Annotated in this window: 54 protein-coding genes and 1 pseudogene (1 of these 55 only partly in view); 44 read left to right on the top strand and 11 right to left on the bottom strand. The window is 49.2% G+C overall.

Features of this window, described 5'->3' with window-relative positions:
- From rimO to BUB67_RS02040, 15 genes are all read left to right on the top strand, one after another.
- Positions 1 to 665, top strand: the final stretch of a protein-coding gene (gene rimO / locus BUB67_RS02110) for a 30S ribosomal protein S12 methylthiotransferase RimO (protein ID WP_073234933.1). 670 nt of this gene lie to the left of the window's left edge; only the last 665 of its 1,335 coding nucleotides appear in the window; the start codon falls outside the window, past its left edge; it ends in the stop codon at positions 663 to 665.
- Entirely contained in the window at positions 662 to 1,207 is a 546-nt protein-coding gene (pgsA, locus tag BUB67_RS02105; RefSeq protein ID WP_073234930.1) for a CDP-diacylglycerol--glycerol-3-phosphate 3-phosphatidyltransferase, read from the top strand. Before rimO ends, pgsA begins: the two co-directional genes overlap by 4 nt.
- Before the next feature lie 122 nt (positions 1,208 to 1,329).
- Positions 1,330 to 1,899: a hypothetical protein gene (locus BUB67_RS02100; protein WP_073234926.1), complete on the top strand. Its 570-nt coding sequence runs from the start codon at positions 1,330 to 1,332 to the stop codon at positions 1,897 to 1,899.
- Entirely contained in the window at positions 1,883 to 3,367 is a 1,485-nt protein-coding gene (locus BUB67_RS02095; RefSeq protein WP_073234923.1) for an AAA family ATPase, read from the top strand. The genes BUB67_RS02100 and BUB67_RS02095 overlap by 17 nt, the downstream gene beginning before the upstream one ends.
- Positions 3,368 to 3,521: 154 nt before the next feature.
- Positions 3,522 to 4,763, top strand: coding sequence for a competence/damage-inducible protein A (locus BUB67_RS02090; protein ID WP_200798108.1), 1,242 nt, complete (start codon positions 3,522 to 3,524; stop codon positions 4,761 to 4,763).
- A gap of 19 nt (positions 4,764 to 4,782) precedes the next feature.
- Complete coding sequence (locus tag BUB67_RS02085; protein WP_073234917.1) at positions 4,783 to 6,381, top strand: DEAD/DEAH box helicase; 1,599 nt, start codon at positions 4,783 to 4,785, stop codon at positions 6,379 to 6,381.
- Positions 6,382 to 6,546: 165 nt separating this feature from the next.
- Positions 6,547 to 7,593 carry a recombinase RecA gene (gene recA / locus BUB67_RS02080; RefSeq protein ID WP_073234913.1) on the top strand — a complete coding sequence of 349 codons (1,047 nt, stop codon included), beginning with the start codon at positions 6,547 to 6,549 and terminating at the stop codon, positions 7,591 to 7,593.
- A 323-nt stretch (positions 7,594 to 7,916) separates the two neighbouring features.
- On the top strand, positions 7,917 to 9,485 hold the full coding sequence (rny, locus tag BUB67_RS02075) for a ribonuclease Y (protein ID WP_420795737.1): 1,569 nt from the start codon (positions 7,917 to 7,919) through the stop codon (positions 9,483 to 9,485).
- Positions 9,486 to 9,651: 166 nt separating this feature from the next.
- Positions 9,652 to 10,170 (top strand): hypothetical protein, encoded by a 519-nt coding sequence (locus BUB67_RS02070; RefSeq protein ID WP_073234905.1) that lies wholly within the window; start codon positions 9,652 to 9,654, stop codon positions 10,168 to 10,170.
- Positions 10,171 to 10,187: 17 nt separating this feature from the next.
- Positions 10,188 to 10,967, top strand: coding sequence for a TIGR00282 family metallophosphoesterase (locus BUB67_RS02065; protein ID WP_073234902.1), 780 nt, complete (start codon positions 10,188 to 10,190; stop codon positions 10,965 to 10,967).
- Positions 10,968 to 11,094: 127 nt separating this feature from the next.
- On the top strand, positions 11,095 to 11,355 hold the full coding sequence (locus BUB67_RS02060) for a stage V sporulation protein S (RefSeq protein WP_008413380.1): 261 nt from the start codon (positions 11,095 to 11,097) through the stop codon (positions 11,353 to 11,355).
- 100 nt (positions 11,356 to 11,455) lie between these two features.
- A complete protein-coding gene (locus tag BUB67_RS02055; protein WP_073234898.1) occupies positions 11,456 to 12,397 on the top strand; it encodes a dipeptidase in 942 nt (313 codons plus the stop codon).
- A gap of 92 nt (positions 12,398 to 12,489) precedes the next feature.
- Positions 12,490 to 13,320 carry a PHP domain-containing protein gene (locus BUB67_RS02050; RefSeq protein WP_238456909.1) on the top strand — a complete coding sequence of 277 codons (831 nt, stop codon included), beginning with the start codon at positions 12,490 to 12,492 and terminating at the stop codon, positions 13,318 to 13,320.
- A 48-nt stretch (positions 13,321 to 13,368) separates the two neighbouring features.
- The gene (locus tag BUB67_RS02045; RefSeq protein WP_073234895.1) at positions 13,369 to 14,535 is read left to right on the top strand and encodes an LL-diaminopimelate aminotransferase; all 1,167 of its coding nucleotides are present in this window, start codon (positions 13,369 to 13,371) and stop codon (positions 14,533 to 14,535) included.
- 68 nt (positions 14,536 to 14,603) lie between these two features.
- Positions 14,604 to 14,870: a translation initiation factor 2 gene (locus BUB67_RS02040; RefSeq protein ID WP_073234892.1), complete on the top strand. Its 267-nt coding sequence runs from the start codon at positions 14,604 to 14,606 to the stop codon at positions 14,868 to 14,870.
- A gap of 43 nt (positions 14,871 to 14,913) precedes the next feature.
- On the opposite strand, the gene BUB67_RS02035 is transcribed toward BUB67_RS02040, so the two are convergent.
- Positions 14,914 to 15,438 (bottom strand): HDIG domain-containing metalloprotein, encoded by a 525-nt coding sequence (locus BUB67_RS02035; protein ID WP_073234889.1) that lies wholly within the window; start codon positions 15,436 to 15,438, stop codon positions 14,914 to 14,916.
- Between the two features lie 153 nt (positions 15,439 to 15,591).
- On the opposite strand from BUB67_RS02035, the gene cobU reads away from it, so the two are divergent.
- The 4 genes from cobU (at position 15,592) to guaB (ending at position 18,831) form a co-directional block, all read left to right on the top strand.
- On the top strand, positions 15,592 to 16,173 hold the full coding sequence (gene cobU, locus BUB67_RS02030) for a bifunctional adenosylcobinamide kinase/adenosylcobinamide-phosphate guanylyltransferase (RefSeq protein WP_073234886.1): 582 nt from the start codon (positions 15,592 to 15,594) through the stop codon (positions 16,171 to 16,173).
- Between the two features lie 15 nt (positions 16,174 to 16,188).
- Positions 16,189 to 16,812, top strand: a complete 624-nt coding sequence (cobC, locus tag BUB67_RS02025; protein WP_420795735.1) for an alpha-ribazole phosphatase — start codon at positions 16,189 to 16,191, stop codon at positions 16,810 to 16,812.
- 105 nt (positions 16,813 to 16,917) lie between these two features.
- Positions 16,918 to 17,142 (top strand): hypothetical protein, encoded by a 225-nt coding sequence (locus BUB67_RS02020; protein WP_073234883.1) that lies wholly within the window; start codon positions 16,918 to 16,920, stop codon positions 17,140 to 17,142.
- Positions 17,143 to 17,376: 234 nt separating this feature from the next.
- Positions 17,377 to 18,831: an IMP dehydrogenase gene (gene guaB, locus BUB67_RS02015; RefSeq protein ID WP_073234880.1), complete on the top strand. Its 1,455-nt coding sequence runs from the start codon at positions 17,377 to 17,379 to the stop codon at positions 18,829 to 18,831.
- A gap of 47 nt (positions 18,832 to 18,878) precedes the next feature.
- On the opposite strand, the gene BUB67_RS02010 is transcribed toward guaB, so the two are convergent.
- A complete protein-coding gene (locus BUB67_RS02010; RefSeq protein ID WP_073234877.1) occupies positions 18,879 to 19,541 on the bottom strand; it encodes a GNAT family N-acetyltransferase in 663 nt (220 codons plus the stop codon).
- 368 nt (positions 19,542 to 19,909) lie between these two features.
- Here BUB67_RS02010 and BUB67_RS02005 point away from each other — a divergent pair, with 368 nt between their 5' ends.
- Positions 19,910 to 21,289, top strand: coding sequence for a coiled-coil domain-containing protein (locus tag BUB67_RS02005; RefSeq protein ID WP_073235091.1), 1,380 nt, complete (start codon positions 19,910 to 19,912; stop codon positions 21,287 to 21,289).
- Between the two features lie 67 nt (positions 21,290 to 21,356).
- Here BUB67_RS02005 and BUB67_RS02000 read toward each other — a convergent pair whose 3' ends face one another.
- The gene (locus BUB67_RS02000) at positions 21,357 to 22,115 is read right to left on the bottom strand and encodes a CpaE/TadZ family protein (protein WP_073234874.1); all 759 of its coding nucleotides are present in this window, start codon (positions 22,113 to 22,115) and stop codon (positions 21,357 to 21,359) included.
- A 304-nt stretch (positions 22,116 to 22,419) separates the two neighbouring features.
- Here BUB67_RS02000 and BUB67_RS01995 point away from each other — a divergent pair, with 304 nt between their 5' ends.
- Genes BUB67_RS01995 through BUB67_RS01985 form a run of 3 tightly spaced genes read left to right on the top strand, consistent with a single transcriptional unit; the run spans position 22,420 to position 25,560 of the window.
- Positions 22,420 to 23,346, top strand: a complete 927-nt coding sequence (locus tag BUB67_RS01995) for a DMT family transporter (protein ID WP_143156980.1) — start codon at positions 22,420 to 22,422, stop codon at positions 23,344 to 23,346.
- 58 nt (positions 23,347 to 23,404) lie between these two features.
- On the top strand, positions 23,405 to 24,097 hold the full coding sequence (locus BUB67_RS01990) for a response regulator transcription factor (RefSeq protein ID WP_073234868.1): 693 nt from the start codon (positions 23,405 to 23,407) through the stop codon (positions 24,095 to 24,097).
- Entirely contained in the window at positions 24,094 to 25,560 is a 1,467-nt protein-coding gene (locus BUB67_RS01985; RefSeq protein WP_073234865.1) for a sensor histidine kinase, read from the top strand. Before BUB67_RS01990 ends, BUB67_RS01985 begins: the two co-directional genes overlap by 4 nt.
- 45 nt (positions 25,561 to 25,605) lie before the next feature.
- On the opposite strand, the gene BUB67_RS01980 is transcribed toward BUB67_RS01985, so the two are convergent.
- Genes BUB67_RS01980 through BUB67_RS01970 form a run of 3 tightly spaced genes read right to left on the bottom strand, consistent with a single transcriptional unit; the run spans position 25,606 to position 28,684 of the window.
- Positions 25,606 to 26,565 (bottom strand): acyl-CoA dehydratase activase, encoded by a 960-nt coding sequence (locus BUB67_RS01980; protein WP_073234862.1) that lies wholly within the window; start codon positions 26,563 to 26,565, stop codon positions 25,606 to 25,608.
- 9 nt (positions 26,566 to 26,574) lie between these two features.
- Positions 26,575 to 27,681 (bottom strand): CoA protein activase, encoded by a 1,107-nt coding sequence (locus BUB67_RS01975; RefSeq protein ID WP_073234859.1) that lies wholly within the window; start codon positions 27,679 to 27,681, stop codon positions 26,575 to 26,577.
- A 4-nt stretch (positions 27,682 to 27,685) separates the two neighbouring features.
- Positions 27,686 to 28,684, bottom strand: coding sequence for an acyl-CoA dehydratase activase-related protein (locus BUB67_RS01970; protein WP_073234856.1), 999 nt, complete (start codon positions 28,682 to 28,684; stop codon positions 27,686 to 27,688).
- 179 nt (positions 28,685 to 28,863) lie between these two features.
- Here BUB67_RS01970 and BUB67_RS01965 point away from each other — a divergent pair, with 179 nt between their 5' ends.
- Entirely contained in the window at positions 28,864 to 29,403 is a 540-nt protein-coding gene (locus tag BUB67_RS01965; protein WP_073234853.1) for an NUDIX hydrolase, read from the top strand.
- Between the two features lie 448 nt (positions 29,404 to 29,851).
- Here the strand turns inward: BUB67_RS01965 and minC are convergent, their stop codons facing one another.
- Positions 29,852 to 30,541: a septum site-determining protein MinC gene (gene minC, locus BUB67_RS01960; RefSeq protein WP_073234850.1), complete on the bottom strand. Its 690-nt coding sequence runs from the start codon at positions 30,539 to 30,541 to the stop codon at positions 29,852 to 29,854.
- Positions 30,542 to 31,160: 619 nt separating this feature from the next.
- On the opposite strand from minC, the gene BUB67_RS01950 reads away from it, so the two are divergent.
- From BUB67_RS01950 to BUB67_RS17130, 4 genes and pseudogenes are all read left to right on the top strand, one after another.
- Positions 31,161 to 31,388, top strand: coding sequence for an NAD-dependent epimerase/dehydratase family protein (locus BUB67_RS01950; protein ID WP_084127612.1), 228 nt, complete (start codon positions 31,161 to 31,163; stop codon positions 31,386 to 31,388).
- A gap of 184 nt (positions 31,389 to 31,572) precedes the next feature.
- Positions 31,573 to 33,210: an AMP-binding protein gene (locus BUB67_RS01945; RefSeq protein WP_073234841.1), complete on the top strand. Its 1,638-nt coding sequence runs from the start codon at positions 31,573 to 31,575 to the stop codon at positions 33,208 to 33,210.
- A 224-nt stretch (positions 33,211 to 33,434) separates the two neighbouring features.
- A pseudogene (locus BUB67_RS16775) lies at positions 33,435 to 33,626 on the top strand (thiamine pyrophosphate-binding protein); the annotation flags it as partial.
- A gap of 684 nt (positions 33,627 to 34,310) precedes the next feature.
- Positions 34,311 to 34,442 (top strand): hypothetical protein, encoded by a 132-nt coding sequence (locus BUB67_RS17130; RefSeq protein WP_274377213.1) that lies wholly within the window; start codon positions 34,311 to 34,313, stop codon positions 34,440 to 34,442.
- Between the two features lie 89 nt (positions 34,443 to 34,531).
- Here BUB67_RS17130 and BUB67_RS01930 read toward each other — a convergent pair whose 3' ends face one another.
- Positions 34,532 to 35,287, bottom strand: a complete 756-nt coding sequence (locus BUB67_RS01930; RefSeq protein WP_073234832.1) for a formate dehydrogenase subunit gamma — start codon at positions 35,285 to 35,287, stop codon at positions 34,532 to 34,534.
- 1 nt (position 35,288) lies between these two features.
- Positions 35,289 to 36,302 (bottom strand): 4Fe-4S dicluster domain-containing protein, encoded by a 1,014-nt coding sequence (locus BUB67_RS01925; protein WP_073234829.1) that lies wholly within the window; start codon positions 36,300 to 36,302, stop codon positions 35,289 to 35,291.
- A gap of 420 nt (positions 36,303 to 36,722) precedes the next feature.
- Here BUB67_RS01925 and miaB point away from each other — a divergent pair, with 420 nt between their 5' ends.
- The 11 genes from miaB (at position 36,723) to BUB67_RS01870 (ending at position 50,788) form a co-directional block, all read left to right on the top strand.
- Positions 36,723 to 38,102 (top strand): tRNA (N6-isopentenyl adenosine(37)-C2)-methylthiotransferase MiaB, encoded by a 1,380-nt coding sequence (gene miaB, locus BUB67_RS01920; protein ID WP_073234826.1) that lies wholly within the window; start codon positions 36,723 to 36,725, stop codon positions 38,100 to 38,102.
- Between the two features lie 32 nt (positions 38,103 to 38,134).
- Positions 38,135 to 38,512 (top strand): YlbF/YmcA family competence regulator, encoded by a 378-nt coding sequence (locus tag BUB67_RS01915; protein ID WP_073234823.1) that lies wholly within the window; start codon positions 38,135 to 38,137, stop codon positions 38,510 to 38,512.
- A 190-nt stretch (positions 38,513 to 38,702) separates the two neighbouring features.
- Positions 38,703 to 41,300 (top strand): DNA mismatch repair protein MutS, encoded by a 2,598-nt coding sequence (mutS, locus tag BUB67_RS01910; RefSeq protein ID WP_073235088.1) that lies wholly within the window; start codon positions 38,703 to 38,705, stop codon positions 41,298 to 41,300.
- A 137-nt stretch (positions 41,301 to 41,437) separates the two neighbouring features.
- Entirely contained in the window at positions 41,438 to 43,120 is a 1,683-nt protein-coding gene (locus tag BUB67_RS01905) for a hydantoinase/oxoprolinase family protein (RefSeq protein ID WP_073234820.1), read from the top strand.
- Positions 43,117 to 44,472: a histone deacetylase family protein gene (locus tag BUB67_RS01900; protein WP_073234817.1), complete on the top strand. Its 1,356-nt coding sequence runs from the start codon at positions 43,117 to 43,119 to the stop codon at positions 44,470 to 44,472. The genes BUB67_RS01905 and BUB67_RS01900 overlap by 4 nt, the downstream gene beginning before the upstream one ends.
- A 10-nt stretch (positions 44,473 to 44,482) precedes the next feature.
- Positions 44,483 to 46,396 (top strand): DNA mismatch repair endonuclease MutL, encoded by a 1,914-nt coding sequence (mutL, locus tag BUB67_RS01895; RefSeq protein WP_073234814.1) that lies wholly within the window; start codon positions 44,483 to 44,485, stop codon positions 46,394 to 46,396.
- Positions 46,393 to 47,193, top strand: coding sequence for a class I SAM-dependent methyltransferase (locus BUB67_RS01890; RefSeq protein ID WP_073234811.1), 801 nt, complete (start codon positions 46,393 to 46,395; stop codon positions 47,191 to 47,193). The genes mutL and BUB67_RS01890 overlap by 4 nt, the downstream gene beginning before the upstream one ends.
- The gene (gene miaA, locus BUB67_RS01885; protein ID WP_073234808.1) at positions 47,190 to 48,137 is read left to right on the top strand and encodes a tRNA (adenosine(37)-N6)-dimethylallyltransferase MiaA; all 948 of its coding nucleotides are present in this window, start codon (positions 47,190 to 47,192) and stop codon (positions 48,135 to 48,137) included. Before BUB67_RS01890 ends, miaA begins: the two co-directional genes overlap by 4 nt.
- A gap of 52 nt (positions 48,138 to 48,189) precedes the next feature.
- Positions 48,190 to 48,432 carry an RNA chaperone Hfq gene (hfq, locus tag BUB67_RS01880; RefSeq protein WP_073234805.1) on the top strand — a complete coding sequence of 81 codons (243 nt, stop codon included), beginning with the start codon at positions 48,190 to 48,192 and terminating at the stop codon, positions 48,430 to 48,432.
- A 117-nt stretch (positions 48,433 to 48,549) separates the two neighbouring features.
- Complete coding sequence (locus BUB67_RS01875) at positions 48,550 to 49,506, top strand: AAA family ATPase (RefSeq protein ID WP_073235085.1); 957 nt, start codon at positions 48,550 to 48,552, stop codon at positions 49,504 to 49,506.
- A 40-nt stretch (positions 49,507 to 49,546) separates the two neighbouring features.
- A complete protein-coding gene (locus BUB67_RS01870; protein ID WP_073234802.1) occupies positions 49,547 to 50,788 on the top strand; it encodes a methionine gamma-lyase family protein in 1,242 nt (413 codons plus the stop codon).
- Positions 50,789 to 50,866: 78 nt separating this feature from the next.
- Here BUB67_RS01870 and BUB67_RS01865 read toward each other — a convergent pair whose 3' ends face one another.
- Positions 50,867 to 51,715 (bottom strand): energy-coupling factor ABC transporter ATP-binding protein, encoded by an 849-nt coding sequence (locus BUB67_RS01865; protein ID WP_073234799.1) that lies wholly within the window; start codon positions 51,713 to 51,715, stop codon positions 50,867 to 50,869.
- Positions 51,715 to 52,494 carry a cobalt ECF transporter T component CbiQ gene (cbiQ, locus tag BUB67_RS01860; protein ID WP_073234796.1) on the bottom strand — a complete coding sequence of 260 codons (780 nt, stop codon included), beginning with the start codon at positions 52,492 to 52,494 and terminating at the stop codon, positions 51,715 to 51,717. The genes BUB67_RS01865 and cbiQ overlap by 1 nt, the downstream gene beginning before the upstream one ends.
- Positions 52,495 to 52,923: 429 nt before the next feature.
- On the opposite strand from cbiQ, the gene BUB67_RS01855 reads away from it, so the two are divergent.
- From BUB67_RS01855 to BUB67_RS01835, 5 genes are all read left to right on the top strand, one after another.
- Positions 52,924 to 53,940 (top strand): TRAP transporter substrate-binding protein, encoded by a 1,017-nt coding sequence (locus BUB67_RS01855; RefSeq protein WP_073234791.1) that lies wholly within the window; start codon positions 52,924 to 52,926, stop codon positions 53,938 to 53,940.
- Between the two features lie 63 nt (positions 53,941 to 54,003).
- Positions 54,004 to 54,531 carry a TRAP transporter small permease gene (locus tag BUB67_RS01850; protein WP_073234788.1) on the top strand — a complete coding sequence of 176 codons (528 nt, stop codon included), beginning with the start codon at positions 54,004 to 54,006 and terminating at the stop codon, positions 54,529 to 54,531.
- Entirely contained in the window at positions 54,509 to 55,789 is a 1,281-nt protein-coding gene (locus BUB67_RS01845; protein WP_073234785.1) for a TRAP transporter large permease, read from the top strand. Before BUB67_RS01850 ends, BUB67_RS01845 begins: the two co-directional genes overlap by 23 nt.
- Before the next feature lie 66 nt (positions 55,790 to 55,855).
- Entirely contained in the window at positions 55,856 to 57,223 is a 1,368-nt protein-coding gene (locus BUB67_RS01840; RefSeq protein WP_073234780.1) for an acyclic terpene utilization AtuA family protein, read from the top strand.
- Complete coding sequence (locus BUB67_RS01835) at positions 57,224 to 57,547, top strand: DUF4387 domain-containing protein (protein ID WP_073234775.1); 324 nt, start codon at positions 57,224 to 57,226, stop codon at positions 57,545 to 57,547.
- The last annotated feature ends 124 nt before the right edge of the window (positions 57,548 to 57,671 follow it).

The raw sequence follows: 57,671 nt of genomic DNA, 5'->3' as shown, positions 1-57,671 counted from the left end.
CCATCCCCGGCCTCAAGTGGATTCGGCTACTGTACTGCTACCCCAACCGTTTCACCAGGGATTTAATCAAGGCCATTGCCGAAACACCCAATGTATGTAAGTATGTTGATATACCCCTGCAGCATGCTGCGGATGACATCCTGCGGGCCATGCGGCGTCCGGTTACCAAAGGACAGGCCCGTGAATTAATTAAAAACCTCCGACGGGAGATCCCGGGCATTGTCATCAGGACTTCTTTTATAGTAGGTTTTCCCGGGGAAACCGAAGAGCATTTTCAAGAGCTTCTGGACTTCATGGAAGAAATGAAATTTGACCGGGCCGGTGTCTTTACCTATTCCCAGGAAGAAGGAACCCCCGCTGCAGAGATGGAGAACCAGGTCCATGGCCGCATTAAGCAGGAACGCTATCACCGGGCCATGACCCTGCAGAGGGAGATCTCGCTGGTTCAGAACAGGAAACGCGTCGGACAAATACTGGAAGTGCTGGTGGAAGAAGCGCTGGACCCCGGCAAAGGGGTATATGTCGGCCGCTCTTCCTTTGATGCCCCGGAGATTGACGGTACGGTGGAAATTATCAGTCCCAAACCATTAAATATTGGAGAGATAGTCAAAGTAAAAATCAACAGGGCCCTGGAGTATGATTTGATGGGAGAGTTGGCCCAATGAACTTACCCAACCGACTAACGCTGGCCAGAATGTTTTTAATCCCCGTATTTCTGGCTGTGGTCACCCTTAGAATTAAATACGGCGATATCATCGCAGCCGGTGTCTTTGTACTGGCGGCCAGCACAGACGGGCTGGACGGGTACATTGCCAGAAAGAATAAGCAGGTTACCACCCTTGGCAAGTTTATGGACCCTCTGGCAGATAAACTGCTGGTGTCTTCGGCCTTGATCGTACTGGTGGAACTGGGAAAATTATCCGCCTGGGTGGCGGTGCTGATTATCGGGCGGGAATTTATGGTCACCGGTCTCAGGGCCATTGCGGCGGCCGATGGCGTGGTGATTTCTGCCAGCAAATTGGGGAAATGGAAGACCGTCACCCAAATCATCGCCATTGTGGCTATGTTTTTGCATAACGTCACCTTTCAATTCCTCGGTTTCGACCTTGGGAAGATCGCCATGGCGGTGGCCGTCTTCTTCACCATTTGGTCCGGCGCTGATTACGTGTCTAAAGGCTGGCATCTATTAAAAAAAGGAGAATATTAAAAGTCAGGAAGGCTATGCTTTCCTGATTTTTATTTCCAATGGTTTCATAAAGAATCGTATATACGATCGTGATATAATGGTATAGCATATGATCAGTATTAAAACTGGAAAGGATGATGGCTATGCAATGGCACGGCCTTAAGCTTCCGGTTATTTTTTTGGCCTTTGTTTGCGGACTGGCTCTGACCTTTGGCGGGCAGTGGGCTTATAAAAAATACAATTATCAGCAGCCGTTAAACAAGGTGCTGGCCGAAAACAAACTGGTAGAGGACTATAAGGTTGAAGAGAATTCCACAAAGACTGTGGTTAAAGTGAAATTATCTAAAAATGCAAACAACTTGATGGAAGCTTATCAGGAAATTAACCAGTTGACGGGCAAGGTCATGGGAAAAACGCCCTACCAAATTGAACTTGTCAGTGCATCCGACCCCTCGCTGGATCAGGCCTTTTATGAAAGCCACCATGTGATCTATCAAGCCCAGGTAGCGGCGAATTTCCCCGAGGTTGCCAGCAAGGTCCGGGAAGCTGCCCGGAAGCAGGGAGCGGAAGGAAAGGTTTTCGTGGATCAAAACAATATTTATATTCAAATGACAAAACCGGACGGGCATTTTTTGCATAAGGTTATACCTAGGCAAATTCCCGGTGAGGTGGTCTTCTGGCAAGGAGGTGCCGGTGTTGCTAAAAGAAATTAGTATCGGCCTGGCTGCCGCATTGCTGGTCTTTGGTGCGGCGGCCGGCTATGATATAACCCCCTTTATTTTTCTGCTGGCCTTTGGCGGAGCTTTGTTCTATCTGACCGGCGCCAGGGGAATGGTCAAATCGGGGTTTGGTAATTCTTCCGCCGTTCCCAAACGGCAGGAAATTTCCTTTGACGATATCGGCGGACAGGCTTCCGCCATTAAAGAGTTAAAAGAAGCCCTGGATTTTATCAAAAACCATCAAGAAATTCAGAGATTGGGCATCCGTCCCCTCAAAGGGATCTTAATGACCGGTCCGCCGGGAACAGGCAAAACCCTGATGGCCAGGGCCGCTGCCAGCTATACCGATTCGGTATTTGTCTCCGCCAGCGGTTCGGACTTTGTGGAAATGTATGCCGGCGTGGGGGCCCAGAGGGTCCGCAAGCTGTTTCAAACTGCCCGTGCAACGGCAGTCAAACAAAAGAAAAAGAATGCCATTATTTTTATTGATGAGATTGAGGTCCTGGCAGCCAGGCGGGGCCAGCATGCCAGTCACATGGAATACGATCAGACCCTGAATGCGCTGCTGGTGGAAATGGACGGCCTGAAAGTGGACGACAGTGTACGGCTTTTGATTATGGCCGCTACCAACCGGGTGGATATGATGGATCCGGCCCTGCTGCGTCCGGGACGCTTTGACCGCCAGGTGAAAGTGGACCTGCCGGATAAATCAGGCCGATTGGAAATTCTCAAGCTGCATACCCGCAACAAACCCCTGGCCGAGGATGTGGACCTCTCCCGGGTGGCCAAAGAGACCTTCGGTTTTTCCGGCGCCCACCTGGAAAGCTTGGCCAACGAGGCAGCCATTCTGGCCATGCGGGAGGGATTAAAGGAAATCCATTACCGTCATTTCCACGAGGCTGTCGATAAGGTGATGATGGGTGAGAAACTGGATCGCCGGCCCAATCCCGAAGAACTGAAGCGGGTGGCTGTCCATGAGATCGGCCATGCTTTCATCAGCGAATGGGTGCGCCCGGGGTCCGTCTCTACGCTAACCGTGACCCCTAGGGGCGGCGCATTGGGCTACATGCGGCAAAACCCTGAGGATGATACCTATTTATACACCAAAGACTACCTGGAAAACCAAATTGCCATTATGCTGGCAGGGGCGGTGGCTGAGGAAATTGTCTACGGCAACCGCAGTACCGGCGCCTCCAACGATTACGAGAAGGCCCTGCATACGGCAGAGACCATGATCAAGGCCGGTATGTCCAAACTGGGCGTGGTTCGCTTGGAAAGTCTTCCCGTCGAGATGAAGTACAATGTTGTATCTGAGATTATAAATGAGCAGGAGCAGCGGGTTTACCAATTTATGAAACAGCATCAAGAGTTTTTGCATTCTACCATGGCTGTTTTGTTGGAAAAAGAAAAGATTTCCGGTGAGGAATTCAGAGCATTGATGCCGTCTCCTGCTGCTGCATAAATTGATAACAAATGGAAATCATAAAAGAGGCCAATTTTTGGTCTCTTTTGTTATTTTCGTTAAGCATAGTCGTAAACCATGCTTTTCTCAATATTTGTGAAGGGAAATTAGTAGTACCGGCGAATAATTATAAAGATAAAGCAAGAAAAAGGTGATGCGTTTGCAGGCAGAAATCATTTTTACCGGTACAGAATTGCTGGTGGGTGAAGTATTGAATTCCCATGCCCAGTATTTAGGCAGACGCCTGACGGAGATGGGAATCGAAGTTATACAACACACAACGGTGGGAGACTACTGGGGCCGCATGGGTCTGGTGTTGCTCCAGGCCCTGGAGCGGTCTGACCTTATCTTTATTACCGGGGGTCTGGGGCCCACCATTGATGACCTGACCAAAGAAACGGTAGCGGAAGTCCTGGAACTGGATATGAAGCTGGATGAGGCCTCCCTCCAGGCTATTAAGGATTACTTTGCCAAAAGAGGCATGGAAATGCCGACCAACAATATCAAACAGGCCTATTTCCCGGAGGGCGCCAGAATTCTGCCCAATACCAGGGGAACCGCGCCGGGGGCCATCGTCGAGGTCGATAAAAAGGCCATCATTATTTTACCCGGACCGCCATGGGAACTGGAAACCATGTTTGAAAACTACGTGGTGTCCTATTTGAACAGTTTGCCTCACAGGGGAACCCTGTGTACTTCCAAGACCTTTAAACTGACCGGTATCGGAGAAAGCTCCGTTCAGGAACTAATCGACGATTTATGCGGTATGGGCAATCCTGAAATTGCCTTTTTGGTGCAGCCCGGCGTGGTGGAAGTCCGCATTACCGGACAGGGGTCGACCCTGGAAGAGGCCTCCAGCCTGGTCCAGAATTTGTCTGAGCAGGTTCGGCGCAGGTTATTTCAATATATTTTTGCCGAAGACGATGAAAAAATTGAACAGGTGGTGGGGCAGCTACTGATTGACGCCGGTCTGACCATTGCAGTAGCTGAATCCTGCACCGGAGGCTTGATTGAAGCACGATTATCCGATATCCCCGGCGCTTCCCGTTACTTGGTGGGCGGCGTTGTTGCCTACAACAGCAGGATCAAAGAAAAAATCCTGGGCGTTCCTCCGGAGATTTTGGAACAATTCGGTGCAGTAAGCCGTCAAACCGCCATTGCCATGGCAGAAGGGGTTCGCAGGGAACTGGGCAGCAGCATCGGGCTGGCTGTTACCGGTGTAGCCGGTCCTACCTCCTCCGAGGGAAAACCGGTGGGGCTGGTTTATATTGCTTTATCCTCTCCCACGGGGATCTGCTTCCGGGAATACCGTTTCCCCGGGGAGCGGAAAGCTATCCGTAACGGGACGGTCAATGCCGCCCTGAAAATGGCCAAACACTTTTTGCAAGGGAAATAATTTGGAAAGAAGGAAATAAATGAACCAAAGAAAAGAAACAAAATTTTTCGGTGAACTGGAAATTAGCAGAAGGATTGTAGACGGGCTCATTGAGATGGGGTTTGAAGAGCCCACTCCTATTCAGCAACTGGCGATTCCCCAGATTTTAGCCGGTCATGATGTTATCGGTCAAGCTCAAACAGGTACCGGCAAAACGGCTGCCTTCAGCATACCTTTGATTGAACGATTGGATTTCAGAAAAAAGGATATGCAAGCGGTTATTATCACGCCAACCAGGGAACTGGCCATTCAAGTGGCCGAAGAGATCAGCAAAATCGGCCGTTTTTGCCGTATTAAGGTGCTGCCTATATATGGCGGGCAATCCATTGAGCGACAGATCCGCTCGTTGCGCCATGGTGTGCAGGTGGTGGTGGGGACACCGGGCCGCCTGCTGGACCATCTCAGGCGCCAGACCTTAAAGATGGATCAGGTGCGCATGGTGGTGCTGGACGAAGCGGACGAAATGCTGGACATGGGCTTCATCGAGGACATTGAAGAAATACTACGGCATACCCCGGCGGAACGGCAGACACTGCTTTTTTCCGCCACCATGCCGGGAGAAATTATCCGGTTGGCCCACCAGTATATGAAAGACCCCAAATACGTTACAGTGAGCAAAAGCAATCTTACAGCGCCTCAAATCGATCAGGTCTATTATGAGGTGCCGGAAAAACACAAATTAGAAGCGCTGTGCCGGCTGCTGGATACCACCGATATTACCCAGGGCATTGTTTTCTGCCGGACCAAGCGTGGGGTGGACGAGCTGGTGGCGGGTCTGCAGGCCAGGGGATATACTGCTGCGGCCCTGCACGGGGACCTCAGCCAGCAGCAGAGAAATAACGTGATGAGGCAGTTCCGGTCAGGGGAAGTGGAACTGCTGGTGGCCACTGACGTGGCAGCCAGGGGACTGGACATTGAAGGTGTATCCCACGTGATCAACTACGATATTCCTCAGGACCCGGAATTTTATGTTCACCGGATTGGCCGTACCGGCAGGGCCGGCAGGTCCGGCGTGGCCATTACCATTATCAATCCCCGGGAGTACCGCCAGCTCCGGTTAATTGAGAATATCACCAAAACCAGAATCAAACGGGAACGGCTTCCCAGTGTTGCAGATGTGGCGGAGCGCCAAAAAGAAGGAATCAAGGACAGGCTGCTGCGCATTATGGAGGAAGGTAAGTTAGGCTACTATCGCTCTGTTGTTGACAGTTTGATTGATGAATATGACCCTATGGATATTGCGGCTGCTGCTCTCAAACTATCCCTGGATCTGGAACCTGCCGAAGACGAAGTGGATCTTGATACCGTCAATTTTGGCAATACCGGAGCCAGACCCGGGATGGTAAGGCTGTTCATTACCCTGGGACGTAAAGAAAAGGCTTCCCCGGCGGAGATCATCAAGCTGATTTCAGATGAATCCGGCGTGCCGGGCGATCAAATCGGCAGCATTAACATTTATGAGAACTTCAGTTTTGTGGAGGTACCGGAGGAATGGGCCAACTGCGTGATCAGTTGCTTGCACAGGCAGCAATTTAAAGGCAGAAGGCTGTTTGTGGAACCTGCCAGGGCCAGGAGGTAGTCTCGCGGTTTGGGTTCGGAGTTCAAGGTTCGAAATACTGGGGATTTATTCCCTAATGGAGATTCGAACACTGAACTCCAGCCTTTTTATTGACTGGTTAACGATGAATACCTTATAATGGGAAAAAGCGAACATATGTTTAGATTGTAGGAAGGGAGATTTTTTATGTCCGATAAACAGAAAGCCCTTGAACTGGCCCTGGCCCATATTGAAAAGCAGTTCGGCAAAGGTTCCATCATGAAGCTGGGGGATTCCACCAAACTGAACGTTGAAGCCATTTCCACCGGCGCTTTGTCCCTGGATATCGCCCTGGGGGTGGGCGGCCTGCCCCGGGGACGGGTGGTGGAAATTTATGGTCCCGAATCTTCCGGTAAAACCACCGTGGCGCTTCATGTCATTGCCGAGGCACAAAGGAATAACGGTATGGCCGCCTTTATCGACGCGGAACACGCGTTGGATCCGGTATATGCCCGTCGGCTGGGTGTAGACATCGAAAATTTGCTGGTTTCCCAGCCGGATACCGGCGAACAGGCCCTGGAAATCTGTGAAGCCCTGGTACGCAGCGGCGCCATTGATGTGGTGGTGGTGGACTCGGTGGCCGCCCTGGTTCCCAGGGCCGAAATTGAAGGGGAAATGGGTGACACCCATGTGGGTCTGCAGGCCAGATTAATGTCTCAGGCTTTAAGAAAGCTGACCGGCATTGTGAGCAAATCCAAAACCACAGTTATTTTTATTAACCAAATTCGCGAGAAGGTAGGCATTGTTTACGGTTCTCCGGAAGTAACCACCGGTGGACGAGCCTTGAAATTCTATGCCTCTGTCCGGATGGAAGTTCGCAAGCACGAAAATATCAAACAGGGCACCGATATCATCGGTAGCCGTACCAGAGTGAAGATCGTCAAAAACAAAGTGGCTCCTCCCTTTAAGCATGCAGAGTTTGATATTATGTACGGTACCGGGATTTCCAAGGAAGGCAGCATTTTGGATGTGGCCACTGAATTAAAAATCATTAATAAGAGCGGCGCATGGTATTCCTATGGAGATGAGAGGTTGGGCCAGGGCAGGGAAAATGTTAAGGAGTTATTGAAGGAAAGGCCGGAACTGGCCCAGGAAATCGAACGCAAGGTACGTGAAAAGTTAGCCCTGGGCGGCATTGAGTTGGCTTCCGTCAACGGCCCTGCGGATGACTTTGCCGATGAAGATATTGGTTAAAGTTTAACCGGTTTTACCCCCGGGTTGCCAGGGGGGCGACAACAGAGGACCAGACAACCTTGACAGTGACTATAAAAAGATGTACAATTATCGTTGGGAGAAAATAGAATTTGATATCTGGCAACAGTTTTTTATTATAGATAAAATCCAATATCCTTAAGGCATAACCCTTATTCCTATTAGGGATTTTTGGCTTTTTTGTTGTGTCCCAATATCGTTACGTGGTTTTTCTTTACCCGTGATATGGACAAACCCAGATATCTGTTCTTTTTCTACCGAGTTATACTCGGTTTTTTTATTGTTTAAATGGTACTTTAAATTTGATGAACCCAAGACAGGAGGTGAAAACTGTGGAGTCAATTCAATTAATCTTGGTAATACTCGTTACTGCCCTGGGCAGTCTGGTAGCGGGATATTTTATTCGGAAAAATATTGCCGAAGGAAAAATTGCATCCGCTGAAGTCCAGGCGAAGAAGATTTTGGAAGAAGCTGAAAAAGATGCCGAAGGCAAAAAACGTGAAGCCATTGTCATGGCCAAAGAGGAAGTCCTCAAACTGCGTAACGAAATGGAAAAGGAAATTCGTGACCGCAGGAATGAACTACAGCGTTTAGAAAGAAGACTTCTTCAAAAAGAAGAAACCTTGGACCGCAAAATGGATTCCATTGAAAAGAAAGAGGAATCCCTTAGCCGGAAAGAGGTTGAAATTGAGAACAGCAAAGCTGAACTCAACAATGTTTTGCAACGTCAATTGGCTGAACTTGAGAGAATTTCCGGGCTTTCTTCAGAAGAAGCGCGTCAGATTTTGTTGAATGATATTGAAAAGGATCTTCAACATGATATGGCTCTGATGATTAAAGACTACGAAAACAGGGCCAAAGAGGAGGCCGAAAAACGGGCTCGGGATATTATTTCCTCAGCCATTCAAAGGTGTGCGGCGGACCATGTGGCGGAAGCCACGGTGGCTGTTATTCCTTTGCCCAACGACGAAATGAAGGGTCGCATTATCGGTAGGGAAGGTCGCAACATCAGAGCCTTCGAAACCTTAACCGGTATCGACTTAATCATCGATGATACACCTGAGGCTGTCATTCTGTCGGGGTTTGACCCCATTCGCAGGGAAGTGGCCCGCTTGGCGCTGGAGAGACTGATCTCCGACGGGCGTATTCACCCGGCCAGAATTGAAGAAATGGTGGAAAAGGCCCAGAAGGACGTGGAGGTACAAATTCGGGAAGCAGGGGAGCAAGCCACCTTTGAAACAGGTGTACACGGACTGCATCCTGAACTGGTGAAGCTGCTGGGAAGACTGAAGTTCCGTACCAGCTATGGGCAAAACGTATTGAAACACTCCATTGAAGTCTGCCACTTGGCAGGCCTGATGGCCGCCGAGCTGGGGATTGACGTGAAGCTGGCCAAACGTGCCGGTTTGCTGCACGACATCGGCAAAGCGGTTGACCATGAGGTGGAGGGTCCCCACGTTGCCATTGGGGTTAACCTGTGCCAAAAGTACAAGGAAAGCCCGGAAGTCATCCATGCCATTGCGGCCCACCACGGGGACGAAGAACCCAAAACCATCGAAGCTGTGCTGGTGCAAGCCGCAGATGCCATCTCCGCTGCCCGTCCCGGAGCCAGAAGGGAAACGCTGGAGTCTTATATCAAACGCCTGCAAAAGCTGGAGGAGATTGCCAGCGACTTTGAAGGTGTCGATAAATCCTTTGCTATCCAGGCCGGAAGAGAGATCCGCATCATGGTTAAACCCGATAAGGTGGATGATTTGGCAGCGGTCCGTCTGGTAAGGGACATCGCCAAGAGGATTGAAAATGAACTGGATTATCCCGGACAGATCAAAGTGGTTATTATTCGGGAAACCAGACATGTTGAATATGCTAAATAGGACCTGAACAATAAAAACGGCCCTGATGGGTCGTTTTTATTGTCAAACCACTTGCTTCCAGAACTGGAACAAAGTTTTTTTACCAAAAAAAATTCGCAAGCAGGAATGTATAGTTCACCAAAGAATTATTAGTTATTTGGATAGTTAAAACGGGTGGTGAAACTTTTTGGATTTCTGTTATAAAGGGAAGGAAGACCTGACCAACAGCGTTAGTTTGTTAATCTCCATCTTGATCAGGTATCCTGAAGTGGCAAAGATTAATTTTGACCCTGAGAATCACTTATTAAAATTTACCTTTATGTACGCCGGCGTATTATCGGAAACAGAGATTGCTGACCTAAAAGAAAATATTGTGAGCAGCATCGAGGTCTATAATACACTGGAATGCAAAAACCCACGGGTTGTCAACCTCGGCTACGAAGTATCGGACACCCTTACCATGATTGAAATTCAGAGGGATGTGGATACACTGGTACAAGAGGAAATCGCTCTCATGGTTGAGTTGTTCCGCCAGTACATAAATAAGAGTCTGGTTACCGAAGAAAGTGACCAACCCACAGACGAAGACCTGGTGGTTCAAGAAGAACTCATTGAATATATGCTGGAAAATATCAAAGCGAAATCCGAAAATAAAAGATTGTATGCATTCAGAGAAGAAGGGCGTGTCCTGGTTTTCAATAAGTAGGGGGGCTTCCGGATAAATTGCGTGTCTTAATGATAGGAGACATTGTGGGCCGGCCGGGCAGAAAGGCCGTGCTGGACAACCTGGGTTTTATTCGTAAAGAGCAAAACATTGACTTTGTCATTGCCAACGGTGAAAACGCCGCCGGTGGTCATGGGATTACCAAAGAAATTGCCAGGCAGCTCTATGCCGCCGGTGTCGATGTCTTTACCATGGGGAATCATGTCTGGAATAAAAAAGAAATTATTACTTATATCGATAAAGAGAAACGGCTCCTGCGACCGGCTAATTATCCCCCTGGTACACCGGGAGCAGGTTTCAATATTTTTGAAACCAAATCAGGGCACTCTATCGCGGTGATTAATGTCTCGGGCAGAATTTATATGCAGGAACTGGACTGCCCCTTCAGAACCGTGGATCAAATCCTGGAGGAAATAAAAGGCAAGACCAAACTCATTTTTGTTGATTTTCATGCCGAAGCCACCTCCGAAAAGGTTGCCATGGGCTGGTATCTAGACGGGCGAGTTACGGCAGTTTGTGGTACACATACCCATGTGCAGACAGCGGATGAGCGCATTTTACCCAAAGGCAGCGCCTATATCACCGATATCGGAATGACCGGGCCAAGGGATTCGGTGATTGGTGTCAGCACCCACCTGGTCATTGAGAAGTTTATTACGCAAATGCCCCGGCGGTTTGAGGTTGCGGAAACCGGTTATCAATTTAATGCCGTGGTTATCGATGTGGATCCTGTCAATGGATCAGCCCTTAAAATAGAACGTATATTTGAGTTAGAATAGGTTTTCGGCACACCCTCCCCACAAAATTTATAAATTTCTTACAATAGGAGGAATTTTTAGGAGTCTGCAGAATAAAATCAATACAGGGATTAGAGCAATCGCCAAACTAACTAAGGAGGGTTTCAGCATGGAAGTCTTAAAAGTTTCAGCAAAGTCCAATCCAAATTCTGTAGCCGGGGCGCTGGCCGGTGTCCTGAGGGAGCGCGGTTGTGCCGAAATGCAGGCCATTGGTGCAGGCGCATTAAACCAGGCGGTAAAAGCTATAGCAATTGCCAGAGGTTTTGTGGCCCCCAGTGGAGTTGATTTGATTTGCATCCCTGCCTTTACTGACGTAATCATCGACGGTGATGAAAGGACAGCCATTAAGCTGATTGTAGAACCCAGATAATACAATAATCAGTCAATTCGGTACAACCTGTTTGCTACGCGGCAAACAGGTTTCTTGCTTCAAAGGATTTTCCATCTCCAGGGAAAGGTGGGGGTGCCGGTTGCCTGTGGTAGACGCACACTGTGATACTTTGACAGTGCTGTCCCAGCAAAACAGAACGCTGGGAGTTCAATCTTCCCGTGGACATTTGGATCTGCCCCGTTTACGCAAAGGCGGCATCGATGTTCAATTTTTTGCAATTTTTGTGGGGCCTGAATGTAATACCAACCCGGTGGATTATACCAACGAAATTATTACCCTGTTTAAAAAAGAGATCAACATGAACCGGTCTTTGATCGAACATGTCCGTTGTTATGGAGATATAGAAAACACATTACAGAAAAAAAAGACCTCTGCAGTCCTTACCATAGAAGGCGGAGAAGCGCTCAATGGCAAGGTCGAACAACTGGATGTTTATTACAACCTGGGTGTGAGGGGTTTAACCTTGACATGGAACGGCAGAAACGAACTGGCGGACGGCGTGGGAATGGGTCCTGAAGCCACCGGCTTAACCCAACTGGGGCGGCAGGTGGTGCAGCGGATGGCTGCCCTTGGCATGATGATTGATGTATCTCACCTGGCCGAACCGGGCTTTTGGGATGTAATAAGAGAAGTAAAGACCCCTGTCTCGGCAACCCACTCCAATTGCCGGCAGCTTTGTGACCATCCCCGCAATTTGACGGACGAGCAAATTAAGGCCATTGCTGAAAGCGGCGGGGTTATCGGTGTCACCTATGTACCCCAGTTCATTGATGCCAATAAACCCTCCATCGACAGGCTGCTGGACCACATCGATCATATCTATAAAATCGGCGGCATCTCCTGCATCGGCCTTGGCTCTGATTTTGACGGCATCGATTTCACCACCGAGGGGTTGCACGACGCCAGTGTGGCAGTCCCCAATATTGAAAGGGCCTTGTCCAAACGGGGATATAAAGCCGGTGAAATTGAAAAGATAATTGGAAACAATTGGCTGCGTCTGTTTAAAGAAGTTTGCGGTTAGTTTGAATATTTCGAGAGGAAATTTGCTTCCTAACTAGAAACAATATAGAATGGTTGGACTTCCGATGTGGGAATACTGGGAAGAAAAAAGCGGTGATTCTTTTGTATGCGGATTTGCATATCCATACCACTGCCTCAGACGGTTCGGATACTCCCGGCGAAGTGGTAAAGAAGGCCTTAAGGTTGGGACTCAGGGCCATTGCCATTTCTGACCATGACACATTGTCCGGAGTAACGGAAGCACAGCAGGCGGCAACCGGTTTCAGGTTGGAGGTTTTATCGGGGGTGGAAGTCAATACCTATTTTCAGGGCAATGAAGTCCATGTGCTAGGTTACTTGATCGACCCCCGCAACGATGAATTTGTGACCAAACTTGAGGAATTTCAGGGCGAACGACTGGAAAGAACCAAAAAGATGGTTGCCAAATTAAGAGAACTTGATATAAATATTGACTTAGACAGGGTTTTGGAGCTGTCCGCCGGGGGTTCGGTGGGGCGGCCTCACGTAGCGCAGGCTTTGCTGGAAAAAGGTTACGTTTCATCCCTGCAGGAGGCCTTTGCCACTTACATCGGGGCGGGTAAACCGGCCTTTGTACCCAGGGAAAAACTAACACCGGTGGAGGCCATTCAATTAATCATCAGGGCTGAGGGGGTCCCTGTGCTGGCGCATCCAGGGTTGGTTAAACTTGACCCCTTTCTGACGGATCTTATCGAGGCAGGCTTGAAAGGAATTGAGGTGTGGCACCGCAATCACACCCCGTTGATGGTTGACCACTATTACCACCTGGCCCAAAAATATCACCTGATTCCCACCGGGGGCTCGGATTATCACGGGGTCGGTCACGACACCTGCAATATCCTGGGGGGTGCTGTGGCACCCTACCAATCAGTTCAATTATTAAAGGCGGCAGCCGGGAAAAACTAGTTCCCGGCTGTACATCAGGCATCATACAGGATCGGAGTTGAATGAAGAATGAAACTGGCACGCCGGATGGAAGCACTGGCACCGGGTATATTTGCGGAATTGGCCAGGGCTAGGGCCAAAAAGGAGGCCACAGGAGTAAGGGTTATTGATTTGAGTGTAGGGAGTCCCGATCTGCCCCCGGCCCCCCATATTATCGAGGCGCTGCGCAAGGGTGTGGAAAATCCCCGCAATTATACCTATCCCCTCAGTGGGAAATTAGAATTACACCGGGCGCTGGCCCACTGGTACAAGCAGAGGTTTAACGTGGAGATGGACCCGGCAACGGAAGTTTTGACACTGATGGGGTCCCAGGACGGCTTGGCGCATGTCGCACTGGCTTTCATCAACCCCGGTGACATCGCCCTGGTACCCGATCCGGGTTATCCCATATATGCGGCCTCTATTTTGCTGGCCGAGGGCGAACTATACCCCATGCCTTTGTTGGAGAAGAACCGGTTCCTGCCGGATTTAACCCTGATTCCGCCGGAAGTGGCCAGACGGGCCAGGATGATGACCATTAACTATCCCAACAACCCGGTGGCCGCTTCCGCCGATGCGGATTTCTTTAAAAAGGTTGTGGAGTTTGCCAGGACCTATGACATTGTGGTGTGCCATGATGCGGCCTACGCCGAACTGGCCTATGATGGCTTTAAACCCATGAGTTTCCTGGAAGTGCCGGGGGCCAAAGAGGTAGGCATTGAATTCTATTCCTTATCAAAGACCTATAACATGGCAGGCTGCCGCATCGGTTTCGCTGTGGGTAATGCAGAGGTATTGCGTGCCCTGGAGCGCATTAAGTCCAACATTGACTATGGTGTTTTCTCAGCGGTGCAGGAGGCCGGTATTGCCGCCTTAACCGGCGACCAGGCATGCGTCCGGCAAACCGCAACCACCTACCAGAAACGACGGGATATTCTGGTGGAGGGTCTGGCCAAACTGGGCTGGCAGGTGGAGAAGCCGCAGGCCTCCATGTTTATCTGGGCGCCGCTGCCCAGGGGTTACCGTTCCTCCATGGATTTCTGCCTGGAATTTTTAGATAAGACCGGCATACTCATGGTGCCCGGGGTGGCCTTTGGCGCCCGAGGAGAAGGTTATGTGCGCATAGCGCTGGTGCAAAAGGAGGAGGATTTGCAGGAGGCCGTTGAAAGGGCTGCTTCTTTATTCCAGTTCAATTAGTTAAATGTCTACAACATCACCCCGAAGCATATACTACTGTAAGAGGGATTGCAAGGGGTGGTGCAGTTTTGAACGGCAGTGCGGATCTTCAGTATCTGCAAAAACGGATTCAGGAACTGGAAGAAAAAGTAGAGCAGCTTCGGCTTAGCCGTCGGGTATTAATGAACCTCATAGAGAAAATCGAAAAGGATAAATCAATGTTTGTGAGCCGGTTGGAGAAGGAGAACCGCAAGCTTCACAAAGAAAATTATCGTTACGCCCAGAGTTTGTTAAAGCAAAATCGCAGAATTGTCGAGTTGCAAAACCGGTTGGAGAATCTTCAAACGGAAATATAATGTCAAACCGCCGCGGGCGGTGTTTTTATTTCTTTTCCTTGGATTAATTTAATGCATCCGCCTCCCTCAGCAACTTCAGTTCCGGAGGTTCCCCGGCTTGTTCCGACCGGTGGTGGTTTTCAATGAGATAAATCACATCCGGGGACAGGTTGGCCCGCCTAGCGATGTCAGCGCCGGCCAGACAATGATTGGCGTGAGCGGCAGCGGCCAGATAAAAATGCCCGGAGAAAAGTTTATCCTGCAGCATCCTATGGTACAGCCTCGGTGTTAATGTTGTCATCACAACGATGAGGACCCTGTCCATCGTTTTAATAAGGTTGGCGGGTTTTCCTATGTCATGCAGCAAAGCGGATTTGATCAGCACTTTTTCATTTACCTGTTTATTTTTTGACAACAATTTCAGGCAAGTGCGGGCCACTCTGACGCAATGGGTCTGGGTCGGCCTGTCCATGCTAAAGAACAAAGATTGCTCTTGTTCATTTAGATATCTTTTAACAAAAGTGATTTCAGCAGGGCCCACTTTACTGAAAAGGGCATGCCAAAATTGCTTGATGCGATTGAGAACCACCTTGTTTATCCTCCGTTATATTCCTAGCTAAAATAAAGGCTGTTGGGCAGGAGTTTTACCGGTGCTGGCAGAAATCCTGGTAATATTACTATAACACACTGCCGGTCACAATCAAATTTGTTACATTATGCAATGAATAAGGAAGGTTGTTTCATGAGTTTCACGAATCAAGGAAAACTGGTCCTGGTTTTGGGCGGCAGCCGCAGCGGTAAAAGCCGGTTTGCAGAAGGCCTGGCCCGGAGACTGGGGAACAAAATCCTTTATATAGCCACTGCCGCAGTATATGATGAGGAAATGGCCCGGCGGGTACAACTGCACAGGGACAGGCGTCCGGCTGCCTGGGATACCCGGGAAGAACCCCTGCATGTCATTGAGGCCGTGCAAGAGTCAGCAAACCGGTATCATGTTTTGTTACTGGATTGTCTCACCCTCTGGCTGACCAATTTGTTATTAAATGATGACATTTCCGGTCCCGCTACACCCTGGCCGGACAAAGAGAAATACTTGTTAAGTCTGGTTACACAACTGGCAACAACGTGCCAAAACTGCCGGTCCTCTGTGGTGGTGGTCAGTAACGAAGTGGGTCTGGGGCTGGTGCCGGATAATCCCCTGGGCCGCGCCTTTCGGGATGTGGCCGGTTCGGCCAACCAGATTTTGGCGCATTATGCCGATGAGGTTTACTTTGTGGCAGCGGGGTTGCCCATCGAATTAAAATCCCGAGCATGTACCATTTAATCTAAGAAGGGATTGATGACGGTGAAGACCAGGATCTACCTGGTGCGTCATGGCGAAACAGCATGGAACGCCGGCGGAAAATTTCAGGGCCACTCGGATATCCCATTGTCCGAGCGCGGCAGGAAGCAGGCCAAAGCCCTGGCGGAACGTCTCAGCAACCTGAAGATTGATGCTTTCTACAGCAGTGATTTGTCCCGGGCCAGGGAAACCGCCGGAATCCTGGCGGAACCCCACCGGGGAACCGTTTACTACCTGCCGGAATTACGGGAAATCAACTTCGGCCGGTGGGAAGGCCTCACCTTTAAGGAAATTGCCGAAGCTTACGGTGAACTGAGCACCCGGTGGTGGGCCAGTCCGTTAACCATCCAAATTCCTGCCGGAGAAAGCCTGCAGCAGGTGGTGGACCGCTGTACCAGGGCCGTCGCGGGCATTATCACCCGCCATGCCGGAGAAACGGTGGTGGTGGCGGCCCACGGCGGGGTCATTCGAGTCATCGTGGGTGCCGCCCTAGGCTTAGATTTAAATCATTTTTGGCAATTGCGGTTGGACAACGTTTCACTAACCGTTCTCGAATATCACGGGCCTGAGAAAGCAATTTTGGAGTTGTTTAACGATACCTGTCATTTGCATGAAAAATAGTGTGATGTTAGGCCACCACCTTGAGGTGGTTTTTGTTTTTCATGGATAATCCACATCCCGCTGAGAAAGACTAGTTATAATAAGTCAGCAGGGAGGAAGATTGATATGGAAGAATATCTCAGGTCCAGAGTTCCCTGGAGTACAGAACCAAGTTTGGAAACCAAGGCAAACGAAGTTGGTGTCGACTTTGATGCTCTTATTGACGGTATAAAGAACAACCGGTCTGATGAGGAAATGGCAAAGGAGTTCGGTGTTACGCCTAAATGCATCGGCTACTTGAAAGATCATTTTTGGACCCATGGCATCGGGTCCATTATGGGACAAGACTAACTTAGCACATATAAAAATAGACTCACTTCCCGTTGTTTTGGTGGGAGGAGTCTTCTTTTTTCTCAGGGTACTGCTTAATCAGTTGTTTAGGCACAGGAGGGCGTCATTTTGTTCCGGAGGTGGTAAAAATTAAGTCTTTCTAACGACAATTTTCTGGTAACATTAACATACCTGTGATATAATAAACAATTATATTTTTGAGCTAGGTCCTACCAAAAGAAGGGAGAGATAGAGTTGTATCCGGAGAAATTTGCTAAGTTGGGACTGACATTTGATGATGTATTACTGATTCCTGCGGCCTCAGAAGTGCTGCCAAGGGACGTTGATACCTCTACCTACCTTACCAAAAAAATTAAGCTTAATATACCTATTATGAGCGCCGGTATGGACACGGTTACCGAATCACGTATGGCCATTGCCATTGCCCGGGAAGGCGGCATCGGTGTTATTCATAAGAACATGTCCATCACCCGTCAGGCCATGGAGGTTGACCGGGTAAAACGCTCGGAACACGGGATTATTACCGATCCCATTTTTCTTTCCCCCGAAAGCCCAATTCGTGAGGCACACGAATTAATGGAGAGATATCATATCTCAGGGGTTCCCATTACGGTGGACGGCAAACTGGTAGGTATTTTGACCAACCGGGATCTTCGTTTTGAAACCAACGATAACCGTCCATGCGGCGATGTCATGACCAAAGAAAACCTGATTACTGCGCCGGTAGGCACTACGTTGGAAGAAGCCAAACAAATCCTCATGAAACACAAGGTGGAGAAACTGCCCATTGTGGACGAGCATTATAACCTGCGGGGTTTAATCACCATTAAAGACATTAAAAAGGCCAAAGAGTACCCCAATTCCGCCAAGGATCACCGGGGTCGCCTGAGGGTTGCCGCTGCGGTGGGCGTTGCTTCCGATACCATGGAACGGGTGCAGGCCCTGGTGAAGGCCAAGGTGGATGTTATTGTGGTGGACACCGCCCACGGCCACTCCCACATGGTGGTGCAGACCGTTAAAAATATCCGCTCCGCTTTTCCGGATTTAAACATCATTGCCGGCAACGTAGCCACCGCCGAAGCCACCAGGGATTTAATTGCCGCCGGTGCAGATGCCGTCAAGGTGGGCATCGGTCCCGGCTCCATCTGCACCACCAGGGTGGTGGCCGGTGTCGGGGTACCGCAGATTACCGCTGTTTATGATTGCGCCCAGGAAGCTGCCAAGTATGGCGTTCCGGTGATTGCCGACGGCGGCATTAAATATTCCGGGGACATTGTGAAGGCCATCGCCGCCGGCGCCAGTGTGGTCATGCTGGGCAGCATCCTGGCGGGTACCGAAGAGAGCCCCGGAGAAAAAGAAATTTACCAGGGTCGCAGTTACAAAGTATACCGCGGCATGGGTTCCCTGGGAGCCATGAAACAAGGAAGCGGGGACCGCTACTTCCAGGAGCAGGCCAAGAAAATGGTGCCGGAAGGTGTGGAAGGTCGTGTTCCATATAAAGGCTCTCTGTCCGATACGATATTCCAACTGGTGGGCGGTTTGAAGGCCGGTATGGGTTATACCGGCTGCCGGACCATTGAAGAACTCAAAACCAATGCCAGGTTTATTCGCATTACCCCGGCGGGTTTGAAGGAAAGCCATCCCCACGGTGTGCATATCACCAAGGAAGCCCCCAACTACAGTTTGTAATTTAAAAGTCCACGGAGCATATCTCCGTGGACTTTTTGCATCTCAAATTATCGGCCCCGATTAAGAAATGTCAATTCTTCAAATCGCTGGATGGCTTCCTTGGGCACATTCTTGCCAAACCGGACCATCAATACATTGGCGGGATGTTCCGTGATATCCGGGTCGTCGGTAGCTCTTTTCACCAACCCTACGGAAGAGAAAAGCCTGGTGAGCATTTTTTGGTAGTTCATCATGGTTAAACCGTTGTTTTTTAGATCCCAGTGCCAGCAAAATACGATGGTGATAATGATGTGATTTTCTACAAAGCTGTGGGCAAAGGCCTCCATGAGTAAGTAATGGGCAATTCTGTCGTTTCTCCATTCCGGACTCACTTCTACGGCGCCCAACTCAAGAATGTAAGGATGTTTGCTCCACCGGCTGTACTCATCGGGCGCATGGAAGGTTACATAACCGATAATTTTGTCTTGAAACCTGGCAATAAAGACTTTACCTTCCGGCAGGTTGGAAATCAGCATTAATGCTTCCTGCTGCCTAGCGGGGGGGCGGAAATTCTTGAGGCCCGGGTCCATGGTTAAGCGGGAAATATAATCACTACTGCAGGGGCCCTCCATATGAATAATGCCCCTGGATGTTCTGAGCACCCCGTTTTCCATTCTTAACACCATATTATTGTTTGGGCCGCTGGCATCAGAACTAAAGGCAATACTCATCGCGCTCCCCCCTTACTACAGCTTAGACAGGTATACCGACCGTTCAAGTCAAAAAAACAACCTTTTAATTTTATTATATGTTACTTGTGCCTAAATTTACAAGCATTTAGCAACCTTTTTTAAGGTGGTTCTCGTACTAACGATTTACTGTTTGTGACACGGCTTTTGATTTTACCAAGCCTGACGACAGAAATTTTATAAACGGTGCTGATTTAGAGATTCTATGTAAAGTGCCAACGAAACTTGTAGGAAAAATTTTACAAATCAATAGCAGGGAACTTTAACCGGAAGGGGAATAAGTAAGTATGAAAAGTCATATAATTCCATTTCTGCCATTTAATTATAGTACAGGAAGGTGATGGGTTTTGGTGACCACAAAACTTAATTCCCTAACAGATGTGTTAAAAAAGACACTTTTCTTTTTTGATGGTTTATCCGTTGAAGAAATCGCCCCCTATGTTCAGAAAAAGATGCTGCAGGATTATTCAACGGATAAAGTTATTGAAAAAATCAGATTGTGCTTAAAACAACACGTCTGTTTTTATAACGATGAGAACGGCAAGTGGCGTTTAAAATTGCAGGGATATCCGGAGAATGATCATTTTTATCAAATGTTAATCAAGCGTCAGCAGCCCATCGGGCTGCGTCAGGTGGTAACCAACCCTGTGGCCAGAAAGAAGAGAGTGCGGAAATTGGCCGAAGAGGCTGCCTTAATGCCCGATGGACGGTTTGTCCAGTTGGATAACGGCAGTTGGGGGTTAACCGAATGGAATGTGGATGCAGAGCAGTATTCCTTAAAGCATTTGGTGATCAAAGCGCTAAAGATGCACCATGGGGGCTTATCCACCCAGCAGGTTTTTGAGTGTGTCAATGAATGGCGCCGGACCACCAGGGCAGCGGTGCAGCAGGTCTTAACAAAATTCCCCTATTTTGAAAGAATCAGCAGTGATGTTTGGATTTATAACCAGCAGTCCCATGCATTGTATGACGATTTGGTAAAACGTTATTTAAATATTTTAAACAAACAAAAGAAGCAGTGGCAAAATGACAGAGAAAAACTGCTACAAAAAAATGAGAATCTGGTACACCAGTTAAAGGAATTGGGTTCAGCCCAGAGGGAAGCCGCTGCGGCCCTGGCCCAAAGGGCTTCCGTCATTGAACAGTACAATCACCTGGCTACCCAGTTGTCGGAGAAGGATTTGCTGCTTAATCTACGCAAAAAAGAAATTTTACGTTACCGTCACGAACTGGAAAGAACAGAAAATAAGGCCAACAGCATCCTTTACCAGTGCAGGTTATGGGTTCGCAAATGCAAGGAGTTGGAAAACGAAAACTTGCGCTTAAAGGACATGGCCGAAAAAAATCAATCCAGTTTGGAAGGCTTATTTTCCAAGCTCCAGCAATACAAGGAAAGGGACCGGGAAAATAAAGCCCGCCTAGCTGAGTTAAAGGAACGCTACAGCACCAGAGTGGCGGAACTGCAGACTGAAATCGTAGAGTTAAAACAAAAAATAGAAAAATACCAGGAGCTGGCCAATATTGAGGAATGCAAGCTGAGGCAAGATATTAATACACTCAGCAATGACCTGAAAGAGGCCCTGGAGGGGGGAGAGGATTTACAGAAGTCCCTCCGTTTAACCCAGCAGGAACTGAGCCGGGTGCAGGCTGAAAAACTCGAGTTGGAAGCAAAACTGAACCGCCCCCTGGTACGATTCTTCAGTAAAGTCAGCAGTCTTTTTGGATGGTAACGGGCTCCGTCTTTATGGAGAAAAACAGGGTGCACCTGCAGGTGCACCCTGTTGTCTTGGGAAACACTTATAAAACATCCAGGATTTTCTTAATGGCATTGATAAAATCAACGTTGTTGGGGTCCGCCACATTCAGGTAGACGTTTTCAGTGTCCGCGGAGGGTTGGTAGGTTTTATCCAGAACCGGCACAATGCCGATGACCGGTAGACCGGATTCCTTTTCAATTTCCTCAATGGTAACCTGCACCGGGTCTGGCACTTTGTTTAAAACAATTTTAAAGTTTTCTGTGGAATAATCCATATCTTGTAATTTATGCAGATAAAGGATTAAGTCCTTTACGTTATATCTAAAGTTATCCATTACAATCAGTACATGGTCAGCTTCATCTAAGATGACCTGGTTGTAATCACGGTTGCTGCTGTCGGTATCGATAATCAGCATATCATAGGGGAGCTGCTTGAGATTTCTTACCACGGTTCTTATCTTTTGGGCAATTTCTTCATCGTCGGCCAGATATTTGGCGTTTTCACTGGATAATACCTTAAGGCCTGTATTGTGGGTCAGTAAATATTTGCTGAGTCTATCCTCGCTAAAGTGAATGGCAAAATAGGGATTGTTTTTGGCTTCCTCGGCAATATCCTTCAGCAGGTCTTCCAGATTGGGGGAACTGGGCAGGCCCAGGGCCCGGCTGTGTGGATCGGTAATGAAATCCAGGTCGGCCAGAAGAACTTGATTTCCTTGCATTTGTGTATAACCTGCCAATTCCTTGGCTATTTTCGTTTTTCCTTCACCCCGATGAATACTGTGCACCATGATGGTTTTCATCCTATCGCCTCCCTTAATTTTTATCACCACGAACAGATGTTAAAATATACACCTTCGTTAATTATATCTTACTATGCCATAATTACTAATTAATTACAATATCTTAAAATGTTTCGAAGAAAAAGCCTATCCTCGGTTTTTCATTTCCTATGACAATTTTTTTTGTCGTAAATAGAAGGTTGTATATATGGATCATGTTATAATTTTTTTAATTTCACACCATATCTTTGTGCTATTATAGTATCATGATCTATCGACATCTAATATTTGGCAGGTGAAATGATTGGTGTTTGGCGGCGGAAATATGTTCAGTTATTTTATGCTGGCCCTGGCAACCTTTGCCTGGGGAGGGGCCTTTGTGGCAGCCAAGATGGTGGTGACGGAGCTGCATCCCCTGGTGGCTGCGGTGGCGCGTTTTTGGTTGGCTTTCTTATGCTTGATCCCTTTCATGCTCTGGAAGGAGAGGGGGAAGGCCGGAGTCGCGCTAAAGGATTGGCCTGTATTAATCTTTCTTGGCTTTTCCGGTATTTTTCTGTATAATGTGCTGTTTTTTAATGGCTTGAGAATATCGGCAGCCATGGACGGTTCTTTACTGGTGGCCTGTGGACCTGTTTTAACGGCTATTTTATCCGCCCTAGTCTTGCAGGAACGTTTGAATTTCCGCCAGGCCATGGGTTTTTTGGTATCCCTTTGCGGTGTAGTGGTCATTGTAACCAAAGGAGTACCGTCGGCCTTGCTGGTCTGGGATATCAACCCCGGTGATATTATGTTGACTTGCAGCGCGCTGACCTGGAGTTTTTATTCCGTTGGCGGCAAAGTTGTTATGAAAAGGTTATCCCCGGTGGTTTCCACCACCTACGCCATGGGGATCGGCGCGGCCATGCTGACCCTGGCAGCCATCCCGCAGCTGACGGAGAACCCTTTTGCCAATATGACACAAACCTCTGTGGTGGGTTTGGGATACCTGGCTGTTATTGCTTCCGCCCTGAGTTTTGTACTCTGGTTTGAAGGGATCAAAAGGGTAGGGGCAGGGAAGGCTTCCATCTTCCAAAATATCGTTCCTCTGTCCGGAGCGCTCCTTTCCATCCTGCTGCTGGGTGAGAAATTGCAGGCCTTTCATCCTATCGGCGCGCTGTTGATACTAGGGGGCGTCTATATGGTGACCAAACCTGCCAGGGCTCCTAAGGCTGCCGTCACGGGCGGCGTCCGGCAGAGTTCCCAGGAGATATGATCAGGGCACAGCGGGTTTGTTTTGGATTTTTAAAACCAAATGTAAGTAGGTGACTCTCTTGCCCAAGGTGTTGCTTGTTGATGATGAGGAGAGAATCAGGGACTTAGTAAAGGTTTACTTGACCAGAGAAGGATTTGCCGTGGAGGAGCATGACAGCGGCACAGGGGTTGTAGCCATGGTGAAGGACAATCACTACCACCTGGTTATACTGGACCTTATGCTGCCGGGCACCGACGGGCTGACTGTCTGCAAGGAAATCCGGAAATTCTCCCGTGTCCCCATTATTATGTTGACAGCCAAAGGCGATGAAATTGATAGGGTCCTGGGGCTTGAGGTGGGGGCAGACGATTATATCGTGAAACCCTTCAGTCCAAGGGAATTGGTGGCCCGGGTAAAAGCGGTCCTGCGGCGCACGGCGCCCGAGCAGGAACCCCTGGAAAAAACGCCGGGTGTTTTAACTTTTCCCAATCTGGTGATTAATCCAGAGTTCCGGACAGTAGAGGTCAGCGGCAAGGAAATTTCTTTAACCCCCAGGGAATTTGATTTACTCCTTTATATGGCAAGATCGCCGGGCAGGGCCTTTACCCGGGAAAACCTGTTAGAAAACGTCTGGGGTTATGATTTTTACGGGGACTTACGTACCGTAGATACGCATATCAACCGCTTACGGGATAAACTAACCGTTGAAGGACTGAGACAGCCTATTGTCACTGTTTGGGGAGTCGGCTATAAATTTGAGGTGGCCAAATGAAGCAGGGCGGTATTGTCAAAAAATTATGGACCGCCACGGCGCTGCTGGTGCTTCTGACACTTGGCATAGCCACCTTGACCCAGCTGTGGCTGCTGCAAAAGACCTATTACCGGCAGCAGGTGGATAGGCTGCTGGAGGGGGCCAGGGGTGCCGCCGATGCCATAGCAACAGACAACGGTACGGAGGCGGTTTACTTGCAGTTGGAGGGTCTGGCCGGCAGTTTACAGGCCACGGTTTTTCTTTTGAATACCGAGGGGCAAATCATTCACAGTACCAGTGGCAGTGGTTGGGGACGTGGTATGATGCATGGTATGGGAATGGGTCCCCGGGGGTTTGGGCATGGCATGAGGGAACAGTTTGCCCAGGTGGATATGGATGAAATTTTAGCCGGCAGGCCGGTGATTTACCGGGGTCATCATCCCATGTTTAACACCGAGGTTATTACCGTCGCAGCGCCCATTGAAAAAGACGGCTCTGTCATGGGCGCAGTGGTTGTCAATACACCCCTGCAGCCCATTGACGCCAACCTGCGCGCCCTGCAGGGTGTAAGCATATACAGCCTGTTATTCGGCCTGCTCCTGGCTGCGCTCTTTAGCTGGTTTTTATCACGCTCCCTGTCCAAACCGCTGCTCCAGATGCAGGAGGTAGCCAAATCCATGGCCCAGGGCGATTATAGCAAGAGGGTCCGCATCTCCCGTGATGATGAGATTGGTTGGCTGGCGGAATCGTTAAACACCCTTTCCCGTGAACTGGAAGAAAAGATCAGCCTGCTGCGCCGGGTTGATGAAACCCGGCGGGATTTTGTTGCCAGAGTATCCCACGAATTAAGAACCCCGCTCACCATCATCCAGGGCAATGCTGAGGCTTTGCTGGACCGGGTGGTGGAAGACCCGGCCAAGCAACGGGAATACCTGAACAACATATTGGAAGAGACTCTGCGGCTGAGGCGCCTGGCCAATGAGTTGTTGGATTTGCGAAAGATCGAGACAGGCGAGGTGGACCTTTATAAAGAAAGGGTAGATGCGGTAAGCCTTTTCACCGGTGTTGTGCAGAGAATGCAGGGACTGGCCGCGGAAAGGGAAATCCATTTACGGTTGGAGACACCGCAACAGGCGGTGATAGTGGAAGCAGACACGGATCGCCTGGGGCAGATCCTGATCAACCTGATTGAAAACGCCCTGCGTTTTTCACCCGCTGGGGGAGAAGTATTGGTAAAATTAATGGAAGGCAAGAACGAAATCATTGCCGAAGTCAGAGACAACGGCCCCGGTATCCCGGAAGATGAACAGAAATTTATCTGGGATAAATTCTACAAGGTGGACAAGTCACGCTCCCGCTCCGTCAGCGGCACCGGTCTCGGGCTGGCCATTGTCAAACATCTGGTGGAACTGCACGGCGGTGCCGTTACCCTTTTCAGCAAGCCGGGGCAGGGAACAACCTTCCGGTTTACCATACCAAAATAAGATTGACGAAAGAAAAATGGCTATGCATTGCTGCGTAGCCATTTTCTATAAATCTGCGATGTCCCATTTGCCGCAGCGGGAGCCCCAGCGGCCAATGATAGCTTCGTTTTCCAGCACTTCGACAATTTCACAGAGGTTGGAACAGCTATTGCACTCAAAGCTGCGGGTTTTATAGGAGAGGCTGGTCACATCGAAACCTTTGAACCTGGTTTTACCGCCCCGGCTCATTTCTTCTTTGGCCAACTGCGCAGCCCCTAGGGCGCCCATAACATTGTAATACCTGGGTATCTGTACATCAAAACCAAGGGCCCTTTCAAAGGCGGCTTTAATTCCCTCATTGGCGGCAACTCCCCCCTGGAAGAGGATCGGGGGCAGAATCTCTTTGCCTTTGCCCACGTTGTTTAAATAGTTGCGAACCAACGCTTCGCAGAGGCCGTTAATGATATCTTCCACCCGGTGGCCCATTTGCTGCTTGTGAATCATGTCGGATTCCGCAAAAACTGTGCACCGGCCGGCAATCCGGACCGAGGAGGTAGATTTTAAAGCCAGTCTGCCGAATTCCTGAATGGGGATACCCAGGCGAGCAGCCTGCTGATCCAGGAAGGAGCCGGTACCCGCCGCGCAGACGGTGTTCATGGCAAAGTCTGTTACCACACCGTTCCTCAAGATAATAATTTTGGAGTCCTGGCCGCCGATTTCCAGCACGGTCTGCACGTTGGGTTGGACCAGTGAAGCGGCCACCGCATGGGCGGTGATCTCATTTTTAATGACATCCGCCCCCACCATCACACCGGCTAAAAAACGCCCGCTGCCGGTGGTGCCAACCCCGGCGATTTGGAGGTCGGAGGGAATGCCTGCGGCAGCCTCTTTTAAACCCGCCTGCAGCGCCTCAATGGGGCGTCCCCGGGTCCGCAGATACAGGGAGGTAATTACTTCATTATCTTCAGTTACAATAACAATGTTTGTACTGACGGAGCCTACGTCTATTCCTAAATAAGCCTTCATACACTACTCCTAACTCGTTACAGCCGGATGGGTATCCAGACGTGCAAGTTTTTTTCTTCTCAACAGGTCCACAAAGGCTTCCAGCCGGGTAGCCATACCGGCCTTTCCTGTTTGCTCATCTAAAAAAAACGTTAGGACCGGGATATTATACTTACGGCTGACCCTGGTTAACACTGTTTTGGAGACAATTTCCGGAATACAGGTGAAGGGGGCCAGTTGAACCACCCCGTCAAATCCCTGCTGGGCGTAAAGCACCGTATGTCCCACCGAATCCTGACCGTGTCCCCCGATGGCCACCGGGATCCAGGACTTGGCGGCTTCGTGACAGGTAACCAAATCTTTACTGTTCTTGTTTAAATTGTCCCTGGTCCAACCGGTTAGGAAAATGGAGCGTTCCACCTCCACCCCCAAATTACCCAGCACTTCTTCAATTTCCTGATTGCTGGCCGGCTCCAGGAGAACATAAATTTCTCCGATAATGCCCACCTTTAAAATCATGCGGTCAGGGTCCTGGGGGATGTTGTTTAATGCCTTGACAGATTCGTGATAGGCCTCATCAATTTCCTGATAGGTTTTCGCCTGGTCCAGCCAGAGCTGGACCTGGCGGTACACCTTGGAAGTGGCGCCGGCCACCAGTTCCCTGGGTCGAATTTTGTGGGTTAACCTTTCCACATTGTCCAGGGCCTTAAGCTTGTGCCAGCCCTTTTTAATGGCCTGGTAGACAGCCCGGTAGGACAACCTGGCGCTGTTAAGAAAGTTGACCTTTTTCAAAAAGTCAATGGGGTGCCGGAGCGGCGCTTCAAAACAAACCATGTTCACCTTATGGCCCAAATCCTGAATGATCCTGTGGTGGACCTGAGCATATAAACCGGCCCTGCAGGGGCCGTGTCCCCCGGAAGTAACTAAGGTGTTGGCGCCCATTTCAATGGTTTCTAAATATGTGCCCAGCAGGATCTTAAAGGGCAAGCAGGCAAACTCCGGGGCATGCTGTACCCCCAGATCCAGGGTTCTTTTGCTGGGGCGGGGAGGAACAACCACTTCGTTGCCCATTTCTTCCATCAGCATTTTGAAGGCAATATAGGAGTGGCCCATGCGGGGAAATGTGACCTTCAGCATTGGACTAGACCCCCTTTTTGCGGCGCCTGACCATATCTGTAAAGGCCTCCAGTCTGGTGGATATGCCGGCTTCTCCGCTGTGCTCATCAATCATCAAAATCATAAAAGGAATATGAGGGTATTTCTTTGATTCCATTTCAATCAGGCGATAAACCATGGCGTCAGGTCCGCAGCCAAAGGCGGTCACATAGATGATGCCGTCCACCCGACCTTCACGAAAGAAGTGAAGGGCAGCCCGGAAGGCCCGGTCGCTAAAGGTCCAGAACATGTCTTTCGGGTACGGGTGTTTCTGCCTGGCCAGGATCCCTGGGGGCAAATTTTCTGTGGTTACCACCTGAACCCCCAGGCGCCGCAGTTTGGTTAAAACACCTACATTAATAAAATCATCGTAAAGATGATAAGGATATCCCAGGACAGCAAATTTAAGGGAGTCTTCGGGATAAGCAATGTTAACGTTTTTTGCCCCGCCCAACACGGCAATGGCCTGATTGGGCAGCAGGCCTGATTGTAATAATTCAAGGTAGCGTTGTTCGGTTTTTAATGAACGGTAAAAGGCTTTAAGAATTTTTAGTTTGTCATTGGTAAATTTACTGCCTAACTGAAAAAAAGACTTAGCCAATTCAGTTCTCCTGGCCAGAAATCCTTTATACCGGTTGTTAAACATGGTGTCGATGATCGGCGGCAAATGATTCAGGCTGTGTTTGATCATGTCCGGCAACCCTAAGAATTTTGGACAATAAAGGGTTTTGCTGTTCAAGCAGTACAGCCTGGGCACAAAAATGTAGTCTGCCTTGTCCTTAAGGGAAAGGACATGACCAAAATAAAGCTTAATAGGGACACATGCTTCCGCCAGCGCTTCCTTGACACCTTCGTCAAGCATTTGCCTGTTACTCAGGCCTGAGGTGACAACATTTACGCCCAATTCATTTAAGAAGGAACGCCACCTGGGGAAATATATATAATAGGCTAACGCCCTCGGGATCCCTACTGTAGCAACAGACATTACATGCCCTCCTTAACTACTGACAGGAAATTATTTCTACATATTCTATGAAACTCCTTCATAAAGTAGGCCAACTTTCATACAAACATTTGAACACGAACTTCAAAAACCCGGCAGGAATCTGACAGATACGAAGGGAATAAATGGAAGAATACACAACGAAACAGGAGGCTGAATGAATGAAAGATTTACGGGAAAAAACCCTGTCCTCGAAAAGAGTTTATGAAGGAAGGATTTTAAACCTGCGGGTAGATCAGGTGCTGCTGCCCAACGGTAAAGAAAGCGGCAGAGAGGTGGTTGAATTTTCCGAGGCGGTAACCATCGTGGCCGTCACCGAGGACAAGAAGGTCCTGCTGGTCACCCAGTACCGCTACCCGGTGTCAGAGGTCTTACTGGAAGCCCCCGCCGGCAAAATGGATCCCCGGGAAAACCCCGTGGCATGCGCCCGCCGGGAACTGCAGGAAGAAACCGGCTATACCGCCGGTTCCCTGGAGAAAATATGCGAGTTTTATACCACCCCGGGCTTTACCAATGAGCTGATGCACGTGTTCCTGGCCCGAGACCTTACCCCCGGTGAGCAAAGCCCCGATGAAGACGAGTTTGTTCAGGTGGAGGCGGTTCCCCTGCAGGATGCCATTGCGATGATATACAACGGCAAAATCAGAGACGGCAAGACCATTGCGGGGCTGCTGGCAGCCTATAATATGTTAAAGGAGTAACGTCTTAATGGGTGAATCATGGGGACGGTTCTCTTGAGTCTGGTGAATCACGGGGACGGTTCTCTCATCTGAATCACGGGGACGGTTCTCTTGAGTCTTAGTATGCACCGCATGTTTGATGTGTGCAGCAGCCCAACGGTAGATAAAACTAATTGACGACCATATGGTGCGATGAATTTAGGATTAATTATAAAGAAAAGTTTGACTCGTACGTGCTGCTAGCATATTGATGTAAAAGGAGAAACTGCCTGCTTTGTATGATGCCTGGCAGTGGCTGAAATCATTTCCAGACAGTCTGATGTTTGTGAGAATTTAGGACAACAGATGAGACTTTATTCGGGTCTATTAGAAATAAAGAATATGTATACAACCTACAAATTTTTAAAGACAATTAATCTGAAACCCGGAACTGCTGAGAAATCTCAGGAGTTCCGGGTTCTTTATTTTCTTAAGTGGTATGGCGTCCGGCGGGGCGGCTGCTGTTGTAGGACTCTACGATGATTTGGCCGTCGTCCGAAAGATAAGCAATTTCCGGGTAGTTTGCCTGGGTTTGGGCATCAGGCGGGGCACAGGCGATAGATGTACCGATTCTTAGCTGGGCGGGGGAGAGGCGGTGGGCCACCACCCGGGCGTTCCGATCACCGTTGGCCCCGGCATGGACTACGCCGCGGCAGCAGCCCATGACCAGAACATTGCCGTAGGCCACCACTTCAGCGCCGGCGTGAATGTCACCCAGGACAACTACATGGCCGGGATAGTTAATCTGCTGTCCGGAACGCAGGCTCCTTTTCACCAGAAGAGTATCTGATTTGGTTTTAGCGGCGGCCTGTTGCATTTGTTCCGGTTGGTTTGCTGCCTGCTTTTCGACGGCGGGACCGGCAGCTGTTGTGCTGTCGACCTTTGCTTTAATTTCAGGTTGGTGGATAAGCCCGTATTGCAGGCAGATTTCTTCCAGCACCCGTCTTTGCTCATTTTCCACCGGTTCCTGGTAAAAGGCAAACTTGGCCCCTTTAAAGAATCCCCGGGCGGCCTCCATCTTTTTATATAAATTTTGCTTAATTTCCTCAAAATCCCGCTCCTGGTCAACCAGGATTAACAGGCCGTGCCTGGTTCCTTTGATACTGACGGCGTCACTCATGAAGGTCACCTTCCAATTTTTACATATTATGTAGTTTATTCGACCACAGGTGACCAAATCCTTCTTGGCAAACCGGAAAAAATCATGAAACAGGAATAATTGTCTTTTACGGGGAAAGCCTGGCGAGACTTGTCAGGGGTTCATACAGAACAGTTAAATTTCGGGGCCACGGCGACGCGGCCGGGATAGAAAGCCTTGACGTCTTTGGCAGCGCGGTAATGATTGGTTACTTATTGTTGGCTAACAAATGGTTTAGTCAAGTACACGCCAGTACTGTTCATACCGTTTTTTGCTCTGTGGTTGATGATGAAAAAACACTTTAAAGTTCTGATCACTGGCTGTTTGATCTCCGCCCTCATCCTGCCGGCAGCCTGGATTGCCTACTGGAAAGGACTCAAAACCTTGACCGGTTTATCCCGGCAGATGAACTTTTATTCCCTAAAGTCACTGCATTCCCGGACGGTGAAATCCAGCATCAATACAGTGACAGCAGCAAAGCCAGGACGATTTTGCAGTGGCTTCCCCGGTGGGAGTTGGAGCAGGGATTGACGAAAACCCTGGCCTGGTACCGTCAGTACCTTGAGGGAGTGAAAGACTTGGGGTAAAGAAGAAACGAGCGCTGATAACCGGAGCCGGTGGCTTCATCGGCTCCCATCTGATCCGTCGCTTGAAGGCCGAAGAGGTTGAGATCCTGGCAATCATCAGGAGCAAGGGATCGCACACGCCGGACCATGACGATATAACATTTTTGACTGTCGACATCCTGGATTACACAACTCTTCATCAGGAAATCCGGCGCTTTCAGCCGGACATTGTCTTTCATTTGGTTTCGCAAAACTCTACATAAAAATTAAAGAAAATTTGCCAGGGTCCCTAAAAAGGACCCTAAAATTTGTCCATATCCTTGACATAATCTGATATAATAAATTTCATAATTAATCAGTAAATTTGAAAAACAGGTTTGGGGTACCCCGCATTAAGCAAGACCAAGCATTTATTGGCTACAGAAAAATGGAGGGAGTAGGTATAGGATGGTTAGCAATATGACAGATTATGAAAAGGAACGACAAAATTTTCAATGGAATGTTCCCGAGTTTTTTAACTTTGCCGCCGATGTGGTGGATAAATGGGCCCAGAACCCGGACAAACTTGCCATGCTCTGGGTAGATGAACATGACCGGGAGATTAAACGTACTTTTAAGGATTTTAAGGAACGTTCCAGCCGGTTGGCCAACCTGCTGGTGGAAAAGGGTGTTAAGGCTGGGGATGTGGTCATTCTGATCATGCCCCGATACATAGAGTGGTGGGAATCCTTCCTGGCCTGTCTGCGGGTGGGCGCCATTGTAAGTCCCGGCACCATTCAATTGACGTCCAAAGACCTGTCCTACCGGATAAAAACAGCCCGGGCGATTGCCCTTATTACAGATGAAAAAACCGCAGCTAAAGTGGATGAAATTAAAGACAGCCTGCCCACTGTCAAACTGAAAGTGGTAGTGGGGGAACCCAGGGAAGGTTGGCTGCATTATCAGACCGAAATAGAAAAGTACCCTGGGGACTTTGCTACCGTAAAGACAAAAAGTACAGATGGAGCCATTTTATTCTTTACTTCCGGCACCACCGGCAACCCCAAAATGACTTTGCATACCCATGCCAGTTATCCTTATGCCCATATGGTCACCGGCAGGTACTGGCTGGATCTTACCCCGGATGACCTGCACTGGAATTTATCTGATACCGGTTGGGGCAAAGCGGCCTGGAGCAGCCTTTTCGGCCCCTGGCACCAGGGAGCGGCACTGTTTGTCTATCATGAGAGCCGCTTTAACACCAAGCGCTGTCTGGAGGTTCTGCAAAAGTACCCCATTACCACCTTTTGCGGAGCGCCCACCAATTATCGTATGCTGGTGTTAGAAGACTTATCCCAGTATAAATTTCCCGCCCTGAGAAGCTGTACCGGGGCAGGGGAGCCGCTGAACCCCGAGGTTATTGAAACATGGAAGGAAGCCACCGGTTTAACCATCCGGGATGGTTATGGACAGACTGAAACGGTTCTGGTCATCGGCAACTTCCCCTGTGTACCCGTGAAACCCGGCTCCATGGGTAAGCCGGCGCCCGGCTTTGATGTGGAGGTCATTGACGATGACGGCAATATTTTACCTCCCGGTAAGGAGGGAGATATTGCCATCAGGGTTGTTCCGGAACGGCCGGCGGGACTGTTTAAAGAATACTGGCAGGAACCCGAGAGGACCCGGCGTTGTTTCCGGGGCGACTGGTATATTACCGGCGATCGGGCCGTAAAAGACGAAGACGGGTATTTCTGGTTTGTGGGCCGCGCCGACGATGTGATCCTGGCCTCCGGTTACCGTATCGGGCCCTTCGAGGTGGAAAGCGCTTTAATTGAGCATGAGGCCGTGGCAGAATCTGCGGTGGTAGCAAGTCCAGATGATTTACGGGGGGAAATTGTCAAGGCCTTTGTGGTGCTCACAGAGGGCTATCAACCTTCACCCCAGTTGGTAAAGGACTTGCAGGAGCACGTCAAGAAAGTCACCGCCCCCTATAAATACCCCAGAGAAATCGAATTTGTTGATTCTCTGCCCAAAACCGTAAGCGGTAAGATCCGCAGGGTTCAACTGCGGGAAATGGAATGGGCCAGGAAAGGGAAAAAACGATAATATTATGAACAAGGGCACCACTTCGGGTGGTGCCTTTTTGTGTGCCGGTCCCAGTACGAAAAGCAATTCATTATGTAGTTGAGGTAAATGTACAACCGGTTTTCTGTATGAGCCGTCTGGTTTTGGTAAAAATTAAAATAACTTAGAGGGGAGGTTAGATCATGTTCAAAACAGTGGCCCAGGTCATGCTGGATCAACTGGCAAGCTGGTGAGTAAAGCTTGTTTTTGGCGTGGTGGGCGATGGTATTTTTTATCTGTTAGATGCCCTGGCCCGCCAGCAGGCAGTTAAAATCTATGCGGTATGCCATGAGGAAACCGCTGCCTTGATGGCTTCCGCCCATGCCAAATTAACCGGCGAAGTGGCGGTATGCATTGGTACAACGGGACCTGGTATGGTTCCATGGCCCCCTGAATAACAGCATCCTCCGAGCTGGGCATGGTAAACAAGTAAGGCTCGGTAGGACGTACTGCAAGGTCACAGGGTAAATTAAATACATCCATGGGTACGGTGATGTGGGCTGCCATCTTTTTAGACAAGGCAGAATTAAAGGCCCGGTTCATGATTTTTATGGTTGCCTGGGGATCTGCCAGTAAGCTACTGTAAGAAACCAGGGGTTGAACCAGGGTCTGTTGGTCAATGTACTGCTTCTTTTGGGTACCGGGCTTAAGTCACCTCTTATCGTATTTTTATCTTGGTTGCAAGAAGGGCCAGCAAGAACAATAAGACACTACCGATAATGAGAAGATACAAGAAGTCTCCTAGTCTTATCATACACTACACCTCTTTGTAAATGATGTACAATTCAAGTCGAGTTGTGTAGCTTGGATATCCCCTGCGGGGTAAAAATTGGGACAAAAGTCCCTTGAAATATGTCTTCTGGTTGATATTTTTCCATGAAATCATGGTTTATAATAAAAGGAAAATTCTAACTGTTTTACTTTGTTATTGTACGAATTTAAAAAATATGTTACAAAAAGCATTATATGACGTCCTATATATAAAAGTATAAATTTTTAATGTTTGTTTCCTGGATTTTTAATATTTAGGCTCTATAATTGTGACTAAATGGTGTGCCGGAAGAGAGGAATGAAGTTATAAAATGAGAAAAATATTAATAGCAGTTTTATCAATGGCCATCGTGTTACTGGCACTATGGGTCGTTCCCAACATTACCCTGGATACCACAGCCATCATGGAAGTCATTTTAAGAAACGGCAAGAGCTTGTTATAACTTTTGAGAAATATGAAAGAAACCCAGGCAATTTTCGATTGCCTGGGTTTCTTTACTTGTACAGCAAAAACGGTCATAATAACTTTTCCTTACTGATTCCTACCTCCGGCGTGACAATTTTCCGGACAGGCATGGCCAGAGGTGAGGTTGGAGCGACTTCCTTTTGAACTTTCTTGTTTTGCAAGCTTACTATACCAGAGACTATGACGATGTTTTACATACTCCAGGTCTATCTTGCCGGTGAACATACCTGGAAGCAGCGCTCTGTTCTCCTTAAAGAGGAAGGCTGCCAGGTGCCCCACAATGCCAAAGACCAGAAGCATACTGGCTAATGTATGCAGGTTGTTAACCCAAACTAAAAATGTTGGGGAATAATCAACGGTCGGTAGGTTCTTCAATACTTTAATTATACCTGTAATGATAATTAATAAGAGATTAACACCGATAAAGGCGTAAGCAAGTCTTTGCTCTGCCAGGTATTTATCACTGGGTGGTTCCTGTCCCTTGGTAATCATTGCTTTAATAATTTGATAGGATGCCTTTAAGTCACCCTTGCGCGGCAAGGCATCATATTCTTTTCTCAGCACATGATACACAATGTGATAGGCTACTGCAAAAATTAAAGCTACTGCAGCTATATAATGGATTACAATGGTGACGGAATAATCCGCACTCCAACTCATGCCTGGCAGGTCGGCTATATGATAGCGCTTGTACATTGGCATTTGTCCAAATCCGCTAAGAATAAGCAAGAATGTGGAAATGGCAACTGTCCAGTGCACAAATAATACTGAAAAACCGTGGCGTTTTACCTTATTCTCGCCCTGAAGAATTTTTTCAGCCATGCTATTCATCACCTTTCATTTTTTTATAAGCGGTAAAACCTGCCAGTGCTGCACCTGCTACCGGAGCAACCAGCATACTGAGTACCATACCGTTGGCTGTATCTAAGAAGTTACCTACTTTAACAGGCATTAAGGGATATCCCGGGGCCGTTGGGTTTGGTTGCTTAGACTTGTTTTCCTTCAATTTTTCATGGATTTTTTCAAAGGGAACTTGGGACACATAGAAGGTAGAAGTACCTCCGTTTTCTTTATCACCGTATATAAAACCACCAATTTCTTTAGCTCTCTGTTGGGCCAGTTTCTTCATTTCAGCTTTGCTTCCAAAGGATATTGCACCATTAGGGCAAGCCTCCACACAGGCAGGTTGGCCACCGGTTTTGATGCGGTCATAACACAGGTCGCATTTGTACATAACACCTGCACCCAGATATTCTGGTGCTATCTTCATGTACAACCCAACTCCCGCCTGACGGGCAGGAATACCCCAGGGGCAAACATCACGGCATTTTGCTCCACCAAGGCATAGATCTTTGTTGATCAAAGTCACACCCTCAGCTGTCTTCGCCTGTGCTCCAAAGGGACATAAATTAGCACAGGGCGGATTATCACAATGCATACACCGCCTGGGAATAGCCACTTCCACCTGCTTACCCTCATGTTCGACCTTTACCTTTTGTACAAATATCCAGTTATAGGGGGTTAGGCGAGTGGTAACTTCCTTTTTGTCCTGCCAGTCTTCTTTCTTTTTATTAGGCCAGTAATAAGGTATTTGTTCCGAGGGTACTGGGGAGGGGTACTTATCCTTGTTCGTCTGCCTGCAGGAACTCACACACTTAGCTACCTTCTCACCGGCACAACCGTTACACTTTGTCAGATCAATAAGAGTACCTACCGGACCAGTCAAAGATTTAGTGGAGGCCCCAGCTGTTTTGTTACCTCCATATAGAACAGCGCCACCTGCGATACCCGTAGCTAGGCTACGTTTGAGAAACTCTCGCCTGGATAATCCGGACACATAAATCCCTCCTGAAGAATGACGTTATTTCCAGCATCAATACCCCCATGGGTATTATTAATACATACGATAACATGTAATTTTTTGTTAGTCAACTACTAGAATAACGCAATATAATTATTAAGTGGCGATTCGGAAAATAACAGTATACCCGTTAGGGGTATGCTTGTTTGGAAGGGGGATTGACTGGACCCGTTTCATTATAAATCGGTGCGGGTTTGCTAATTTTACTGCTATTCAAAAAGGGCGACTCAAATGTTAAAAAAAATAAGCCCCCATTTGCCCTGATAATAATTTAGTATGTTTACATTACAAAAACTGAAAAATATAACTATCAGTTTGCATTCCAGTAAAAAATATGGGAAAATGTTAGTGCTCAATGAAATTTATCCCAACTGCTTGTCGGAGGCTTAAATATAGATGGTAGAAAAGATTGAATATAAGTCCCCAAACAAAAAGGTAGAGGGGCAAAAGAAATATTTGATCCAGTCCTTCGGGTGTCAAATGAATGAACGGGACGCCGAATCCCTGTCCGGGATATTGGAGGACCTGGGTTACATCCCTACGGATGCCCAAGAAGAGGCGGACATTATCATCTTAAATACCTGTTGTGTCCGTGAAACAGCGGAGAGCAAGGTATACGGTTTGCTTGGACGCTTAAGAAAGTTAAAGGTGGCAAAGCCGGACTTGATTTTAGGGGTATGCGGGTGTATGCCCCAGCAGGAGGATGTGGCAAAGAAGATACGTCACAACTTTCCCTTTGTGGATTTGATCTTTGGCACCCATAATGTGCATGAACTGCCGCGCATGATCCATCAAGTGCAGGAAAATCACGAGGCGGTGCTGGAGGTTTGGGCCACCGAGAAAGGGATCGTCGAGAATGTCCCGGTACGCCGCAAAGATAAACTGAAAGCCTGGGTCACCATTATGTATGGCTGCAACAATTTCTGTACCTATTGCATCGTTCCCTATGTGCGGGGGCGGGAGCGCAGCCGGAAACCTGAGGATATCATTAAAGAAATTCAAGATTTGGTGCAGGAAGGTTATAAAGAAGTCACACTGTTAGGGCAAAATGTCAATTCCTACGGTAAAGATATGGATGTCAATTACCGGTTTGCGGATCTTCTTCTTGACCTGGATAAAATTGAGGGTTTGGAGCGCATTCGGTTTATGACTTCGCACCCCCGGGATTTTGATCAGAGGTTGATTGATGTAATCGCCTCGGCGAAAAAGGTGTGCGAGCATTTTCACCTGCCTGCCCAGGCAGGCAGCAACCGTATCCTGAAACTGATGAACAGGGGTTATACCCGGGAACAGTACTTGGATCTCATCCAAAGAATCAAAAGTGCGGTTCCCAATGCCAGCATCACAGCGGATTTAATGGTGGGTTTTCCCGGTGAAACCGAGGAGGATTTTGCCGATACCCTTGACCTGGTCAAACGCGTCCGCTATGACAGCGCCTTTACCTTTGTCTATAACATTCGCACCGGCACACCCGCCGCCAAAATGGAACAGGTCGCTGAGGAAGTAAAAAGTGAAAGAATTCAACGGTTAATCGAATTGCAGAATAAAATCTCCTGTGAAAACAACCGGCAGGAAGAAGGCAAAGTCTTTGAAGTGCTGGTGGAAGGGGAAACCCAAAACAACCCTGACTTGCTGGCCGGCCGCACCCGCACCAATAAGCTGGTTGTTTTTCAGGGACCCATTGAACTGACCGGGAAGCTGGTGCAGGTCAAGATCACAAAGGGCAGGCTCAATTTATTAGAGGGAGAACTGGTGCTTAACGGTACCAATGATTAATTCTCTGAATATGACTGGGGGAGGTGAAATTGATGAGTGATGTGGTTTTAGAAAAGGCTTTGGAGTTGGGTAAACTGATTGCTAATTCTGAGAAATATAAAACCATGCGGGAAAAAGAGGCTGCCATGATGTCAGACGCTGATGCCGTTGCTTTAATTGAAAAATTTCAGCATCTCCAACACTCCCATCAAATGATGCGGATGCAGGGCCATGAACTGACCGATGAGCAACTAAACGAAGTGTACGCCCTAGAAGACCAGATGATGGCAAATCCTCTTATTAGGGAATTTGCAGAGATACAGGACCAGTTCCAAAAATTCCTCAATCAGGTAAATGAGCGCATCAGTGAAGGAATTGAAGGGAACCCTCCGGAAACCCATAGCTGCTCTGCCTGCGGTCCTTACACCTGAGGTTAAGCAACAGTCGTAGTTCTACGACACTAACCTGATAGTTTATCTTATGATAAGAGAAAAGCCCCCTGGAACTTGATCAAACTCCAGGGGGTTTTCCTTTTGGCACAATGCTTTAGGAAGTCGCCTGCAGCAGGTTTGTCTATGGTATAATTGGGTACGGGAGGAGATATTTGTGGCCTTAACTCCAATGATGCAGCAGTACCTGGAAATTAAGAAACAAGTTCCCGATGCGATTTTATTTTTTCGTCTGGGAGACTTTTATGAAATGTTCTTTGAAGATGCCAAATTGGCATCCAAAGAGTTGGAGATAACTCTGACGGGACGGGATGCCGGGGAACCGGAACGGGTTCCCATGTGCGGCGTACCCTTTCACTCGGCGGATAATTATATCAGTAAATTAATTGATAAAGGATATAAGGTGGCCATCTGCGAACAGGTGGAGGATCCCAGGGCCGCTAGGGGAATCGTCAAACGTGAAGTGGTGCGGGTGATTACGCCCGGTACCGTCATCGACGGGAGCATGTTAAATGAAAAGGATAATAACTACCTGGTGGCCCTTTGTCAGGTGAATACCGGCACCTATGGCATGGCAGTAACCGATTTATCAACGGGACTATTCCAGGTGACGGAAATGGAAGGCCCCTGGGCTTTGGACGGTTTGCTGGACGAGGTTGTACGGTTGTCGCCCAGGGAAGTGCTGCTGACCCATGACGTGATAAAGGATGAAAAGGCGGCCAGGGTTTTAAACAGCCTTCCAGCCACCACATTAACAACCCTCGGCCATATCTCGGATCTGCCGGACTACTGGCAAATTCTCACAGATCATTTCGGGGCAGACAAGATAGCCGCTTATTTGAACAAGCAGGCCATGTGCCAGGCAGCCGGCAGTTTGCTCCGTTATTTGACGGAAACCCAAAGGCGTAAGTTAAAGCATATTACCGAAATTACATCTTACTCTCCCAAAGCTTACATGGTTTTGGACGGCGTTGCCAGGCGCAACCTGGAAATCACCAGATCCCTAAGAGTCGGGGAGAAAAAGGGGACACTGCTTTGGGTCCTGGATAAGACCCGCACCGCCATGGGGGGCCGTATGCTGAAAAACTGGCTGGAACAGCCCTTGATCGACCTGGTTAAAATTCAGGAACGGTTGGATGCGGTGGAGGAATTGGTGAACTCCCTCCTGCTGCGCGAGGAACTGGCAGGGGCCCTGAAACAAATCTATGACCTGGAGCGGTTAACAGCACGGGCAGCCTACGGCAGCGCCAACGGCCGGGACATGACGGCACTGCTGGGTTCACTGGAGAAACTTCCTTTGATACATGAAGCTTTGCAGCAGTGCCAGAGCCCGTTGCTGCGAAGTATCTGTGCACAGTTTGATACCCTGGCTGATCTGAGAGACCTGTTGTTTTCCTCCCTAGCGGAAAACCCGCCCGTTTCTCTCAGGGACGGGGGTTTAATCAAAGAAGGTTATCATGCGGAAGTTGATCAACTGCGTGCCGCCGCCAGGGACGGCAAGGCCTGGCTGGCCGGTTTGGAGGCCAGGGAGAAGGAAAAGACCGGTATTAAAAATTTAAAGGTGGGTTTTAACAAGGTTTTTGGGTACTATCTGGAAGTGACCCGCGCCAATCTCAATGCAGTGCCGGACTATTACCAACGCCGGCAAACCCTGGCCAATGCCGAGCGGTTTATTACCCCGGAGCTGAAAGAATATGAAAGCATGATTTTAGGGGCCGAAGACAGGCTGGTGGAGCTGGAATACAATTTATTTGTGGAGATCCGCAACAGGGTGGCTGCCGAAGTGCACAGAATCCAAAAAACCGCCGCCCTGGTGGCGCAAATTGATGCGCTGGTATCCCTGGCAGAGGTGGCAGCCCGCCAGGGGTATGTAAGGCCCGAGGTATCTGATGACGGGAGAATTGAGATCACCGAGGGACGGCACCCGGTGGTGGAAGTGACCTTGGGGCCGGGGGGGTTTGTGCCCAATGACACCTACCTGGATACAGAGAACCAGCGGCTGTGTTTGATTACCGGGCCTAATATGGGTGGCAAAAGTACCTACCAGAGGCAGGTGGCTTTAATTGTGCTGATGGCCCAGGTGGGGAGCTTTGTGCCGGCTTCCCGGGCCAAAATCGGCATTGTTGACAGGATTTTTGCCAGGGTAGGGGCCTCGGACGATCTTACCTCCGGACAAAGCACCTTTATGGTAGAAATGTTCGAAACCAAGCAAATTCTTGACCACACCACCCCCAAAAGTCTGGTCATTATTGATGAACTGGGCAGGGGCACTTCAAATCTGGAGGGTATGGCCATTGCCCAGGCGGTCATTGAGTATCTACATAATGCAGTAGGTTGCCGGACTCTTTTTTCAACCCATTATCATGAACTGGCCGAACTTGAGGGGTTGCTGCCCGGGCTGAAAAATTATGCCACTGCCGTTAAGGAGCAAGGGAACCAGGTGGCTTTTTTACGAAAGGTGGTACGGGCCAGGGCCAGTAAAAGCTACGGCGTGCACTGTGCCAGGCTGGCCGGCCTGCCCGGCGACATTATCCACAGGGCCGCTGAACTGGTCCAACAACTGGAATATCACCAGCGGGCAGCCCAGGAGGTTGTGGCAGGCAAAAACCAGGTGGCTGTCGCAATTCATGAACAACAATTAACTATGTTTTCGACGGAGCATGATTGGCTGCGGGAGGAAATTTTAGCCTTGGACATTCCTAATATGACGCCGCTCCAAAGCCTTAATTACCTGGATAAACTGCAAAGAAAGCTACGAAAAAAGAAATAAATTGATTCTTTGTTCTTTTTCCTAATGCAATTATAAAAGGGATTATGATAAACTTGGAATAATGATATCCGGTTGAGGCGAATAAATGTTATTCTGCAGGGGATGTCGGTTGGATTATTACATTAAGGAGGCCCGTCATGTTTATTGGCATTGATGTTGGAGGTACCTGCACAGATGCTGTTCTGCTGGATGGCGGTGCTGTTCGTGCAACCGCAAAGGTGGAAACCCAGGAAGATTTGCTGATTTCGCTGGGAGATGCCTTGGACAACTTATTAAAGGGAATACCCGGTGAAAAGATCCAGCGGGTTGTCTTTAGTACCACCATCGTGACCAATCTGATCGCCGAGAAGAAATACGACCCGGTGGGGGTGCTCTTGCTGCCCGGGCCCGGCCGTACTTTCATGGAGTTCCGGCAACAGGATGACGTTTTCTTCTTAACCGGGGCCATTGATTATCGTGGCCGTGAAATCATTCCCCTGGAAGAAGCGGAACTGGCAAAGGCGCTCCGGTGGCTGGAGGACAAGGGATATCAAAGGGTTGCCGTGATAGGGAAATTTTCCACCCGCAACAACGCCCATGAACTTCGGGTGGCTCAATATATTAAGCAACATCATCCTGAATGGCAGGTGGAAATGGGGCACCGGGCCGGCGGTAGATTAAATTTTCCGCGCCGGATTACCAATACCGTGTTAACCTGCGCCACCAGGGATAAGTACCATTATTTTGCCAATGCGGTGCGGGATGCCATGGCCCGCAGGGACATCAGCGCCGATGTGTTCATCTTAAAGGCGGACGGCGGCACCCTGCCCCTGACGGTTTCCGAACAAGTGCCGGTGGAAACCATTTTCTCCGGGCCCGCTGCCAGCACCCTGGGGGTACAGGCCCTTACACCGGCGGGAGAAACCTCCCTGGTGGTGGATATCGGCGGCACCACCACCGACCTGGCCTTAATTCTTTCCGGCCAGCCGCTGCTGGCTTCCCGGGGCGCCAAAATCGGTGACCGGTTTACCCAGGTACGGGCGCTGGCGGTACACTCCGTGCCGGTAGGCGGCGACAGTGTGGTGGAACGGGTAGGCAAGGAAATCATTATTTATTCAGAGCGGGTGGGCCATGCCTACTGCCTGGGTGGTCCGCTGCCTACACCTACCGATGCTTTACGGGTTATGGGCATGACCCAAATCGGCGATGAAGACCGGGCCCGGGAGGCTATGGTACGGCTGGGGGCCCCGGTGGGCATGGGGCCCATGGAAGTGGCTCACACCATTGTCGGTCTGGTGATTAACACGGTGGTAACGGAAATCGAGCAGATGTTTGTGGAATGGGAGCAGGAGCCCGCTTACCGGGTTTGGGAAGTACTGCAGAAGAAAAAGCTGCGCCCGCAAAACGTCGTGGGGGTGGGGGGCGGCGCTGCCGGTTTTGTTCCTCAAATCGCCGCCCGTTTGGGTTGTACCCCCATCTTACCTCCCTACGCGCCGGTAGCCAACGCCATCGGAGCAGCGGTGGCCAGACCTACGCTGCAGGTGAACCTGCTGGCGGATACCGAGCGTCAGATTTTTATTGTAGAAGAAGAGGGCTACCAGGGGAAGCTGAGCGGCAAGCTGGATGAAATCGGGGCGGTGGAATTGGCCAAATCCTGGTTGATGAAGCGGGCGGAAAAAATGAACCTGCTGGAATATGTGCAGGAGATTGAAATCACCAACCGGGATGTTTTTAATATCGTGCGCGACTGGCGAACCACCGGCAGGCTGTATCACATATCGGTGCAAACACCCAGGGGAATTTTAGGTCACATCGGTTCCGGGGGGAGGTTGATGAAATGATGAAAAAGACCGGCATTATTTTCTTTCCTGCCTTTGACTGGGCCATTTCCGCCACCCACCCGGAGCGTGAAGAGCGGCTTTTGTACACCCGGGACCAGATGTTTGAGGAAGGCATTCTGGATCTCCCGGAAATTGAAGAATTTTCTCCCCGGTTGGCCTCCGAGCATGATATTTGCCGGGTCCATTTTTGTGTGCCGTCGGTCAGTGACCAGGTATTGGAGGCCCACCGTATTGCAGCCGGAGCGGCCATGCACTTGGGAGATAAAATTATAGCCAAACAAATCAAGAACGGTTTTGCTTTGGTCCGCCCGCCGGGGCACCATGCCATGAGGGTGGTCCACGGCAACCGGGGTTTTTGCAATATTAACAATGAAGCGGTGCTGGTGGAATACCTGAGAAGGACCTACGGCGTGAAAAAAATTGCCATTGTAGACACCGATGTCCACCATGGTGACGGGACCCAGGACATTTTTTACCATGACCCGGATGTGCTGTTTATTTCTTTTCACCAGGACGGCCGTACCATTTATCCCGGCACCGGTTTTACCTATGAGTTAGGGGGGCCGGGCGCCTATGCATCCACTATTAACATACCGCTGCCGCCCGGAGTGACGGATGCCGGGCTCCACTATGTCATGGATCACTTGATTTCACCCATTCTGGCGGATTTTCAACCGGACTTCGTGGTAAATTCCGCCGGTCAGGACAATCACTTTACCGATCCCCTGGGCCAAATGCGCATCACTGCCCAGGGTTATGCCAGGCTGACGGAAAAATTAAAGCCGGATTTGGCTGTCCTTGAGGGCGGGTATGCCATTGAGACCGCTTTACCTTATGTAAACCTGGCCATTTTACTGGCGCTGGCGGGCAAGGATTATTCCTCCGTCCTTGAACCGGAATACAATCCGGACCGGTTTAAAGAGAATCCCAAGGTTACATCCGAAATCCACAGGGTGGTGGGGGAACTGCAAGAAATATGGGCCAACCGGCACAAAGCAGACAAGTTTGCTCTGGCCAACGGGGCTAAATACTACCAGCGTACCAAACCCATTTATTACGATACCCAGTTCATTGAAGAAAAACAAATTGAAAAGGTGCGGGTGTGCGCCCAGTGCCCCGGCTATATAACCATTGATTCCCAGGCGTACCATCCCGACGGCAAACGATACCACGTGCTGGCCATTACCATCCCCATTCAGGCCTGCAAATATTGCCAGGAAGAGGGATGGGATGCCTATGAACAATACAAGCACGACTACCGTTTTAATTATGTATATTTGCAGGATAAGTCCACTGATACCTTCATGATGTATCGGCGTGAGGAACGTCAGGAGTTTCGTTCAGACGGTTAGGGGTGACATTTTGGGGAACATCATTGTACTGGATGAAACCATAGCCAACCAAATTGCCGCCGGAGAGGTTGTGGAACGCCCGGTTTCGGTTGTCAAAGAATTGGTAGAAAACAGTCTGGACGCAGGGGCCGACCGAATTACAGTGGAATTGTCACAGGGTGGTATCACGGGCATCAAAGTGGTTGACAACGGGTGCGGCATGTCAGCCCGGGATGCCGAACTTTGCTTTCAGCGTCATGCCACCAGTAAAATTCGCCGGGCCGAGGATTTAAATAACATCCTTACCCTGGGGTTCAGGGGCGAGGCCTTGCCTAGCATTGCTGCCGTGGCCCGGGTAACGTTAACTACCAGAACAGCAGGTGACCTGGGGGGCACCGTGGTCCACATCGAGGCCGGGCAGATAAAAGAAATTTCCCCTGCCGGGTGCCCCGTCGGGACCACTGTTGAGGTAAGAGACCTTTTTTTTAATACGCCGGCCAGAAGAAAATTTCTCAAATCAGCCACCGTCGAGACCGGTCAGGTCAGTGATTTAATGTCAAGACTGGCCATGGCCAGACCGGATGTCCGTTTTGAACTGCGCAGCGGCGGTAGAGTTCTTTTTTCCAGTCCCGGGAACGGTTCGTTAAAGGATACCGCTGCCGGCATCTTCGGGACGGATAACGTGCGCAGCATGCTGGAGGTCAACTACCAGGGGCGTTTGTTATCCCTGACCGGGCTCATCAGCAAGCCTGTGTTGACCCGTGCCTCCCGGCAGTATCAAAATTTCTTCATTAACGGCAGGTACATTCGCAGTGGGCTGGTTTCTTCCGTTCTACAACAGGCCTATCAAACCCAAATCCCCGCCGGGCGCTTTCCTGTTGCCATCTTGCATTTGACCCTCGATCCCACCCAGGTGGATGTGAATGTTCACCCTACCAAAATGGAAGTGCGGCTGGCCAGGGAAAAAGAGGTCCTGGAGGAACTGCTGGAAGCCCTGAGTAAGCATCTTAATTTAACCGGAGCCATCGGTGGGTTGTGGGAGAACATGCCGGGGAGGACAAATACCCGGTCTCAGGAAGCGCAGACCCCGGGCGAACAAGCACAAACTGAAAAACCCAAGGCCAGTGAACAACCGGCAAAGATTCCGGAATGCCGGTGCCATGAAAACGAAGCAAGGGCCGGGGAGTCCTTTGCCAATGTCACGGGCAGAGAGCAGCTACGTCTTTCACTGCCTGTTCGGCCCGGAGAAACACCGCAACCGGCGGAACCTCAAAGCATTGACAGGGTTCCGGAGAGTCAGGATGGGCTGCTGCAAACCCTGCATCATCCCAGGGTTTTTGAAAATAAAAGTCCTTATCAACCGGAGACTTTTTTTCCCGCTTTAACACCGGCCGGCCAGGTGCCTCCCACCTATGTGCTGGCCTACGGCGAAGGCGGCTTATATATCATCGACCAGCACGCCGCCCATGAGAGGGTTTTGTATGAAAGATACCAGGACCTGCTGCAGCAGGAGGTTCCGTCCCAAATGCTGCTGGAGCCCGTCACCCTGGAAATACCCCATCATGAGGCCCAACTGGTTGTGCGCCATGTCATTGATTTTAACGAGATCGGGTTTATACTGGAACACTTCGGCGGAGATACTTTTTTATTAAGGGGCGTACCGCCCCAGGCTTTGACAGCTCCCGGGGAAATCTTCATGGACCTGCTGGCCAGATTACAGGAAAGTCCTTCCCATAAACTGGACAGGGGACTGGTAATCGACCGGTTGGCGGCTGCCATGGCCTGCCGGGAAGCGGTGAAAGCGGGAAAGAATCTGGGCAGCATAGAAGTGAAGGCCCTGTTGGAGGGCTTGGCCCGCTGCCGGCGGCCCTTTACCTGTCCCCATGGAAGGCCCACCCTCATTCAAATTACCCATGAGGAGCTGAATAAAAGGTTCAAACGATGAAAAGGTCCCTTGTTATTACCACAGGCATCCGCAGCGCTGCAGACCTGGAAGAAAAGGCCCTGGCATTAAGCCGGGAACTGAATGTCCCGTATATACGGCGGGAAAAGAAATCCCTGGCAGCTGTCCGGGAGCAAGGTCAGGCGGACGCCATCCTGCTGGTATCTCAGGATAAATTATCTATGGTTATTGATGGAAAGGAACTGTTTTTTCATCCAGGATTAGCCAAATTACGTATAAAGGAAATCCAGTCTGGGAAAACTGACCAAATGATTAGAGCCATGAATCTTAAAGAGGGTGATTCTCTGCTGGACTGCACCCTAGGTCTGGCTGCGGATGCCCTGGTGGCCAGTTATGTGGTAGGTCCCCGGGGGACGGTCATTGGTCTGGAGGATGCCGCACCGGTGGCGGAAATCGTGCGCCGAGGTTTACAGTCCTACACCGGGGAAAAACCGGAACTACTCAACGCCATGAGGAGAATTCAAGTGGTCCATACAGATCACTTGACGTATCTGAAAAACCTGCCCGCCGGTTCCTTTGACGTGGTTTATTTTGACCCCATGTTCCGGGTTGCCAGGGAAAAGTCCAGCTCCATGGCCCCGCTGCGTCCCTTTGCCAACAACAGTCCCTTGGCAAAGGAAGCGGTGGCTGAGGCAGTCCGGGTGGCCAGAAAGAGAGTGGTGATGAAAGAAAACCGGGGCAGTGAGGAATTTCAGCGGTTGAACTTTCATAGGATTCAGGGAGGAAGATATTCTCCCGTGGCCTACGGCATTATTGAAAAGGTGGTGCCGTGCCAGTGAAGGACCTGAGACCTTTAGTTGTTATTGTAGGTCCCACTGCCTCCGGCAAAACGGATGTGGCCATTGAGCTGGCCAAAATGGTTAAGGGAGAAGTGATTTCTGCCGATTCCATGCTGGTTTACCGGGGCATGGATATTGGGACGGCCAAACCAACCCCGGCAGAAATGCAAGGCATTCCCCATCATTTGATAGACATTGTGGACCCCGATGAAGAATTTAGCGTGGCTATGTTCCAAACGGCCGCGGAGAAGTTAATCGTGGAAATAACCGACAGGGGGAACCTGCCGCTGCTGGTGGGCGGTACGGGACTGTATGTTCGTTCGGTCATCGATCACTATGATTTTACCCCGGCGCCCAGGGATCAAAAGTTAAGGGAACGACTTAAACAGCAGGCGGCAACACTGGGAAACGAGGAGATGCACAGAAGACTGGCCGCAGTGGACCCGGCATCCGCTGCCCGGCTGCACCCCAATGACATCCGGCGAGTAATCCGGGCCCTGGAAGTGTATTATCAAACCGGCAAGCCCATATCAGAATATCAGTACACGCAAACAAACACCGCTCCCAAGTACCGTTTAAAAATGTTTGGCTTAACCATGGACCGGCAATTACTGTACAGAAGAATTGAACAACGGGTAGACCTGATGCTGCAAAGGGGTCTGGTGGAAGAAGTCAGGCAGTTGATGCAGCGGTACGATACATGGGGAACTGCGCTGCAGGGGCTGGGTTATAAGGAAATCATTGCTTATCTTAAGGGAGAATGTACCCTGGCAGAGGCGGTGGAAATATTAAAACGGAATACGCGGCGCTTTGCCAAGCGACAGCTTACCTGGTTCAGGGCAGATAAACGAATTCACTGGCTGAACATGCAGGACTACAGCGACAAAAATGCGGTTGCCAGGGAAATTGCTAAACAAATAGCAGGAGAATTAGTAAGTGTGTAGAACAGTACATGGTAGAGAAAGAAAATATTTTCCAATGATGGAGGGAACCCTCATGACGAAACCCCAGATTAATTTACAAGATGCCTTTCTAAACCAAGTAAGAAAGGAAAATATCCCGGTAACCATATTTCTCATCAATGGTTTTCAATTGAAGGGTATGGTGAAAGGTTTTGATAACTTTACCGTTATCTTGGAAAGCGACGGTAAACAATTGATGGTTTATAAGCATGCCATTTCAACAATTAGCCCGCTGCGTCCCGTTAATACCTCCTTTTCGGAAAACAAGCCTGTGTGATAAAACACTGATTGCCTCTCCCGGACGGAGGGGCCTTTTGATTTTTTGGTAACAATTTAAACCTCTGAGCGTATAATGTTTAACAACCTATTACGTTATCGCCCGGAGGTGAATACCCTGGTTAAGATAAGAATGTGGCAAAACCCGCCCAGGCCCGAATCACCAAAACCAGGCGGTCCGCTCAGAAAATCTTCCTTGACGGGCAAGCAGCCTCCACAGCAGGACAAAACCCAGGGTAACGAAGATGCCAGCAGAAAAGCCACCCAGGAAATTTTAGGAGAGCTGGACCAGCTGATCGGCCTGTCCAGTGTCAAAAAACTGGTCAAGGAAATTCAGGCCTTTGTGGAAATTCAAAAGCTCAGACAAAAGGAAAAGCTTATTTACGAACCCATGGTGCTGCATATGATTTTCAAAGGGAACCCAGGCACCGGCAAAACCACTGTTGCCAGAATCATCGGGCGGTTATTTAAGGAAATGGGGGTACTGCCCAAAGGTCATCTCATTGAGGTTGAGCGGGCGGACCTGGTGGGAGAGTATATTGGCCATACGGCTGCCAAAACCCGTGATCAGATCAAAAAAGCCCTCGGGGGCATCCTTTTTATCGATGAGGCTTACTCACTGGCCAGGGGCGGCGAGAAGGATTTTGGCAAAGAAGCCATTGATTCCATGGTGGCCAGCATGGAAAACAATAAGGACAATTTAATCATTATTTTAGCCGGGTACCAGGATGAAATGAATTACTTTTTAGAAACCAACCCGGGGCTGCGCTCCCGTTTTCCCATACATATCACCTTTCCGGATTACACCCTCGATGAGCTGATGGAGATTGCCGACTTGATGCTGAAACAGCGCCAGTATATTCTAGCCCCCTTGGCCCGGGAGGAGCTTTATAAAATCCTGCAAAATCAAACTCGGAAGCATGAACACAGCGGTAATGCCAGGCTGGTCCGCAACTTGATTGAGCGGGCCATGCGTCACCAGGCGGTGCGCCTGGTGGGACGGAAAAACATTACCCGGGACGACCTGATGACCATTAACAAGGAAGACTTGACAGAGGCTCTGGAGGAAATATAATACCTTCAGAGCCATAAAAATTAACAATCATGGAGGCAACATGGATTTCGAACAGTTGGACAAACTTGCCAGTGAAGTAGAAATTGAAGTGCAACCGGTATACCGTGAAATCGAAGCCAGGGCCATGGTGAATCATGCCAGGGTCCTGGAAGGGTTTCACCTGGCCCGAACTTCCGACTATCACCTGAGAGGTTCCACCGGTTACGGTTATAACGATGCCGGCAGGGAAGCCCTGGAAAAAATCTATGCCCATGTCTTTGGGGCGGAGGCAGCGCTGGTCAGGAGCCAAATCGTGTCAGGCACCCATGCCATTGCCATCGCCCTGTTCGGTCTGCTGCGACCAGGCGATGAATTACTGGCCGTTCAGGGTTCACCCTATGATACACTGGAAGAATTAATCGGCAAAAGGGGAAATGCCCCCGGTTCCTTGAAGGACCTGGGGGTCGGCTACAGACAAGTGGAATTGACTCCTCAGGGGACCCTGGACTGGGAGGCCATACAAAGGGCGCTGTCTGCCAGGACCAAAGTGGTTCTGGTGCAGCGCTCCCGGGGTTATGCCTGGCGTCCTTCCCTTTCACTGGAGGAGTTAAGGAGGCTGGTGGCCTTTATCAAATCCCATGCTCCCGGGGCGGTTGTGTTTGTGGACAATTGTTACGGCGAACTGGTGGACACCGCAGAGCCCCCTGCGGTGGGTGCAGACCTGGTTGCCGGCTCGCTGATTAAAAACCCGGGCGGCGGTTTGGCGCCCACCGGGGGATATGTTGCGGGGCGCCGGGAACTGGTGGAGATGGCTGCCAACCGCTGGACGGCCCCGGGAATCGGGGCCGAAGTGGGTCCGTCCCTGGGACACCAGCGGCTGCTGTTTCAGGGTATTTTCATGGCGCCCCACATCGTGGCCGAAGCCCTCAAGGGAGCGGTGTTTGCCGCCCGGTTATTTGAAAGGCTGGGCTTCAAGGTTTCGCCGGCCTACGATGAGCCCAGGTCGGATATCATTCAATCCATTGCCCTGGAAACTCCAGAGAGACTGATTGCCTTTTGCCGGGGCATTCAAGCAGCCTCTCCCATCGATGCCCACGCCTTGCCGGAACCGGACTACATGCCCGGCTACGAAGATGACGTAATTATGGCTGCCGGCACCTTTGTCCAGGGCGCTTCCCTGGAACTAAGCGCTGATGCTCCCCTGAGGGAACCCTACGCAGTTTACCTGCAGGGCGGCTTATCCAAGGAATATGTGCGCATTGGTATCCTGAATGCGGCCAGGAACGTGCTGCAGGTAAAATAGAGAATCGCTAAACTAAGAACACAAAGGATTATTTAAAAACCGGTCCGACAGGACCGGTTTTGCATTAACACACTAATGTTATTGATTTACAGCATTCTGATGAAGAATTTTAATTAATTGATTGACATTTCTTGGTGCGGTAATGTTTTGGGAAATATAGCCGCCAAGCTGTAGTTCCTGAAAAATTTTCAGCAATAACGGTTTTTCCAGGGAGGTATTTTCTATCAAATGTTCGTCATTGAATATTTCCTCCGGTGGACCCACTTTTGCAATCCGGCCATCCTTCATCACAAATATGATGTCAGCCCATTGGTAGGCCTTGTCCACATCGTGGGTGGCCATGATGATAGAGATTCCCCTTTCATTGATGTCATTTAAAAGATCAAGGATGCGATGAGTGTACTTTGGGTCAAGGGAGGCAGTGGGTTCATCAAAAATGATCATATCCGGGTTCATGGCCAGAATGTCTGCAATGGAAATCAGTTTTTTTTGACCATAGCTCAAAAAATGGGTGGCCCGATCTTTTAAATGGGATGCACCTGTATCCAGCAAAGCTTTTATGACCCTGTTTTCTACCTCTTCATTGGTCAAACCTAAATTCATAGGGCCAAAGGACACTTCTTGCCAGACACTGGCGGAAAACAACTGGGTGTCCGGGTCTTGAAAAACGTATCCCACCTTGTTGCGCAAATTTATTAATGATGCACGGTCATATTTTAATTCTTGACCGTTAAAAATGACTTTCCCTTTATCAGGTTTCAAAATGCCGATTAAATGCAGTAAAAAAGTTGATTTGCCTGCTCCGTTGGATCCTAAAAGGGCGATTTTTTTATTTCTTTCAATGGAGACGGACAGGCCCTGCAGGGCAGCGGTGCCATCAGGATAGTTAAAATGAAGATCCTGTATTTCAAAAATATTTCCTGACATTAAAGGTTTCCTCCGTTTAAATAATGCACCGAGATTAAAAATAATTCAGTACCGGCGATTAATAATAAGTTTCTTTTTGATAATTGATACCTTTGCTCCAACACCTTGATGGTGCCGTTATAACCTCTCGCTTCTAAGGACGTATATATATCCAGAGAACGTTGATGAGACCGCATTAGAAGACTGGAGGCCAAAAGTCCCATCGACCGGTAACTGTTTTTTATACAGGTATATCCCTGTCTTGCGGATTGAGAAGTGTATATTTTTTCTGCCATTTCCAGCAAAATAAATAAGTAGCGGTAGATCAGGGACATTAACTCCAGGAACAGTTCGGGGATTTTAAGTTTCCTTAATATCGAAATAATCTCTATTAAAGGCGTAGTAAGAGATAAAAAATATAAACAGGATACAGTGGCCATTGACCTGAGAAAAAGTTTGGCGCAGGCGAGGAGACTTTCTACCGTAATACCGAACCTCAGATTGGCCCATTGCCAGCTCCACAAGACTTGATCCGAACTATGAATAACATTGATTGCAATGGTAATGGTTCCTGCCATGAAAAAGAACAGGGGGATTGATAAAAGTTTTATATAAAAATAAAGGGGGATTCTTCCTTTCCGTACGGTAACCCCTGCCATCAGAAGCAATACAATTCCTGATACAGTCAATGAGTTTAGGGCCAGGCAGGTTGTCATCGAAGCCACAGCAAATAAAAACTTTTCCCCCGGGTGCATGCCCCGTAGGGAATTACAGTAAGCGTATCTTTCTATTGGCAGCATTTTTTCTCTCCAATTTCCAACAATAAGCCCGACGGGGACCTAACACTTGTAATAATTTTTTGTACATAGGTACCAGTGCAATTATATCATAAAGTTCTCCTATGGAATAACTAAAAAGGCCAGAAAAGCCGTAAACAGCGAAAAGGTGGAGATCTGTAAAGGACCACTTTAACCCGGTGTTGACAGTCGCCCTCCCAAACAAACTTCGAAAGATAATGAATAACCGTTCAGGGTTGAAATTCTACCGTTAACGGTTTTTTTGTTGGTAAATGAGTTATAACATACTAGTATTAAGACATACAATTTAACGAATAACAGTATTTATATTAAGTATATTGAGGGTATATTTATTATTTTTCCCCAGGGGGTGATTTCCGGCCTGATTTATCAGATTATTCATAATATTTATTTTAGGGGAGGGTATTTACAGTGTACAAAATTAAAACAATTTTTGCCATATTTTTAGTAGCGGTGTTGTCGTTATCTATAATAGGCTGTGGCGGTGACGGGGGAACCAAGGCCAAGAATGAAAAAATCATCATTAAGTTCAGCCATGTGGTGGCAGAAACAACCCCCAAGGGGCAGGCGGCTTTAAAATTTAAAGAACTGGTGGAGCAGAAGTCCGGCGGTAAGATGGAAGTGCAGGTATTTCCATCCTCCCAGTTGTGCGGCGATAAGGAAGAATTAGAAGCCTTGCAGGCGAACAACGTACAGTTTATCGCTCCTTCCGTAACCAAGCTGGTTGGTTTTGTACCGGCTTTCCAGTTGGTTGATATGCCTTTTCTGTTTAGCAGTGACCAGGCTGCCTATAATTTCTATGACGGTCCCGCTGGTCAAAAGTTGATGAAGAGTCTGGAGCCCAAGGGCATGCTGGGGATGGCCTGGTGGCCTAACGGTGCCAAGCATTTCACCAATTCCAAGCGTCCGTTAAAAACCCCCGCTGATTTCAAGGGGTTAAAATTCAGAACCCAGAGCGGCGGCCTGCTGGATGCCCAGTTCAGGGCCCTGGGCGCCGGTTCTCAGACCTTGGCCTTTGCGGAAGTCTACCAGGCCCTGCAGAATGGCACTGTTGATGGTCAGGAAAACACCTTCAACAACATTGACACGCAGAAATATGTTGAAGTACAGAAATACCTCACTGTATCCGGTCACGGTCGTCTGGACTATGTGGTGCTGACCAACACCAAGTTCTGGAACAGTTTAACTCCTGAACAGCAGCAAATTATCAATGACGCCATGAAAGAAGCCACCGCCTTTGAACGGAAACTGGCTGAGGAACTCAATGCCAAGAGCTTTGAAAGGATCAAAGCCAGCGGCAAAGTGGAAATTTATGAGCTGACAGAAACCGACCGGGCCGCCTTTATAAAAGCGCTGGAACCTGTGTATGCGGAATATACCGACAAGATTGGCAAAGAGTATGTTGAGGCAGCCAGGGCCAGTAAATAAGAAAGCTCTTTGATGGGGCGGTTAATCTTTACCGCCCCCTTTCATCCTATGGGGGGGAGTCACTTGAAAAAACTTAGCAGGATTTATACCGCCTTTGAAGATTATTTTTCCGGTGGCATGCTGTTTATTGGTCTTACATTGGTTTTTATTAACGTTATCCTAAGGTATTTTTTTGGCAAACCGCAGTCTCTGCTGGATGAGTTTTCGGTCTATTTTGTTATCTGGGGTACCATGGCGGGTTTGTCCGTGGCATTGCGTAACGATCACCATATCAAAGTGGATATGCTCTATAATTATCTGCCGGTCCGCGCCAAGTGGTTGGTCAGCATATTTTCCAATACCCTGGGGCTGGCCTTTGCCATTTTCTTTGTCTATTACGGTGTGGAACTGGTACAAAACTATATCCTGTACGGCCAGCGCTCCACTGACAGCCAGTTTCCCCTTTGGATTGTCAACCTGATTATGCCTGCCAGCGGTGTGATGCTGGGGATTCGGTTTATTGAGAAGCTATATAACTTGCTAAGGGATGGCGGAACGCACTGGTTAGCAAAAAACAGGGGGGAACAACATGGCGACGGCTTGCATTTTTAGCCTGTTTGTTATTCTTTTTCTTCTCAATGTACCTATTGCCGTCGCGCTGGCCACATCTGCCATTGTTGTGCTGGCCACAACCATGGATTACAGCCTTTATATGATTGTGCAGCGAATGTTTGCTTCTCTCTTATCGCCTACCCTGATGGCGATACCGGCCTTTGTTTTTGCCGGGGTTCTCATGTCCCGGGGTGGCATTGCCAAGTATTTAATTGATTTTTTGCGAGCGTGGCTGGGTCATTTACCGGGCGGCTTGGCGGTAGTAACTGTGCTGGCCTGTGCCGTATTTGCCGCCATTTCCGGCTCCAGCCCGGCCACAGCGGCAGCCATTGGTTCCATTATGCTGCCGGCCATGATTGACAACGGCTACCCCAAAAGATATGCCATGGGTCTGGTGGCCGCTGGCGGCACGTTGGGTATTTTGATCCCTCCCAGTGTAACCATGGTGGTTTTTGGAGTGGTGGCAGAGGAATCTATCGGAAAATTGTTTATGGGGGGGCTATTGCCGGGGCTTCTGCTGGCTGCTGTCTTATTAGCCTCCGCCGTGATAACGGCCAGGAGGAATAATTTTGGTCGGGGAGAAAAGGCTGGCTGGGAAGAACGTTGGAAATCGACGCTTAAAGCTTTACCCGGGGGCTTTCTACCGGTTTTTATTCTCGGCAGTATCTACACGGGGGTTGTGACTCCCACAGAAGCTGCAGTCCTATCTGTGTTTTACACCATCCTGGTTTCGGCATTTGTATATAAAGAATTACACTTGAAAGACATCCGCTCTATCTTTGTTGAGTCCATTAATATTTCTTCCATGATCTTTATGATTATTGCGGCTGCCATGATCTTTGCCCTTTTCTTGACCACCAACCAGGTCCCCAACGCGGTGGCCGACTGGATTGCGGAGAACCATCTTAACAAATATTTATTTTTCCTAGCCACCAACCTGATGTTCTTTGTCATGGGTACTTTCCTGGAAGCTGTTTCCATTACCCTTATCACCCTGCCGATTTTGCTGCCGATGATTCATCATTTGGGCATCGACTTAATTCAATTTGCGGTGGTGATGACGGTGAATATGGAATTGGCCATGATTACGCCGCCTGTGGGTCTCAACCTGTTTGTAGTAAGCGCCATGGCCAAGGACCGTCTGGAGAACGTGGTCAAGGGGGTTTTGCCTTTCATTGCTATCATGATCATGATGCTTGTTGTTTTTGTGCTTTGGGAGGATATTTCCCTGTACATTCCGCGGGTCTTGATGAAATAACCGGCAGTTGGGTATATAATAAGGTGAGACAGAGGTCTTACCTTATTTATTTTGGAGGGATAACAATTGAGAGAATACAGGGTTTTATCTCCCACTGCCATATTGGGTTACGGTTTTCCGGAGGAATCCTTTCGGGCAGGTCTGGAACGGGAACCTGACCTGATCGCCGTTGATGCAGGTTCCACCGACCCGGGTCCTTACTACCTAGGGGCCGGGGTATCTTTTACCGACCGGACTGCCGTAAAACGAGATTTAGAGCTTATGATAGAGGCGGGACTGGAACGGAACATTCCGGTGGTGATTGGTACTGCCGGCGGCTGCGGCGCAGAGGCCCATCTCCAGTGGAATAAAGAGATCATTATTGAACTGGCCCGGGAAAAGGGGTGGCAATTTTCCCTGGGCATCATCCATGCCGAATTGAGCAAAGAGTTGGTGCTGCAGGCCTTGCAGGAGAAAAAAATTTCCCCTTTACATCCGGCTCCCCAACTGACGGAAGAGGAAATCACTGCCGCAGCAAGAATTGTTGCCCAAATGGGACCGGAACCTGTTATGTCCGTCCTGGAGAAGGGGGCCCGGGTGGTGCTGGCCGGCAGGTCTTACGATCCGGCAGTTTTCAGCGCCTCGGCCTTATTGGAGGGCTATGACAAAGGGCTGGCCATCCATATGGGGAAGATACTGGAATGCGGCGCCATCGCTGCCTCGCCGGGCAGTGGTAGTGATTGTTTACTGGGGACCCTGAGGGAGGATAGTTTCATCGTTGAGCCCCTGAACCCAATCCGCCGGTGCACGCCCACTTCGGTGGCGGCCCATACGCTGTATGAAAAGACCAATCCCTATATATTGCCTGGTCCGGGGGGCGTTTTGGATCTCCGGGAAACAACCTTCACACAGGAAACGGAAAGGGCGGTTAGGGTTACCGGCAGCAAATTCCTTCCCAGCGAAACCTACGTTGTCAAGTTAGAGGGAGCCAAACCTGTGGGTTACCGGACGGTGTCCATAGCCGGGTGCCGGGATCCCATCATGATTTCGCAAATTGACCATATTGTGGAGGCTGTGCGGGACAGGGTAAAAGACAACTTTAAGCGCTATGGCTACCGGTATTTCCTGCACTTCAATATCTATGGCAAAAATGGCGTCATGGGCAAGCTTGAACCGAAACAATCCATTGACTCCCATGAATTGGGCATAATCATTGAAGCGGTGGCGGAAACCCAGGATATCGCCAACACCATCTGCAGCTTTGCCCGCTCTACCATGCTGCACTATGGTTACCCGGGGCGGGTGGCCACTGCAGGCAATTTGGCATTCCCTTACTCACCCTCGGACTTTAAAGCGGGCGCTGTTTACAACTTTAACATTTATCATTTGATGGAAATTGATGACCCGCTAATGTTATTCCCGGCAGAAATCATACCGGTGGGGGAGGAGAAATAAATGGCCTTGGTAAAATTACAGCAAATCGCCTCTGTTATTCGAAGTAAGAATTCCGGACCCTATGAATTGACCTTGGATGTTATTTTTAAAGACAAGAATTCCTTTGAGGCTGCTTGCCGTTCCCGGGTGATTAATAAAACCACCATCGCCAAGCTGTACGGTATCCGAGAAGAGGAGGTTATTGGAATTGTAGAGTTTTCTCCCGCCTACGCCATCAAAGCCACCATTGTCCGGCCATATCCTTCCGGCGCCCTGGGAGAAACGGATGTCTACGGAGCCCAGCAACATGCCCTGCTGCTGGATTTGGAAGTGGAAGTAGACTAAGGTCATACCACTTTCGGCAAAATCTGCAAAATTTCGAGGCTTGTCCCAAAACCACTAGATATTTAATAAAAACTTAAGATTTTACAAGGATTTAGCTTATTTACAAATTTAGTTTATAGACTAT

Source organism: Desulforamulus putei DSM 12395, assembly GCF_900129195.1.
Classification (GTDB): Bacteria; Bacillota; Desulfotomaculia; order Desulfotomaculales; family Desulfotomaculaceae; genus Desulfotomaculum; species Desulfotomaculum putei.
The sequence above is the reverse complement of the archived record's forward strand: the minus strand, read 5'-3'. Positions and strand labels throughout refer to the sequence as shown.

What these genes read in the sequence shown, in the direction of transcription:
- pgsA (WP_073234930.1), top strand. Translation starts at nt 662, where the DNA reads ATGAACTTACCCAACCGACTAACGCTGGCCAGAATGTTTTTAATCCCC.
- BUB67_RS02100 (WP_073234926.1), top strand. Translation starts at nt 1,330, where the DNA reads ATGCAATGGCACGGCCTTAAGCTTCCGGTTATTTTTTTGGCCTTTGTT.
- BUB67_RS02090 (WP_200798108.1), top strand. Translation starts at nt 3,522, where the DNA reads ATGCGTTTGCAGGCAGAAATCATTTTTACCGGTACAGAATTGCTGGTG.
- BUB67_RS02085 (WP_073234917.1), top strand. Translation starts at nt 4,783, where the DNA reads ATGAACCAAAGAAAAGAAACAAAATTTTTCGGTGAACTGGAAATTAGC.
- recA (WP_073234913.1), top strand. Translation starts at nt 6,547, where the DNA reads ATGTCCGATAAACAGAAAGCCCTTGAACTGGCCCTGGCCCATATTGAA.
- rny (WP_420795737.1), top strand. Translation starts at nt 7,917, where the DNA reads ATGAACCCAAGACAGGAGGTGAAAACTGTGGAGTCAATTCAATTAATC.
- BUB67_RS02060 (WP_008413380.1), top strand. Translation starts at nt 11,095, where the DNA reads ATGGAAGTCTTAAAAGTTTCAGCAAAGTCCAATCCAAATTCTGTAGCC.
- BUB67_RS02045 (WP_073234895.1), top strand. Translation starts at nt 13,369, where the DNA reads ATGAAACTGGCACGCCGGATGGAAGCACTGGCACCGGGTATATTTGCG.
- cobU (WP_073234886.1), top strand. Translation starts at nt 15,592, where the DNA reads ATGAGTTTCACGAATCAAGGAAAACTGGTCCTGGTTTTGGGCGGCAGC.
- cobC (WP_420795735.1), top strand. Translation starts at nt 16,189, where the DNA reads ATGACGGTGAAGACCAGGATCTACCTGGTGCGTCATGGCGAAACAGCA.
- BUB67_RS02020 (WP_073234883.1), top strand. Translation starts at nt 16,918, where the DNA reads ATGGAAGAATATCTCAGGTCCAGAGTTCCCTGGAGTACAGAACCAAGT.
- BUB67_RS02010 (WP_073234877.1), bottom strand. Translation starts at nt 19,541, where the DNA reads ATGAGTATTGCCTTTAGTTCTGATGCCAGCGGCCCAAACAATAATATG.
- BUB67_RS02000 (WP_073234874.1), bottom strand. Translation starts at nt 22,115, where the DNA reads ATGAAAACCATCATGGTGCACAGTATTCATCGGGGTGAAGGAAAAACG.
- BUB67_RS01995 (WP_143156980.1), top strand. Translation starts at nt 22,420, where the DNA reads ATGTTCAGTTATTTTATGCTGGCCCTGGCAACCTTTGCCTGGGGAGGG.
- BUB67_RS01985 (WP_073234865.1), top strand. Translation starts at nt 24,094, where the DNA reads ATGAAGCAGGGCGGTATTGTCAAAAAATTATGGACCGCCACGGCGCTG.
- BUB67_RS01980 (WP_073234862.1), bottom strand. Translation starts at nt 26,565, where the DNA reads ATGAAGGCTTATTTAGGAATAGACGTAGGCTCCGTCAGTACAAACATT.
- BUB67_RS01975 (WP_073234859.1), bottom strand. Translation starts at nt 27,681, where the DNA reads ATGCTGAAGGTCACATTTCCCCGCATGGGCCACTCCTATATTGCCTTC.
- BUB67_RS01970 (WP_073234856.1), bottom strand. Translation starts at nt 28,684, where the DNA reads ATGTCTGTTGCTACAGTAGGGATCCCGAGGGCGTTAGCCTATTATATA.
- BUB67_RS01965 (WP_073234853.1), top strand. Translation starts at nt 28,864, where the DNA reads ATGAAAGATTTACGGGAAAAAACCCTGTCCTCGAAAAGAGTTTATGAA.
- minC (WP_073234850.1), bottom strand. Translation starts at nt 30,541, where the DNA reads ATGAGTGACGCCGTCAGTATCAAAGGAACCAGGCACGGCCTGTTAATC.
- BUB67_RS01945 (WP_073234841.1), top strand. Translation starts at nt 31,573, where the DNA reads ATGGTTAGCAATATGACAGATTATGAAAAGGAACGACAAAATTTTCAA.
- BUB67_RS17130 (WP_274377213.1), top strand. Translation starts at nt 34,311, where the DNA reads ATGAGAAAAATATTAATAGCAGTTTTATCAATGGCCATCGTGTTACTG.
- BUB67_RS01930 (WP_073234832.1), bottom strand. Translation starts at nt 35,287, where the DNA reads ATGGCTGAAAAAATTCTTCAGGGCGAGAATAAGGTAAAACGCCACGGT.
- miaB (WP_073234826.1), top strand. Translation starts at nt 36,723, where the DNA reads ATGGTAGAAAAGATTGAATATAAGTCCCCAAACAAAAAGGTAGAGGGG.
- BUB67_RS01915 (WP_073234823.1), top strand. Translation starts at nt 38,135, where the DNA reads ATGAGTGATGTGGTTTTAGAAAAGGCTTTGGAGTTGGGTAAACTGATT.
- mutS (WP_073235088.1), top strand. Translation starts at nt 38,703, where the DNA reads ATGATGCAGCAGTACCTGGAAATTAAGAAACAAGTTCCCGATGCGATT.
- BUB67_RS01905 (WP_073234820.1), top strand. Translation starts at nt 41,438, where the DNA reads ATGTTTATTGGCATTGATGTTGGAGGTACCTGCACAGATGCTGTTCTG.
- BUB67_RS01900 (WP_073234817.1), top strand. Translation starts at nt 43,117, where the DNA reads ATGATGAAAAAGACCGGCATTATTTTCTTTCCTGCCTTTGACTGGGCC.
- BUB67_RS01890 (WP_073234811.1), top strand. Translation starts at nt 46,393, where the DNA reads ATGAAAAGGTCCCTTGTTATTACCACAGGCATCCGCAGCGCTGCAGAC.
- hfq (WP_073234805.1), top strand. Translation starts at nt 48,190, where the DNA reads ATGACGAAACCCCAGATTAATTTACAAGATGCCTTTCTAAACCAAGTA.
- BUB67_RS01870 (WP_073234802.1), top strand. Translation starts at nt 49,547, where the DNA reads ATGGATTTCGAACAGTTGGACAAACTTGCCAGTGAAGTAGAAATTGAA.
- BUB67_RS01865 (WP_073234799.1), bottom strand. Translation starts at nt 51,715, where the DNA reads ATGTCAGGAAATATTTTTGAAATACAGGATCTTCATTTTAACTATCCT.
- cbiQ (WP_073234796.1), bottom strand. Translation starts at nt 52,494, where the DNA reads ATGCTGCCAATAGAAAGATACGCTTACTGTAATTCCCTACGGGGCATG.
- BUB67_RS01845 (WP_073234785.1), top strand. Translation starts at nt 54,509, where the DNA reads ATGGCGACGGCTTGCATTTTTAGCCTGTTTGTTATTCTTTTTCTTCTC.
- BUB67_RS01835 (WP_073234775.1), top strand. Translation starts at nt 57,224, where the DNA reads ATGGCCTTGGTAAAATTACAGCAAATCGCCTCTGTTATTCGAAGTAAG.